The sequence below is a fragment of the Curtobacterium sp. MMLR14_002 genome, from assembly GCF_001864975.1.
In the GTDB taxonomy this organism is placed as follows: domain Bacteria; phylum Actinomycetota; class Actinomycetes; order Actinomycetales; family Microbacteriaceae; genus Curtobacterium; species Curtobacterium flaccumfaciens.
The window spans coordinates 33,823-90,869 of sequence record NZ_MJGT01000057.1 but is presented as its reverse complement, the minus strand read 5'-3'; the positions used below and the strand labels follow the sequence as shown (position 1 = coordinate 90,869).

52 protein-coding genes (1 of these 52 running past the window's edge) are annotated in these 57,047 nt (G+C 71.5%); 19 read left to right on the top strand and 33 right to left on the bottom strand.

The genetic code is table 11. The features are described 5' to 3' along the window. From manD to BIU91_RS09595, 8 genes are all read right to left on the bottom strand, one after another. Nucleotides 1–923, bottom strand: partial view of a D-mannonate dehydratase ManD gene (manD, locus tag BIU91_RS09630; protein WP_246521547.1) — the 5' portion only. The gene continues 430 nt to the left of window position 1, outside the view; only the first 923 of its 1,353 coding nucleotides appear in the window; it begins with the start codon at nt 921–923; its stop codon lies off the left edge, out of view. Beyond that, nucleotides 920–2,203: a mannitol dehydrogenase family protein gene (locus BIU91_RS09625; protein WP_071405232.1), complete on the bottom strand. Its 1,284-nt coding sequence runs from the start codon at nt 2,201–2,203 to the stop codon at nt 920–922. Before BIU91_RS09625 ends, manD begins: the two co-directional genes overlap by 4 nt. Then, nucleotides 2,200–3,087 (bottom strand): sugar phosphate isomerase/epimerase family protein, encoded by an 888-nt coding sequence (locus BIU91_RS09620; protein ID WP_071405231.1) that lies wholly within the window; start codon nt 3,085–3,087, stop codon nt 2,200–2,202. The genes BIU91_RS09625 and BIU91_RS09620 overlap by 4 nt, the downstream gene beginning before the upstream one ends. After that, nucleotides 3,084–4,295, bottom strand: coding sequence for a Gfo/Idh/MocA family oxidoreductase (locus BIU91_RS09615; protein WP_071405230.1), 1,212 nt, complete (start codon nt 4,293–4,295; stop codon nt 3,084–3,086). Before BIU91_RS09615 ends, BIU91_RS09620 begins: the two co-directional genes overlap by 4 nt. Beyond that, nucleotides 4,292–5,128, bottom strand: coding sequence for a sugar phosphate isomerase/epimerase family protein (locus BIU91_RS09610; RefSeq protein WP_071405229.1), 837 nt, complete (start codon nt 5,126–5,128; stop codon nt 4,292–4,294). Before BIU91_RS09610 ends, BIU91_RS09615 begins: the two co-directional genes overlap by 4 nt. 93 nt (nt 5,129–5,221) lie before the next feature. Continuing rightward, nucleotides 5,222–6,181: a carbohydrate ABC transporter permease gene (locus BIU91_RS09605; protein WP_206647628.1), complete on the bottom strand. Its 960-nt coding sequence runs from the start codon at nt 6,179–6,181 to the stop codon at nt 5,222–5,224. Continuing rightward, entirely contained in the window at nt 6,178–7,200 is a 1,023-nt protein-coding gene (locus BIU91_RS09600; protein WP_027464479.1) for a carbohydrate ABC transporter permease, read from the bottom strand. The genes BIU91_RS09605 and BIU91_RS09600 overlap by 4 nt, the downstream gene beginning before the upstream one ends. Then, entirely contained in the window at nt 7,200–8,555 is a 1,356-nt protein-coding gene (locus tag BIU91_RS09595) for an extracellular solute-binding protein (RefSeq protein ID WP_171907806.1), read from the bottom strand. Before BIU91_RS09595 ends, BIU91_RS09600 begins: the two co-directional genes overlap by 1 nt. 120 nt (nt 8,556–8,675) lie before the next feature. Here BIU91_RS09595 and BIU91_RS09590 point away from each other — a divergent pair, with 120 nt between their 5' ends. From BIU91_RS09590 to BIU91_RS09580, 3 genes are all read left to right on the top strand, one after another. Next, on the top strand, nt 8,676–9,821 hold the full coding sequence (locus BIU91_RS09590; RefSeq protein WP_253183723.1) for a LacI family DNA-binding transcriptional regulator: 1,146 nt from the start codon (nt 8,676–8,678) through the stop codon (nt 9,819–9,821). A 47-nt stretch (nt 9,822–9,868) separates the two neighbouring features. Further along, on the top strand, nt 9,869–11,365 hold the full coding sequence (gene uxaC, locus BIU91_RS09585) for a glucuronate isomerase (RefSeq protein ID WP_071405252.1): 1,497 nt from the start codon (nt 9,869–9,871) through the stop codon (nt 11,363–11,365). A gap of 118 nt (nt 11,366–11,483) precedes the next feature. Continuing rightward, a complete protein-coding gene (locus BIU91_RS09580) occupies nt 11,484–12,092 on the top strand; it encodes a class I SAM-dependent methyltransferase (protein ID WP_071405228.1) in 609 nt (202 codons plus the stop codon). A 12-nt stretch (nt 12,093–12,104) separates the two neighbouring features. Here the strand turns inward: BIU91_RS09580 and BIU91_RS09575 are convergent, their stop codons facing one another. Then, a complete protein-coding gene (locus BIU91_RS09575) occupies nt 12,105–12,776 on the bottom strand; it encodes a response regulator transcription factor (protein WP_071405227.1) in 672 nt (223 codons plus the stop codon). Beyond that, nucleotides 12,773–14,104, bottom strand: coding sequence for a histidine kinase (locus BIU91_RS09570; RefSeq protein WP_071405226.1), 1,332 nt, complete (start codon nt 14,102–14,104; stop codon nt 12,773–12,775). Before BIU91_RS09570 ends, BIU91_RS09575 begins: the two co-directional genes overlap by 4 nt. A gap of 214 nt (nt 14,105–14,318) precedes the next feature. Between BIU91_RS09570 and BIU91_RS09565 the strand changes: the two genes are divergently transcribed. After that, complete coding sequence (locus BIU91_RS09565) at nt 14,319–14,570, top strand: hypothetical protein (protein ID WP_253183722.1); 252 nt, start codon at nt 14,319–14,321, stop codon at nt 14,568–14,570. Here BIU91_RS09565 and BIU91_RS09560 read toward each other — a convergent pair. Continuing rightward, the gene (locus tag BIU91_RS09560) at nt 14,557–15,096 is read right to left on the bottom strand and encodes a gluconokinase (RefSeq protein WP_071405225.1); all 540 of its coding nucleotides are present in this window, start codon (nt 15,094–15,096) and stop codon (nt 14,557–14,559) included. The two genes, BIU91_RS09565 and BIU91_RS09560, sit on opposite strands and share 14 nt — an antisense overlap. Before the next feature lie 112 nt (nt 15,097–15,208). On the opposite strand from BIU91_RS09560, the gene gndA reads away from it, so the two are divergent. Then, nucleotides 15,209–16,666 carry an NADP-dependent phosphogluconate dehydrogenase gene (gene gndA / locus BIU91_RS09555; protein ID WP_027464472.1) on the top strand — a complete coding sequence of 486 codons (1,458 nt, stop codon included), beginning with the start codon at nt 15,209–15,211 and terminating at the stop codon, nt 16,664–16,666. 82 nt (nt 16,667–16,748) lie between these two features. Here the strand turns inward: gndA and BIU91_RS09550 are convergent, their stop codons facing one another. Continuing rightward, nucleotides 16,749–17,513, bottom strand: a complete 765-nt coding sequence (locus BIU91_RS09550; RefSeq protein WP_139196632.1) for a hypothetical protein — start codon at nt 17,511–17,513, stop codon at nt 16,749–16,751. 109 nt (nt 17,514–17,622) lie between these two features. On the opposite strand from BIU91_RS09550, the gene BIU91_RS09545 reads away from it, so the two are divergent. Continuing rightward, nucleotides 17,623–19,257, top strand: a complete 1,635-nt coding sequence (locus BIU91_RS09545; RefSeq protein ID WP_084740999.1) for a molybdopterin-dependent oxidoreductase — start codon at nt 17,623–17,625, stop codon at nt 19,255–19,257. A gap of 355 nt (nt 19,258–19,612) precedes the next feature. Here BIU91_RS09545 and BIU91_RS09540 read toward each other — a convergent pair whose 3' ends face one another. From BIU91_RS09540 to BIU91_RS09495, 10 genes are all read right to left on the bottom strand, one after another. After that, a complete protein-coding gene (locus tag BIU91_RS09540; protein WP_071405223.1) occupies nt 19,613–20,392 on the bottom strand; it encodes a putative protein N(5)-glutamine methyltransferase in 780 nt (259 codons plus the stop codon). Next, nucleotides 20,389–21,366 (bottom strand): ribose-phosphate diphosphokinase, encoded by a 978-nt coding sequence (locus BIU91_RS09535; RefSeq protein WP_027464468.1) that lies wholly within the window; start codon nt 21,364–21,366, stop codon nt 20,389–20,391. The genes BIU91_RS09540 and BIU91_RS09535 overlap by 4 nt, the downstream gene beginning before the upstream one ends. A gap of 61 nt (nt 21,367–21,427) precedes the next feature. Beyond that, nucleotides 21,428–22,855, bottom strand: a complete 1,428-nt coding sequence (gene glmU, locus BIU91_RS09530) for a bifunctional UDP-N-acetylglucosamine diphosphorylase/glucosamine-1-phosphate N-acetyltransferase GlmU (RefSeq protein WP_071405222.1) — start codon at nt 22,853–22,855, stop codon at nt 21,428–21,430. Between the two features lie 150 nt (nt 22,856–23,005). Then, nucleotides 23,006–24,388, bottom strand: coding sequence for an MFS transporter (locus BIU91_RS09525; protein ID WP_071405221.1), 1,383 nt, complete (start codon nt 24,386–24,388; stop codon nt 23,006–23,008). Between the two features lie 234 nt (nt 24,389–24,622). Beyond that, on the bottom strand, nt 24,623–25,654 hold the full coding sequence (locus BIU91_RS09520; protein ID WP_071405220.1) for an NAD(P)-dependent alcohol dehydrogenase: 1,032 nt from the start codon (nt 25,652–25,654) through the stop codon (nt 24,623–24,625). Then, a complete protein-coding gene (locus BIU91_RS09515) occupies nt 25,651–26,952 on the bottom strand; it encodes an ROK family transcriptional regulator (RefSeq protein ID WP_071405219.1) in 1,302 nt (433 codons plus the stop codon). The genes BIU91_RS09520 and BIU91_RS09515 overlap by 4 nt, the downstream gene beginning before the upstream one ends. Nucleotides 26,953–27,077: 125 nt before the next feature. Beyond that, nucleotides 27,078–28,127 carry a sugar phosphate isomerase/epimerase family protein gene (locus tag BIU91_RS09510; RefSeq protein ID WP_071405218.1) on the bottom strand — a complete coding sequence of 350 codons (1,050 nt, stop codon included), beginning with the start codon at nt 28,125–28,127 and terminating at the stop codon, nt 27,078–27,080. Between the two features lie 34 nt (nt 28,128–28,161). Next, nucleotides 28,162–29,247, bottom strand: a complete 1,086-nt coding sequence (locus BIU91_RS09505) for a Gfo/Idh/MocA family oxidoreductase (protein ID WP_253183725.1) — start codon at nt 29,245–29,247, stop codon at nt 28,162–28,164. An 11-nt stretch (nt 29,248–29,258) separates the two neighbouring features. Continuing rightward, nucleotides 29,259–29,966 carry a ThuA domain-containing protein gene (locus tag BIU91_RS09500; protein ID WP_071405217.1) on the bottom strand — a complete coding sequence of 236 codons (708 nt, stop codon included), beginning with the start codon at nt 29,964–29,966 and terminating at the stop codon, nt 29,259–29,261. Continuing rightward, nucleotides 29,963–31,159, bottom strand: a complete 1,197-nt coding sequence (locus tag BIU91_RS09495) for a Gfo/Idh/MocA family oxidoreductase (RefSeq protein WP_253183721.1) — start codon at nt 31,157–31,159, stop codon at nt 29,963–29,965. Before BIU91_RS09495 ends, BIU91_RS09500 begins: the two co-directional genes overlap by 4 nt. 97 nt (nt 31,160–31,256) lie before the next feature. Between BIU91_RS09495 and xylA the strand changes: the two genes are divergently transcribed. The 3 genes from xylA (at nt 31,257) to BIU91_RS09480 (ending at nt 35,060) form a co-directional block, all read left to right on the top strand. Next, on the top strand, nt 31,257–32,450 hold the full coding sequence (gene xylA / locus BIU91_RS09490) for a xylose isomerase (RefSeq protein WP_027464459.1): 1,194 nt from the start codon (nt 31,257–31,259) through the stop codon (nt 32,448–32,450). Between the two features lie 53 nt (nt 32,451–32,503). Further along, entirely contained in the window at nt 32,504–33,988 is a 1,485-nt protein-coding gene (gene xylB / locus BIU91_RS09485) for a xylulokinase (protein WP_071405215.1), read from the top strand. Nucleotides 33,989–34,070: 82 nt separating this feature from the next. After that, a complete protein-coding gene (locus BIU91_RS09480; RefSeq protein WP_071405214.1) occupies nt 34,071–35,060 on the top strand; it encodes an acetylxylan esterase in 990 nt (329 codons plus the stop codon). A 34-nt stretch (nt 35,061–35,094) separates the two neighbouring features. Here the strand turns inward: BIU91_RS09480 and BIU91_RS09475 are convergent, their stop codons facing one another. Beyond that, nucleotides 35,095–36,057, bottom strand: coding sequence for a helix-turn-helix transcriptional regulator (locus tag BIU91_RS09475; protein WP_071405213.1), 963 nt, complete (start codon nt 36,055–36,057; stop codon nt 35,095–35,097). Then, nucleotides 36,054–36,221, bottom strand: a complete 168-nt coding sequence (locus BIU91_RS18900; RefSeq protein ID WP_163343324.1) for a hypothetical protein — start codon at nt 36,219–36,221, stop codon at nt 36,054–36,056. The genes BIU91_RS09475 and BIU91_RS18900 overlap by 4 nt, the downstream gene beginning before the upstream one ends. A 196-nt stretch (nt 36,222–36,417) precedes the next feature. Here BIU91_RS18900 and BIU91_RS09470 point away from each other — a divergent pair, with 196 nt between their 5' ends. From BIU91_RS09470 to BIU91_RS09460, 3 genes are all read left to right on the top strand, one after another. Continuing rightward, nucleotides 36,418–37,176 carry an AraC family transcriptional regulator gene (locus BIU91_RS09470; protein WP_071405212.1) on the top strand — a complete coding sequence of 253 codons (759 nt, stop codon included), beginning with the start codon at nt 36,418–36,420 and terminating at the stop codon, nt 37,174–37,176. A gap of 106 nt (nt 37,177–37,282) precedes the next feature. Then, complete coding sequence (locus BIU91_RS09465; RefSeq protein WP_071405211.1) at nt 37,283–37,660, top strand: ATP-dependent DNA ligase; 378 nt, start codon at nt 37,283–37,285, stop codon at nt 37,658–37,660. Between the two features lie 55 nt (nt 37,661–37,715). Further along, complete coding sequence (locus BIU91_RS09460; protein WP_139196631.1) at nt 37,716–38,741, top strand: glycosyl hydrolase family 18 protein; 1,026 nt, start codon at nt 37,716–37,718, stop codon at nt 38,739–38,741. A gap of 97 nt (nt 38,742–38,838) precedes the next feature. On the opposite strand, the gene BIU91_RS09455 is transcribed toward BIU91_RS09460, so the two are convergent. The 4 genes from BIU91_RS09455 to BIU91_RS09440 are packed head-to-tail and all read right to left on the bottom strand — an operon-like array spanning nt 38,839 to nt 44,475. After that, nucleotides 38,839–41,277: a glycoside hydrolase family 3 N-terminal domain-containing protein gene (locus BIU91_RS09455; RefSeq protein ID WP_071405210.1), complete on the bottom strand. Its 2,439-nt coding sequence runs from the start codon at nt 41,275–41,277 to the stop codon at nt 38,839–38,841. Then, nucleotides 41,274–42,155 (bottom strand): carbohydrate ABC transporter permease, encoded by an 882-nt coding sequence (locus tag BIU91_RS09450; protein WP_017886791.1) that lies wholly within the window; start codon nt 42,153–42,155, stop codon nt 41,274–41,276. Before BIU91_RS09450 ends, BIU91_RS09455 begins: the two co-directional genes overlap by 4 nt. Beyond that, on the bottom strand, nt 42,155–43,177 hold the full coding sequence (locus tag BIU91_RS09445) for a sugar ABC transporter permease (protein ID WP_071405209.1): 1,023 nt from the start codon (nt 43,175–43,177) through the stop codon (nt 42,155–42,157). Before BIU91_RS09445 ends, BIU91_RS09450 begins: the two co-directional genes overlap by 1 nt. A gap of 2 nt (nt 43,178–43,179) precedes the next feature. Continuing rightward, nucleotides 43,180–44,475 carry an extracellular solute-binding protein gene (locus BIU91_RS09440; protein WP_071405208.1) on the bottom strand — a complete coding sequence of 432 codons (1,296 nt, stop codon included), beginning with the start codon at nt 44,473–44,475 and terminating at the stop codon, nt 43,180–43,182. A gap of 146 nt (nt 44,476–44,621) precedes the next feature. Between BIU91_RS09440 and BIU91_RS09435 the strand changes: the two genes are divergently transcribed. Next, nucleotides 44,622–45,665: a LacI family DNA-binding transcriptional regulator gene (locus BIU91_RS09435; protein WP_071405247.1), complete on the top strand. Its 1,044-nt coding sequence runs from the start codon at nt 44,622–44,624 to the stop codon at nt 45,663–45,665. Nucleotides 45,666–45,678: 13 nt separating this feature from the next. Here BIU91_RS09435 and BIU91_RS09430 read toward each other — a convergent pair whose 3' ends face one another. Further along, on the bottom strand, nt 45,679–46,611 hold the full coding sequence (locus BIU91_RS09430; RefSeq protein WP_071405207.1) for a helix-turn-helix domain-containing protein: 933 nt from the start codon (nt 46,609–46,611) through the stop codon (nt 45,679–45,681). Nucleotides 46,612–46,780: 169 nt separating this feature from the next. Here BIU91_RS09430 and BIU91_RS09425 point away from each other — a divergent pair, with 169 nt between their 5' ends. Continuing rightward, complete coding sequence (locus BIU91_RS09425) at nt 46,781–47,227, top strand: MarR family transcriptional regulator (RefSeq protein WP_071405206.1); 447 nt, start codon at nt 46,781–46,783, stop codon at nt 47,225–47,227. Between the two features lie 95 nt (nt 47,228–47,322). Here the strand turns inward: BIU91_RS09425 and BIU91_RS09420 are convergent, their stop codons facing one another. The 4 genes from BIU91_RS09420 to BIU91_RS09405 all read right to left on the bottom strand — a co-directional run bounded on the left by BIU91_RS09420 (nt 47,323) and on the right by BIU91_RS09405 (nt 51,702). Continuing rightward, nucleotides 47,323–48,171, bottom strand: a complete 849-nt coding sequence (locus BIU91_RS09420; protein WP_027464448.1) for a carbohydrate ABC transporter permease — start codon at nt 48,169–48,171, stop codon at nt 47,323–47,325. After that, nucleotides 48,171–49,139 carry a sugar ABC transporter permease gene (locus tag BIU91_RS09415; protein WP_171907805.1) on the bottom strand — a complete coding sequence of 323 codons (969 nt, stop codon included), beginning with the start codon at nt 49,137–49,139 and terminating at the stop codon, nt 48,171–48,173. Before BIU91_RS09415 ends, BIU91_RS09420 begins: the two co-directional genes overlap by 1 nt. Continuing rightward, nucleotides 49,136–50,455 (bottom strand): ABC transporter substrate-binding protein, encoded by a 1,320-nt coding sequence (locus tag BIU91_RS09410; protein ID WP_071405205.1) that lies wholly within the window; start codon nt 50,453–50,455, stop codon nt 49,136–49,138. The genes BIU91_RS09415 and BIU91_RS09410 overlap by 4 nt, the downstream gene beginning before the upstream one ends. A 230-nt stretch (nt 50,456–50,685) precedes the next feature. Then, nucleotides 50,686–51,702 (bottom strand): LacI family DNA-binding transcriptional regulator, encoded by a 1,017-nt coding sequence (locus BIU91_RS09405; protein ID WP_253183720.1) that lies wholly within the window; start codon nt 51,700–51,702, stop codon nt 50,686–50,688. Nucleotides 51,703–51,903: 201 nt separating this feature from the next. Here BIU91_RS09405 and BIU91_RS09400 point away from each other — a divergent pair, with 201 nt between their 5' ends. The 5 genes from BIU91_RS09400 to BIU91_RS09380 all read left to right on the top strand — a co-directional run bounded on the left by BIU91_RS09400 (nt 51,904) and on the right by BIU91_RS09380 (nt 56,953). Next, nucleotides 51,904–53,139, top strand: coding sequence for an ABC transporter substrate-binding protein (locus BIU91_RS09400; protein WP_071405204.1), 1,236 nt, complete (start codon nt 51,904–51,906; stop codon nt 53,137–53,139). 2 nt (nt 53,140–53,141) lie between these two features. Then, nucleotides 53,142–54,107 (top strand): sugar ABC transporter permease, encoded by a 966-nt coding sequence (locus tag BIU91_RS09395; protein ID WP_071405203.1) that lies wholly within the window; start codon nt 53,142–53,144, stop codon nt 54,105–54,107. A gap of 127 nt (nt 54,108–54,234) precedes the next feature. Continuing rightward, a complete protein-coding gene (locus tag BIU91_RS09390) occupies nt 54,235–54,987 on the top strand; it encodes a carbohydrate ABC transporter permease (protein ID WP_231495622.1) in 753 nt (250 codons plus the stop codon). Nucleotides 54,988–55,019: 32 nt separating this feature from the next. Beyond that, nucleotides 55,020–55,853, top strand: coding sequence for a ThuA domain-containing protein (locus BIU91_RS09385; protein WP_071405202.1), 834 nt, complete (start codon nt 55,020–55,022; stop codon nt 55,851–55,853). Beyond that, entirely contained in the window at nt 55,850–56,953 is a 1,104-nt protein-coding gene (locus BIU91_RS09380; protein ID WP_071405201.1) for a Gfo/Idh/MocA family oxidoreductase, read from the top strand. The genes BIU91_RS09385 and BIU91_RS09380 overlap by 4 nt, the downstream gene beginning before the upstream one ends. Nucleotides 56,954–57,047 lie beyond the last annotated feature (94 nt).

The window sequence follows — 57,047 nt, the reverse complement described above, 5'->3', positions numbered from 1 at the left end:
ATCGCCAGCGGCGTCGTGGTGTGCTGCCGGACGAGCTTCAGGGCCTCCTGGTTCTCGGCGGGGGTGCAGTCCTCGAGCCAGAACAGGTCGTAGGGCTCGAGCGACTTGCCGAGCTTGGCAGCCTGCAGCGGGGTCATCCGGTGGTGGCCGTCGTGCAGCAGCGGCAGTTCGGGGCCGAACTCGTTGCGGACGGCCTCGAACACGGTGGGCACGTGGCGCAGGTAGGCGCGGGTGTCCCAGTCCTCCATCGCCGGGTACGCACCGCGCTGGGCGGGCTCGAAGTCGTAGCGGACGCCGGCGTTGCCCTCGGTGGTCCTGTTCGAGGCGATGCCGTAGATGGACTCGAGGCCGGGGACACCGGTCTGCACCCGGATCGAGCGGTAGCCCTCTTCCTGGTGCTCGCGGATGGAGTCGAACAGCTCGGGCAGCTCCTTGCCCGAGGCGTGGCCGTACGCCATGAGCCCGGTGCGCGATGCCCCGCCGAGCAGCTGGTACAGCGGCATCCCGGCGACCTTCGCCTTGATGTCCCAGAGGGCCATGTCGACGGCGGCGATCGCGGCCATCGTGACCGGACCACGGCGCCAGTACGACGACCGGTAGAGGAACTGCCAGGCGTCCTCGATGCGGCTGGCGTCACGGCCGACGAGCAGCGGGACGACGTGCTCGGACAGGTACGCGGAGACCGCGAGCTCGCGGCCGTTCAGGGTGGCGTCGCCGAGCCCGGTGACGCCGTCGGCCGTGGTGAGCTTGAGCGTCACGAAGTTCCGGTTCGGGCTGGTCACGATGACCTCGGCCCGCTCGATCAGCTGGCCGCGGTCCGCCGAGGCCCAGGTGTCCGGACGGCCGGCGGTGGTCTCGGCCGGCCCGCTGTCGGTGGCACCGGGGACCGGGGCCGCGGGGTTCGTGGTGTTCGTGTCGGTCATGCGTGGACTCCTCCGTTGGAGCGTTCGCGGGCGCGTGCCGCGGCGGTGCGGATGCGGTCGGCCGCCGCCGTCACGGCGGCGACCACGGGGGTGGTGTCGAGTTCGGGCGCGACGACGGCCAGGACGTCGTGCACGTCCGAGTCTGGCCCGGGGGCACCGGGGTCGTCCACCAGGTCGGACTGCTCGGTGACGTGCAGCCACCACGCGGCGAGGGCGGTGGCCGCTCCGGTGCCGATGCCGGCCGAGGGGTCGCGGGCGAGCCGGTGCCGCACGACGTCGACGACACGGACGGGCAGCTTCTGCGAGCCGCCGGACGCGATCTGCCGAAGCGTGTGCCGGATGCGCGGGTTGGCGAACCGTTCGACCAGGGCCGTGCGGGCGTCTTTGACCTCGGCCTCGGGCAGCGGGAGTTCGAGCGCGGCTTCGTCCCAGAGCTGCTCGACGGCGGTGCGGCAGACCGGGTCGTCCATCGCCTCGGCCACGGTGTCGTGGCCGAGCTGCAGCCCCAGGTAGGCGAGGAGCGAGTGCGAGCCGTTCAGCAGCCAGAGCTTCCGCTGCTCGTACGGGGTGACGTCGTCGACGATCCGGACGCCGGCCGTCTGCCACGCGGGCCGGTCGATCCCGTCGAAGGCGTCCTCGAGCACCCACTCCGCGAACGGCTCGGTGACGACGGGGACCCGGTCTCCGGCGAGCGCACCCGGCAGTTCCGACAGGCGCGCGACGTCGTCGTCGGTGGTGGCCGGGGTGATCCGGTCGACCATCGAGCTCGGGAACGTGACGTTCGCCTCGATCCAGTCGTGCAGGGCGTCGTCGGTGACGGCGTCGAGCACGGCGTCGCGCAGGACCGCCCCGTTGTGCGTCAGGTTGTCGAGACTGACCAGCGCGATGCGCCCGGAGCCGGCGGCACGGCGGGCGTCGAGCCCAGCGACCAGCCGCGACGGCACGTCGGAACCGGGCCGGTAGCCCTGCTCGGTGACCGTCAGCGTGACGATGGTCGTCTCGGGGGACGCGACCACGTGCCTCCAGGCCGTGTCGTCGCTGCCCGGGTGGGCGGCCACGATCGTGTCGACCACCTCGGCTCCGTCGCCGGACGCGGCCCGGGTGACGAGCGTGTACCGGCAGTCCTGCGCGGTCAACGCGTCCGCGGCGGCGGGCGAGCGGCCGGTGAAGGCGGTGATCCCCCACGGCTCCCCCGTGGTGTGGGCGGTGTACCAGGCGAGGTGGGCACGAGCAAAGGCCCCCACCCCCAGGTGGACGATGCCCGGACGCCGATCGGTCATGCCGACACCGGTACGAGGGAGCGGAGGTACGCCAGGTTGTCGGCGGTGCGGGCCTCGAGCGGGAGGTCGGTGGAGAAGTCCTCGATGGTGACCCATCCGTCGTACCCGACCTGGCGGAGCGCGTCGAGGTACTCGGACACCGACGCCTGGCCGGTGCGCAGGGGTGCCCACTCGTGCTGCCAGATCGAGCTGCCGTCGGCACGGGCGTCACCGGTGTCGACCCAGCGGGCGTTCTTCACGTGGGCGTGTGCCAGGTACGGCCCGAGCAGTTCGAACGCGGCCAGGTGGTCCTCGTACCCCTCGATCACGAGGTTGCCGAGGTCGTGGATGACGCCGACGTGTGCGGGGTCGAGACCGTCGATCAGTCGCAGTGCTGCGGATGCCGACGGCGTGATCGTCATGTGGTGCAGCTCGACGAGTGCCTTCACGCCGAGCTCCGACGCACGCGACGCAACCCACTCGAGATCGGCGCGGGTGCGGTCGAAGAGCTGCGGGTAGGTCTCGCCGGTGCGTTCCTGCTCGGCACGGTAGTGCGGCATCGTGACCCGCACCTGGCGCGCGCCGAGTTCGCTGGTCACGCGCAGCATCGTCTCGACGCCGTCGTGGTCGGCGGTCGGCTGGTAGCCGCCGATGCCCGAGTACTCGAGGCCGGCTGCGTCGGTGACCCGGGCGATCTCGCCGACCCGGTCGCGGATGCCGGTGTACTGCCAGGTCGAGTTGTTGCCCGCCCAGAACGACCGTTCGGCGGGGACCTCGACGCCGTCGGCCGGGCGGTCGTCGACGATGCGCCACTCGATGCCGTCCCAGCCCTGTGCGGCCAGGGTCTCGGCGGCTTCGGACGGGGTCCAGTCGGGGGTGGAGGCGGTGAACACGGAGAACTTCATCGGGTGGCTCCTTCGGTCGCGCTGGCGGTGGCGGGTGTGCCGACGACGGGCACCACGTCGTCGTACTTCCCCTCGATCACGTCGTCGATGCGCACGGGGTGTCCGAGCGTCGCGCTGACGTAGAGCCCGCGGACGGTGGCGAGCGACACCAGGGCCGCGTCGACGGTGACACCCGGTTCGCGTCCCTGCCGGATCGCGTCGACGATGTCCGTGTACTGCCGAGCGTGCCCCGCGGCGAAGTGGTCGGGTTCGGCCGGGCCGCCGACGACGTGCTCGGGCGGGACGACCTGGTCCTTCTGGTCGACCGCACCGGCGACCGCGGTGGCGTTCGACGTGGTGGACGCGGACTCGAGCGTGGCGGTGTCCGGGGCGATGTGGAAGTACGCGAGCCGGTCGTCGTCGACGATGGCGGAGCCGTGCGTGCCGTACACGGCGTACCGGGCGGAGAGCCCCGGGTACGCGGCGGTCGTGCAGTGGACGACCCCGAGCGCCCCGCCGGCGAACCGGACGGTGGCGACGGCGGTGTCCTCGACCTCGATGCGGTCGTGGGCGAGCAGGCCGGTCTGCGCGGAGATCTCGACCGGACGACCGAGCGCCCAGACGAGCAGGTCGACGGTGTGCACGCCCTGGTTCATCACCGCGCCGCCGCCGTCGAGCGCCCAGGTGCCGCGCCAGTCACCGGAGTCGTAGTACCCCTGCGACCGGTACCACGCGACGCTCGCGAGCCCCGAGGTCACGGTGCCGAACCCGCCGTCGTGCGCGGCCCGGGCGACGGCCGCCGACGCCGGGTCGAAACGGTGCTGGCTGATGACGCTCGTGACCAGCCCGCGGTCACGAGCGGCTGCGGCGAGCGCCGCGATCTGCCGTGCCCGGGGCATCGTGGTGTCGAGCGGCTTCTCGATGACGACGTGCTTGCCGGCGGCCAGGGCGGCCTCGGCGAGCTGCACGTGCATGCCGGACGGCGAGCAGATCGCGACGACGTCGATGTCGGTCTGGTCGATCGCCTCTTCGATGGTGGACGTGGTGATCGGGCGGGCGACGCCCATCGCCTCGATTGCGTCGGCTGCGCTCGTGGCGGCTTCGGGCACGGCGTCGACGAGGGCGACGACCTGCAGGTCGGGGTGGTGGACGGCGACGGTGGCGTGGTGGCGTCCGATGACGCCGGCGCCGACGACGGCCAGGCGGAGCGGGTTGGTGGGTTCGGTCATCGCAGGGTGACTCCGATCTGGTCGGTGAGGGTGCGGAAGGCCCGGCCGGCACGACCGAAGGCCGCGGGGCCGGAGAACCCGCCGAGGGAGGTGAAGTCGCTGAGGTGCGGCTCGAGCGAGACGTACCCGGAGTACCCGGCGTCGCGGAGCGCGGTGAGGGTCTGGAGCAGTTCGCCGTCACCCTCGCCCGCGGGGACCACCGACGAGTCGGCGGCGAGGGCGTCCTTGACCTGCAGGTAGTCGACGAACGGAGCGAGCTGCTCCCAGCCGTCGGTGAAGGGCCGGACGCCGCACTGCACGTAGTTCGCGTTGTCCCAGGCCAGGCGGAGCGCCGGGGACCCGACGCTCTCGACGATGTCGAGCACCCGCGCGGGGACGTCGCCGTAGATGTCCTTCTCGTTCTCGTGCAGCAGCGTCACGCCTTCGCGCTCGGCGAGGTCGGCCAGCGCCCGTATCCGGACGAGGACGTCGTCGCGGACGTCCTCGGGGCTGCGGCCCTCGAAGTAGAACGAGAAGATCCGGATGTTCGTCGTGCCGAGGGCGTGCGCGGCACGGATCGCACGGGCGAGCCGTGACACCTCGTGCTCGACGGGTTCGTCGACGGGCACCTTGCCGATCGGCGAGGCGATCGCGGACACGGTCTGCCCGCGCTCGTCGAGCAGCCGGTGGAGTCCGGCGAGCTGGTCCTCGTCGAGGTCGACGACGTTGACGCCCCAGGCGCTGCGGACCTCGATGGCGCTCGCGCCGAGCGCCTGGAGGACCGCGACCTGGACGACCGGATCGGCGTCGATCTCGTCGCCGAAACCGGAGAGTTCCCAACTGGGCTGGGTCATTGCATTCCCTTCATGCGACCAGACTGGAGGCGCGGGGCGGGCTGGCACCGCGCCTCCAGGCAGTCTGTGGACAAGTCGGCAGACTGCACAGCGCTACTTGACGGAGCCGGCGGTGAGCCCGCCGACCAGGTAGCGCTGGAAGATCAGGTACAGGGCGACGACGGGGACGGCGCAGACGATCGAGGCGGCCATCATCTGGCCGTAGATCGGGACGGCGCCGCCCTCCTGGGTGGTGCCGAGCACCTGCAGGACCACGGCGACCGTCCGGGTGTTCGGGGTCGTCATGATCGTGGAGAACAGGACGTCGTTCCAGCCGAGCAGGAAAGCGAAGATCGCGGACACGACGATGCCGGGCCACGACAGCGGGAGGACGATCTTCGTCAGGATCTTCGTCGAGCTGGCGCCGTCGATGCGCGCCGCTTCCTCGAGTTCCTTCGGCAGGCCGCGCAGGTAGGTGACCATCACCCACGTCGAGAACGGCAGGGCGAAGGTCAGGTAGGTGACGAACAGGCCCCAGCGGGTGCCGATGATCTGCACGCCGGTGGCGCTGGCGATGTTCGAGAACACCACGAAGACCGGCAGGAGCAGGAGCGTGCCGGGGATCGACTGCAGGGCGAGGAGCCCACGCAGGATCGTCAGGCGCCCGAGGAACCGGAACCGGACGAGCACGTAGGCCGTGGACACGGCGAGCGCGGCACTCGCGACGGCGACGGCACCGGCGGTGAGCATCGAGTTCACCAATCCCTCGCCGAGGGCGACGGTGGACCAGATCTCGACGTAGTTCGACAGCGTGAACTCCGACGGGAAGTACTCGCCACGGGCGACCGCGACGTCGGAGTTGACCGAGCCGAACAGGATGTAGAGCACCGGGACGGCGATGAACGCGATGATCACCGCGATGACGGTGACGAGCAACCAGCGCGGCAGCAGCCGGGTGACGTCGGTGTCGTAGGGACGCTTGCTCCGTCGGCCGCCGCTGCCGGTCGTGATGCTCTCGGTGAGCGTCGCGGTGGGGCGGGTGCGGGTACTGAAGGACGTGCTCGGGGTGGTCATGCGCGTGCTCCGTCGATGTCGGCGGCGGTCGGGGCGGCGGCGAGCGTGGCGCGGTCGGCGCGACGCTGCTTCCGGTTGGGGCCGGCGTCGTCGCCGGTGTCGAGCTTGACCGCCCGCAGGTAGACGAACAGCGGGATCGCGACGATCACGAGCGAGCAGATCGCCATCGCCGCGGACAGGCCGAAGCGGAACGACTGGAAGCTCGCGATGTACGTCAGGACGGGCATCACCTCGACGCTGGACGGCAGCGGGATGCCGAACAGCACGAACGGCAGCGTGAAGTTGTTGATGTTGTGCAGGATCGAGATGATCACCGCGAGGCTGAGGGGTCCGCGCAGGTACGGGAAGATGATGTACCGCAGCTTCGCCCACCAGGTCACCCCGTCGAGTGCGGCGGCCTCGTGCACCTCGTTGTCCACGGCCTGCAGTCCGGCCAGGGACAGCAGGTAGACGAAGGGCCAGCTCGTCCAGATCATCACGCCGGCGAGCGCCCAGTACGACGCCGAGCCGTTCAGCCACAGCACGTCGGTGTGCAGGATCGAGTTCACGACCCCCTGCGGCTGGAGCATCGTGCGGAAGAACGTGCCGACGACGAACGCGGGGAGCACGTACGGGATCAGGTAGATCGAGCGGACGAGCCCGCGACCGGGGAACCGGTTCTGGGTCGAGATCGCGGCGGCGACCCCGATCGGCACGGTCACCGCGGTGACGAGCACCGACAACGACACCGAGATCCAGATGGAGTGCAGCAGCGGCGAGTTCGTGAACGCCTCGGTGAAGTTCGCGAACCCGACGAACGGGGCGCTGAACCACTGGCGGAGCGTGTACTGGTCGAGGTCGAGCATCGCGATCCAGAAGCCCACCAGGAGCGGCACCACGATGACGGCGAGCATGAGGACGCCGCCGGGCAGGAGCATCCACAGCGGGCGCTCGCGTTTGTAGAGGGGCGTCTTGCCGGCCGGGCGGACCGGCCGGGGCGGCGCCGCGTCGGTGCGGGGCCTGGTCTGCGTGCTGGTCATCACAGACCTCCGTTCTTCTGACGGTCGAGGGTGGCCTGGGCGTCCTTCTGGGCGTCCTGCAGTCGCTTGCGGAGCTGGTCGTCGGTGACCTCGCCGGACTTCAGCGACGGGATCGACTGCACGACCACGTCGACCAGGGCGAGCTGGATGTCGGACCAGGCGCCGGTGAACGCGGTCGGCTTGGACAGGCGGCCGGCGTCGATGATCGGCTTGAGCTGCGGGTTGTCGGCTGCCAGGTCGGCGGCGGCCGACGCGTTGGTCGGCAGGTTGCCGAACAGGTCGTAGTACTCGAGCTGGGCCTTCGGGGCGCTGAGCTGCTTGACGAACGCGAACGACAGCTCCTGCTTGGTGCCGTAGTCGGCGACGACCCAGTTGTCGCCGGACAGGATGCTGGCGGCCTCGATCCCGTCGGACGGCCGCTCGGACGCCCCCGGCGGGACGGTGGGCAGCAGGGCGAACTCGTACTTGCCGTCGACCTTGGTGTCCGTGAAGGAGTTGATGGCGGTGGTGGTGGTCATCGGGAAGAACGCGGCCTTGCCCTCGGTGAACTGCGCGAGGGCCTGGGCGTTGTTCCAACCGATCGCGGCCGGGTCGACGACGCCGTCCTTCGTGACCCAGTCGAAGTAGGTGCGGTACGCGTTCTCGACGGCCTTGCTGTCGATCTCGGCCTTCGAACCGTCGACGATCGTGTTCCCGGCGTTCTGGGCCATCCCCCACACGAACTTCCAGGGGTCGAAGCCGTCGGCGTAGGCGATCGCCATTCCGTGGCGACCGTCAACCGTGGTGGCCTTCGCGTCGGCGGTGAGCTCGTCCCACGTCGTGGGCATGTCGGTGATCCCCGCCTTGGCGAGCAAGTCCTTGTTCACCGCCATCACGAACGGACGGCTGGCGAACGGGATCCCGATCTGCTTCGACCCACTCGGACCGGAGATGCCGAACGACGCGGGGTCGAACTGGTCCTTGCCGCCGATCGCGTCCCACTCCTTCGTGCCCATCTCGACGAAGGCACCGGTGGCGTACGCGGTCGGGGTGAAGGTCGTGCCGATCGCGTAGACGTCGGGACCCTGCCCGGAGATGACGCTCGTCTGGATCGCGGTCAGTTCCTCCTGCGCGGACGAGTAGGTCTCCCACTGGATGTCCGCACCGGTCGTGCGCTTGAACTCGGCGGCGGTCTCCCGCTGCCACTGCTTGCGTTCCTTGGGGTAGGTGGTGTCCGCGCCCATCATCACGCGGAGGGTGTTCGGGTCGTCGCCGCTGCCGTTCACCACGGCGCATCCCTGCAGGGACAGTGCGGTGAGGGCGACCACGGCGACGGCACCGACGAGGGTGCGGACTTGCAGTCTTCGCGTCTTCACGGGGGTTTCCTCCTCGAGACCTCCTCCGAGCGGCGCTGCTCGGTGGCACCACTGTTCCGCCGTTGGCAACATGCGGCAACCGGTTGCCACTTGTTGCCAGACGCGAATACGTTCGGCCTCGTGAAGGACCTCTCGACGGACGGCGGCGGGCGCACGGGTGGTGCCGCTGGCGGTGCTGGTGGCGCCGTCGCCGCTGGCGCGGGCGCCGCCGTTGGTGCTCGCGCTGCCGGCGCCGCCGCTGGTGCCGCGCGTCGCGTCACCATCCGCGACATCGCCGACGCCACCGGGGTCGCCGCGTCCACCGTCTCCCGCGCCCTGTCCCTGCCCGACCGGGTCAACCCCGTCACCCAGGAGCGCATCCAGCGGGCGGCCCGCGAGCTCGGCTACGTCGCCAACTCGCAGGCCCGGGCGCTGACCTCCGGGCGCACCCGCGCCGTCGCCGTGCTCGTGTCCGACATCACGAACCCGTTCTACTTCGACGTCATCCGGGGCACCCAGCACCAGCTCGCCGGAGCCGGGTGGACGCAGCTGCTCGTCGACACCGAAGAGTCCGCCGACGCCGAGATGGCCGCACTCACCGCCGTGGGGGCGAAGGCCGACGGGGTCGTGCTCACGGCGTCACGCCTGTCCGACGCGCAGATCGCACGGTTCGCCGAGCGGATCCCCCTGGTCGTCGTGAACCGTCGGCCCACCGGCGTGCCCTCGGTGCTCATCGACACCCCCGGCGGGGTGGAGCAGGCGGTGCAGCACCTGGTGTCGCTGGGACACCGGGAGATCCTGTACGTCGCCGGGCCGGACAGCTCGTGGTCGAACGAGCGTCGGTGGCGCGCGCTCGTGCAGGTCGCCAAGCGCCTGGGGATCCGCGTCGCCCGAGTGGGGCCGCACGCACCCTTCGTCGACTCCGGCGCCGCGGCCGCCGACGCCGCCGTGCACGCCGGTGCGACCGCGTGCATCGCCTTCAACGACCTGATCGCCATCGGGATGCTCGCCCGACTGCGGGAGCGCGGGGTCCGCGTCCCCGAGGACATGAGCATCGTGGGCTGCGACGACATCTTCGGCGCCGACTTCTGCAACCCGCCGCTCACCACGATGACCTCGCCGATCGAGCGGGCCGGCCGGGTCGCGATCCGGATGCTGCTCGGACGGCTCGGCGCCCTGCCCGCCGACGAACTGCCCGGGGAGCACATGTCCGGCGCCGTCGCCCTGCCCACCCACCTGACCGTGCGCGAGTCGACCGGGCCGGCACCGCGCGCCCACAACGACTGATCCCGCACTCGCCACCGGCGAACCCGCCGCCCTCGAAGGAGTCGATGATGACCCGCACCAGCACCCCCACCCGGCTCGCACCGCACCCCGACCGGCTGTTCCCCGCCGACCCCGGAGCGCGAGCCGTGGCACGCACCGTGTACGAGGCGGTCAAGGACGCCCCGATCATCTCGCCGCACGGGCACGTCGACGCGGCGCTGATCGCCTCGGACCAGCCGTTCAGCGACCCTGCGTCGCTGCTCATCACCCCCGACCACTACGTGCTCCGCCTGCTGCACGCGAACGGGGTGGACCTGGCCGCGCTGGGACGCGCGGACCTGTCGGGGCCCCGCCCGGACTCGCAGGCTCGCCCAGCGGCGTCGGCGCATCGCTGGCGCGATGCCGCTGAGCCGACGCCGCCAGGCCGTGCCATCTGGCGACAGCTGGCGGAGCACTGGGACGACTTCCTCGGAACCCCAGTGCGCTACTGGTTCGAGACGGAGCTGCACGACGTGTTCGGGCTCGACCAGGCGCCGTCCGCCGCGAACGCGGACGACCAGTACGACCACCTCGCCGGCCTGCTGGCGTCGCCCGCCTTCCGGCCACGCGCGCTCTTCGACGCCTTCGGCATCGAGGTCCTCGCCACCACGGACGGCCCGGCGGACGACCTCGCTGCGCACGCGCAGCTCGCGGCGGACCCCGGCTTCACCGGCCGGGTGCTCCCCACGTTCCGCGCGGACGCCGTGTTCGACCCGACGCGGTCGGACTGGAGGCCCGTGGTCGCGTCGATCGGCGAGGCCGCCGGCATCGACACGGGCACCCACGCAGGGCTGTTGGCGGCTCTCCGCGCACGTCGCCACCACTTCATCGAGCACGGTGCGACCGCCACGGACACCGGAGTGCTCGACGCGGGCTCCGCTCCCCTGCCGTCGAACGAGCGGGAGCGCATCCACGCGGCGGCGCTGCGCGATGCGTCCTCGGTCACCGAGGCCGAGGCGACGGCGTACCGGCACGACATGCTCTACCGCTGGGCGGAGATGAGCGTCGAGGACGGCCTCGTCATGCAGCTGCACCCCGGGGTGATCCGGAACCACCACACCCCGACGCTCGAGCGCTTCGGGCCGGACACCGGGCACGACCTGCCGGCCGTCGGGTCCTTCACCGAGCCGCTCCGGCCGCTGCTCGAGTCCTTCGGCACCGCTCCCGGGTTCCACCTCGTGCTCTTCACCGTCGACGAGTCCGTCTTCTCGCGCGAGATCGGGCCGCTGGCGGGCTTCTACCCCGCCGTGTACGCGGGCGCACCGTGGTGGTTCATCGACACCCCGGCGGCCATCGGGCGCTACCGGTCGGCCGTCACCGACTCGGCGTCGTTCACCAAGACCTCCGGGTTCATCGACGACACCCGCGCGTACTGCTCCATCCCCGCGCGGCACGACATGGCACGGCGGGCGGACGCGGCGTACCTGGCGTCGCTCGTGGTCACGCACCAGGTCGCCGAGGAGGACGCCGTCCGCACCGCCCGGCGGATCGTGTCCGACATCCCGAAGGCGACGTTCAAGCTCTGACGCTGGCGGCGCCGCGCTGCCGCGTGGTGCGAGGTTCCGTGCCTGGTGCGAGGGTTGCCGGGTCGCACGGAACACGGAACCTCGCACGGTTCGGCGCTGCGGCGGTACGGTTGGGCGCATGACGGAGCGGGTGACGGCGGCGTACGGCGCTCGGGCCGACGAGTACGCGGCGCTGCTCGGGTCGATGGACACCGTCCACCCCGACGACCGAGCCCTCGTCGACGCCTGGGCAGCCGGTCGCAGCGGTCCCCTGGTCGACGCCGGGTGCGGCCCCGGTCACTGGACGGCGCACCTCGCACGGCAGGGGCACCGTGTCAGCGGCATCGACGCGGCGCCTGAGTTCGTCGAGCACGCACGACGGACGCACGGCGCCGTGGACGCGGACATCGACTTCCGGGTCGCGTCGCTCGACGCGCTCACGCTCGCGGACGGCAGCGTCGGCGGGGTCCTGGCCTGGTACTCGGTGATCCACCACGAACCGTCGCAGATCGGTGGGGCACTCGCCGAGTTCCATCGGGTGCTCGCGCCCGGCGGTGGGCTGCTGCTCGGGTTCTTCGAGGGTCCCGCGGTCGAGGCCTTCGACCACGCGGTCGTCACCGCCTACCGCTGGCCGGTCGCGTCCCTGGCGGCGCTGCTGGAGGAAGCGGGCTTCGACGTCGTGGACGTCCACACCCGCACGGACCCGGGGCACCGGCCGCACGGGGCGATCAGTGCGGTGCGCCGCTGATCGGCCGCGGTGTCAGGGCTGCCAGCCCGGAGTGACGAGTCCGGTCTCGTAGGCGAACACGACGAGCTGCGCGCGGTCGCGGGCACTGAGCTTGATCATCGCTCGGGAGACGTGGGTCTTCGTGGTGAGCGGACTGACGAACAGCCGCGCGGCGATCTCGGCGTTGGTGAGCCCGACCGCCACGAGCTGCATGACCTCGCGCTCGCGATCAGTGAGCACCGAGAGGCCCGGCGCGAGGGACGACGGCTTCGCGTGGGTGGCGTACGCCTCGACCAGGGAACGGGTCGCACCGGGTGAGAGCAACGAGTCGCCGGCCACCACGGTGCGGACGGCGCGGAGGAGCTCGGCGGGTTCCGTGTCCTTCACCAGGAACCCGGCCGCCCCGGACCGGATCGCCTCGAAGACGTAATCGTCCTGCTCGAAGGTCGTGAGGATGACGACGTGCACGCCGTCGAGGTCCGGGTCGTCGCTGATGCTGCGGGTGGCGGCGAGCCCGTCGGTGCCGGGCATGCGGATGTCCATGAGCACCACGTCGGGTCGCAGCGCCCGGGCAGCTTCGACCGCAGTGTCCCCGTCGCCGGCCTCGCCGACGACGGCCATGCCGGGTTCGGCGTCGAGGAGCGCGCGGAGGCCGGCACGGATGAGGACCTGGTCGTCGACGAGCAGGACGGTGATCGGGGTCATGATCCGGCTCCGTCCGCGACGTCGATCGAACCGGCGTCCTCGGTCGAACCGGCGTCGTCGGTCGAACCGGCGGTACTGATCGGCAGGCGCGCCACGACGCGCCAACCACCGTCCGTCGTCGGACCCACGGACAGCTCTCCGCCGACGGCGGCGGCGCGCTCCCGCATGCCGATGATGCCGTTGCCGGTCGCGCCGAGGCCGACTCGTCGCGCGGAGCGGTCCGGGACGGCCGACGGGTGGTCCTCGACGACCAGGTCGACGACGTCGGCCCCGACGGTGACCACCACCGACGTGTCGTGTCCGGGGGCGTGCTTCATGACGTTGGTGACGGATTCCTGCACGATGCGGAAAGCGCTCCGGCCGCTGGTCCCGGTGACGCTCGACGGGTCGCCGTGGATCCGGAGATCGACCGCGACGCCGGCGGCACGCGCTCGATCGACGAGCTCCGCGACCCGATCGAGGCCGGGAACGGGACTCCGATCGGGTCCACCGGTGCTCGCGGGGCCGCCGTCCACCGAGCGCAGCACCCCGAGGATCGTCCGGAGCTCGACGAGCGCATCGCGGCTCGAGTCACGGATGTTCAGCAGGGCGTCGTGGGTCTGCGCGGGGAGTCCGTCACCGAGGTGCAGAGCCACGCCCGCCTGCAGGTTGATGAGGGACATGCTGTGCGCCACCGAGTCGTGCAGTTCGCGGGCGATGCGCACACGCTCCTCGCCCGCCCGCACCCGTTCGGCTTCGGCACGCTGTCGACGGCGTTCGGCGACCCGCTCGACCTGCACCCGGACGAGTTCGGACACGGCGATGGTCACCGTCAGCCACGCCGCGCACAGCAGCACAGCACCGAGGTCGAGCCCCGGAGCCCGGCCGAGCAGCACGTCGGCCGACGGGAGCACCAGGACGGCGACGACAGCGGCCACCGCCACGGTCCGTCGGTGGCCCCGCAGCCACGCGTTCGCGACGGCCATCGTGAGCGCCGCCACGAAGGGCCCGCGGGGGCTGACGACCAGGGCGTACCCGACGGTCGTCGCCAACGTGACGAGCAGCACCGACCGTGGCCACCTCCACCGCCACGGCAGGACGACGACGCCGGCCACGAGGAGCGCGCCGGCGAGTGGGCCGAGCACGACGGGATCGACGCCGCCGACCGCACCGTGTCGTGCCCACGGCGGACCGCCCGGCCCTGCGACCGTGATGCGGGACGCGAGGATCGTGCCGACGATCTGCACGACGGCCACCGGCAGGACCCGACCGGACCGGGCGAACCGCTGGCGCCCCGGCCAGCGGTCGCCAGCCGAGTCGCGGTCGTCTTCACGTGGCCCTGTCGTCATGGGTCGAGCCTAGGGACGTCGGTCCGCGCCGGCATCGACCGCGGGGGTGCCTGTGGACTACTCCCCGGGGAGTAGGTCCCTGGTGAGGAACGACCGCAGTACGACCGCGGGAGCAGACGGAATTGGGGCTGCGCGGCGGACGCGTGGCGGGCCTCCAGGCCGGAGAGTCGACGTGTCGCGACAGCGGCCCCGAAACCGACCACAGGAGATCACCGTGTTCACGTCCATCACCGCATCCGCACTCACGACGGCAGCAGCCCACGGCCCGTACTGGCAGGGCGGCGGATTCCCGTTCTTCCTGTTCCCCGCGTTCTTCTTCTTCGCGTTCCTGGTGTTCGGGGTGCTCCGACGAGGGAGCTGGCGCGCCCGCTCCGACGCCCGCGGTGTGCTGGCCGACCGGTTCGCTCGCGGCGACATCGACGCCGAGGAGTACCGCGCCCGGCTGTCCGAGCTCAGCCGGAAGTGACCGCGAGCGCGGCGAGGATCTCCCGCACGGTGTCGTCGACCGATCCGTCGATCGACACCGCGACGGCGGCCTCGTCGGGCTGCGGCCGCTCGAGGGTCGCGAACTGCGAGTCGAGAAGCGTCGTCGGCATGTACTCGTGCTGGCGGTGGGACTGCCGTTCGGCGATCAGGTCGCGCGACCCGTCGAGGAAGGCGATGACGAGACCCGGCGCCGACTCGCGTAGACGGTCCCGGTAGGCACGCTTGAGCGCCGAGTTCGCCATCACGCACCGGGAGCCGTCCGATTCGACCGCGGCGATCCGCTCGGCGCAGGCGTCGAGCCACGGCCAGCGGTCCTCGTCGGTGAGCGGGATCCCCTGCCGCATCTTCTCCTTGTTGGCGACCGGGTGCAGGTCGTCGGCGTCGACGAAGACGCAGGGTTCGCCCTGCGCGACCAGGGCGTCGGTGAGCGCCTGGCCGATGGTGGACTTGCCGGAGCCGGAGACCCCCATCACGAGGACGGGCGGGTGGACAGCGAGCTCGCTCATCCCTCCACAGTATTGATCCGGTGAACTCTGGTCCCCAGTTCCCGCAACACCTGTGCGGTCCCAGACCGCCGGTCGTAGGTTGGGCGCCAACGTCAGGACAAAGGAGGCCCTCGTGGCAGACAACAACGGTCAGGCGAACATCGGAGTCGTCGGACTCGCAGTGATGGGCTCGAACCTCGCCCGCAACCTCGCATCGCGCGAAGGCAACACGGTGGCGGTCTACAACCGCACCTACGCCCGCACCGAGGAGCTGCTCCAGGAGCACGGCGACGCCGGGTTCATCGCGTCCGAGGACATCGACGGGTTCGTCGCCTCGCTGTCGAAGCCCCGGACCGCCATCATCATGGTGCAGGCCGGCAAGGGCACCGACGCCGTGATCGGACAGCTCGCCGAACGCTTCGAACCGGGCGACATCATCGTCGACGGCGGCAACGCGAACTTCCACGACACCATCCGACGTGAGCACGACCTGCGCGAGAAGGGCCTGAACTTCGTCGGCACCGGCATCTCCGGTGGAGAAGAGGGCGCACTCAAGGGCCCGTCGATCATGCCCGGTGGCTCGAAGGAGGCATGGGAGACGCTCGGGCCGATCCTGAAGTCGATCGCCGCGGTCGCCGAAGGAGAACCGTGCGTGACCCACATCGGCACCGACGGCGCCGGGCACTTCGTCAAGATGGTGCACAACGGCATCGAGTACGCCGACATGCAGCTCATCGCCGAGTCGTACGACCTGCTCCGTCGCGTCGGCGGGCTCTCGGTGGAGGACCTGGTGCAGGTCTTCGACGAGTGGAACAAGGGCGACCTCGAGTCCTACTTGATCGAGATCACCGGTGAGGTCCTCAAGCAGCGCGACGCCGACACCGGCAAGCCGCTCGTCGACGTCATCCGTGACGCGGCCGGCTCGAAGGGCACCGGCGTCTGGACCGTGCAGAACGCCGTGGGCCTGGGCATCCCCGTCTCGGGCATCGGCGAAGCCGTGTTCGCCCGCGCGGTGTCGTCGAAGCCGACGCAGCGTGCCGCCGTGCAGCAGTCGGTCAAGAACCGTCCGCAGATCGCCGAGGTGCCGGACACCTTCGCCGACGACGTCCGTGCGGCGCTCTACGCCTCGAAGGTCGTCGCGTACGCACAGGGATTCGACCTCATCATCGCCGGGGCGAAGGAGTACGGCTGGGACATCGACCTCGGCAACGTCGCGAAGATCTGGCGGGGTGGCTGCATCATCCGCGCTCAGTTCCTGAACCGCATCGTCGAGGCGTACGCCGAGAACCCGAAGCTCGAGTCGCTGCTGGTCGACCCGTACTTCGCGAACGCGGTCGCCGAGGGCGAAGCCGCCTGGCGCCGCATCGTCGGCATCGCGGCTGCGTCGGGCGTCCCCGCGCCGGGCTTCTCGTCCGCGCTGTCGTACTTCGACTCGCTCGCGTCCGACCGTCTGCCGGCGTCGCTGATCCAGGGCCAGCGCGACTTCTTCGGCGCGCACACCTACCAGCGCATCGACAAGGACGGCACCTTCCACACGCTGTGGTCCGACGACGACCGCCGCGAGGTCGAGCAGGAGCCGTCCACGCACTGACGACCGCGCCCACTGCCGACCACCGTGGTCGGTGCGGGGCATCGCAAGGAGGGCCTCGCTGAACCCGGGGCCCTCCGCTGCGTCAGGCGACGATGCGTTCCCGTGCCAGGTCGGCGACGAGCCGGTCCAGCCGTGGACCGCGCCCGAGCAGCCGACGCGAACCGGGGGCGGTCCGGACGAAGAACGTCGCCACCGCGGGGGTGTCGTCCGGTCGTACGTGGTGGATCGCCACCGCACACGCGCGGCGAGCGCCAGCGGAACGGCCAGGGCGCTCGGAGCCACCGTCTCGCCCCGAGCCGTCCGAGCCGTCCGAGCCGTCGACGCCGTCCGCCACGTCTTCGAGTCCGACGTGCACGACACGACTCCACCGGATCACGAGCAGCCGGGTCGCCCGCCGTTCGTCGAGTTCCCACAGGGAGGCCTCGGTGGCGCCGAAGGCCCAGGTCACGCGCGAACCGAGGTGGGTGTCCGGACGGACTTCGTCGACGACACCACGGAGTTCGGGCGTCGGCGCCGCCGGCACCAGCCACACCGTCGGGTCGATCCGCCGGATGGCGAGCGCGAGGGCCTCGTCCGCCTGCCGCCGCCGTGCCGTCGCGGTCCGCACGACGGCGACCACGATGACCACGACACCGAGGGCGATCGCGCCGAACTCCACGATGCCGTACCAGGAGAGGTCGACGCCCGGCGCAGTCGAGACCACGACGATCCGGGTGATCAGGAGGACCAGCCAGACGACGACGATGACCCAGCGCAGGGTGGCGAGTCGACGTGCCGGAGACATCGGTGTCCGCCCGGCACCGCGGGCACGACCGGACCGCGGGACACCATCCGGACGCTGCAGCACGGTCCGATCCTCCCACGAGCCGCGCGCCACCTGCTGGCCGAACCCGATGAACGCGCGGGGAAGCTCGCACACACAGCCCACGAGCGGCCGGGCGACCTACGCTCGGGCGGTGACCACCGAGACGACGGACGAACCGATCGGCCAACCGACGGCGGGTCCGTCGGACGGCCCGGGCGGGCCCGATGCCCCTTCGACCCGACGTTGGACGCTGATCGCCGCGATCGTCGGCGTCGTGGCCGCCGCCGCGTTCCTCGGTGTCGCCGAGTTCGGCGCGCTGCTGCTCGGCGGAGCGGGCAGCCCCCTGGTCGCCGTCGGATCCGCCGTCATCGACCTCGCTCCCCCGGGTGCGAAGGACTTCATGGTCGCCGTGTTCGGCACCGGGGACAAGGTCGCCCTGTTCGTGCTCATGACGGTGATCGTCATCGCGATCAGCGCCGGTGCCGGTGTCCTCGAACGTGCACGACCGCCCTTCGGTGCCCTCGTGTTCGCCGCCGGTGGCGTGCTGGCGCTGCTTGCCGTCAGCACCCGCTCGGGCAGCGGGACGCTCGACGGTGCCCCGACGGTCCTCGGCATCGCGGCAGCGGTGGTCGTCCTGCGCCTGCTGCTCCAGCGGCTGCGCCGGTGGGAGGCCGCGGCGACCGTGCCGACGGCGGCACCGCGACCCGCCTCGACGGAGCGCCGGACGTTCCTGGTCTGGGGCGTCGCGACGGCGACCGTCGCGGTCGTGGTGGGCACCGCCTCCCGGCTGGGGTCGTCCGCGATGCAGGCGGCCGCTGCTGCCCGGCGGGCCATCCGGCTGCCCGCCGCGGCGACCGCTGCACCGGCGGTCCCCGCGGGTGCGTCGCTCGACGTCGACGGCATCACCCCGTACATCACGCCGAACGCCGACTTCTACCGGATCGACACGGCCCTGCGGGTACCGCAGGTCGACCCCGCCGACTGGTCGCTCCGCATCCACGGCGCGGTCGAGAACGAGATCACGCTGACGTGGGACGAGCTGCTCGCACTGCCGCTCGAGGAGCACGTGGCCACCCTGAGCTGCGTGTCGAACGAGGTCGGCGGTGACCTCATCGGCACGGCCCGCTGGCTGGGCTACCCCATCCGGAAGCTCCTCGCCCGGGCGCGTCCGACGGGCGACGCCGACATGGTGCTCTCACGGAGCATCGACGGGTTCTCCGCCGGCACCCCGCTCGACGTGCTGCAGGACAACGGCACCGCGGCGCTGCTCGCGGTCGGGATGAACGGCGAGCCCCTGCCGACCGAGCACGGGTTCCCGGTGCGGATGGTCGTGCCGGGCCTGTTCGGGTACGTCTCGGCGACGAAGTGGGTCACCGAGCTCGAGGTCACCCGGTTCGCCGACGCGCAGGGCTACTGGACCCCGCGTGGCTGGTCGGAGCGGGGCCCGGTCAAGCTCGAGTCCCGCATCGACACCCCGCGGAACGGGTCGACCGTGACCGCGGGCAAGCCGGTCGCGATCGCGGGGGTCGCGTGGCAGCCGCACAAGGGCGTGAAGGCCGTCGAGGTCCGTGTCGGTGGCGGCCACTGGCAGCGCGCCGAACTCGCAGACTCGGTCTCCGCGGACACCTGGCGGCAGTGGGTGGTGCGGTGGACGCCGACCGCCGGCTCGCACCGCATCGAGGTGCGCGCGACCAGTGCGGACGGCGAGGTGCAGACGAGCGTGGACCGGCCGCCGGCGCCCAACGGTGCGACGGGCTGGCACACGGTGACAGTCGACGCGCGCTGACGGCCCGGGAGCGGTCTGCGACACGCCCGCTGACTGCCGTGGAGGTGGCAGGAAGCGTCGATTCGCGGACGCGCAGGCGACACTTCATGCCACCTCGGCGAACCTGAGCGGCATGTCGTGACCGCCCGCCGCCGGCGCGCTCCGGCCACCCGACGGCCTGGAGGCCCGGTGCCGGCCCGCCCCGCCCCTCGCCCTGGTCGCGCGACACGCCACGTGCGTCACGCCGGGGTCGCAGAAACTGTCGGTTCGCGGACGCGCAGACGACACTTCGTGCCGCCTCGGCGAACCTGAGCGGCATGTCGTGACCACTCGGCACCACGGCCAGGCAGACCAGGGTCAGGCGGGCAGATCGGGGTCAGGCGGGCAGGGTCGCGACGACGCAGGTGCCGTCGACCTCGGCGTCCCGCTCGACCTCGGCGGAGAAGCCGGCGGCCGTGAACGCAGCGGCGGACGCCTCGGCCTGAGCCTCGGACACCTCGATGACGACGGCACCACCGGGACGGAGCCACTCCCCCGCACCCGCTGCGATCCGGCGGTGCAGGTCGAGGCCGTCCGCACCACCGTCGAGCGCGACGCGGTGTTCGTGCTCGCGGGCCTCGGTCGGCATGAGCTCGATCGAGGCCGTCGGCACGTAGGGGGCGTTCACCGCGATGACCGTCACGGCCCCGCGGAACCGTTCGGGCAGCGGCGCGAACAGGTCTCCGGCGACGACGATGCCGCGGTCGCCGATGTTCTCGGCTGCGACGTCGACGGCGTCCGGGTCGATGTCGGTCGCGACGAGGTCGAGCGCGCCGACCCGACCGAACAGGGCCACCGAGATCGCACCGGCACCGCAGCACAGGTCGACCGCCCGGTCGTAGCGCTGCAGCCGACGCGCAGCCTGCTCGACGACGACGGTGGTGCGGGCTCGCGGCACGAAGACCCCGGGGGTCACCCGGATGCGGTGCCCGTCGAAGGCGGCCCAGCCGAGCACGTACTCGAGCGGCTCACCGGCCAGCCGACGCTGCACGAGGCTCCGGAGTCGCACCGGCTCACCGTCACCGGCCTCGAGCAACAGGTCGGCTTCGTCCTCGGCGAAGACGCTCCCCGCGGCCCGGAGCCGGGCCGCGAGGGCGTCACGCGCGGGATGGGTCAAGCGGCTCCGTCGAACATCGACGTCACGGAACCGTCGTCGAAGACCTCGTGGATGGCACGGGCGATGAGCGGGGCGATCGGCAGGACCTCGAGGCGGTCCCAGCGCTTGTCCATCGGCAGGGGCAGGGTGTCCGTCACGACCACGCGGTCGATGAACTCGCTCTGCAGCAGCTCGGTGGCCGGGTCGGAGAACACGGCGTGGGTCGCGGCGACGACGACACCCGTGGCGCCGGCGTTCTTGAGCGCCTCGGCAGCCTTGGCGATCGTGCGGCCGGTGTCGATGAGGTCGTCGACGAGCAGGCACACGCGGCCGCTGACGTCACCGACGATCTCGTGCACCGAGACCTGGTTCGGCACGAGCGGGTCGCGGCGCTTGTGGATGATGGCGAGCGGGGCGCCGAGCTTCTCGGACCAGATGTCGGCGACACGGACGCGGCCCATGTCGGGCGACACGACGGTGAGCGTCTTCGGGTCGAGGATCTGGCGGAAGCGCTCGAGCAGCACCGGCATGGCGAACAGGTGGTCGACGGGGCCGTCGAAGAAGCCCTGGATCTGCGCGGCGTGCAGGTCGACGCTCATGATGCGGTGTGCGCCGGCGGCCTTGAACAGGTCGGCGACGAGGCGGGCCGAGATGGGCTCGCGGCCGCGGCCCTTCTTGTCCTGACGGGCGTACGGGTAGAACGGCGCCACGACCGTGATGCGCTTCGCCGAGGCACGCTTCAGCGCGTCGACCATGATGAGCTGCTCCATGAGCCACTCGTTGATCGGCGCGGTGTGCGACTGGATGACGAAGGCGTCGCAGCCACGGACCGACTCGTCGAAGCGGGCGTAGAGCTCACCGTTCGCGAAGGTCCGGGCATCGGTCGGCACGAGGTCGACCCCGAGCTCCTCCGCGATCTCGGCAGAGAGCGCCGGGTGTGCTCGCCCCGAGACGAGGACGAGTCGTTTCTGGCCGGTTGTCTTGATTCCGGACAAGTGCGGTGCTCACTCCCTGACCCACGAGGGGTCGATGTCGGCGACGGGTGGTCGCCGGGATCTATTCGCCGTTCGCGAGCCGAGCAGCCTCGGCCGCCGGTGTGCCGGGTCGGTGTTCCTCGACCCATCCGTCGGTGTTGCGCTGTGGGGCGTAGCTGATCGCGAGCGATCCTGCCGGAACGTCCTTGCGGACGGTCGTCCCGGCACCGGTGTACGCACCGTCACCAATCCTAACGGGGGCGACGAACACGTTGTGCGAGCCTGTACGGACGTTCGAGCCGACCTCGGTGCGGTGCTTGTGCACGCCGTCGTAGTTCGCGGTGATGGTGTTCGCGCCGATGTTCGAGTCCTCGCCCACCTCGGCGTCGCCGATGTAGGACAGGTGCGGGACCTTGCTGCCCCGCCCGATCCGGGCGTTCTTCGTCTCGACGAAGGTGCCGATCTTGCCGTCGTCACCGAGGATCGTGCCCGGCCGCAGGTAGGCGAACGGGCCGACCGAGGCGCCGTCCCCGATCACGGCGAGGGTGGCGTCGACGCGGTTCACGGTGGCGCGGGCCCCGACCTCGGTGTCGCGCAGCGTGGTGTCCGGTCCGACGACGGCACCGGCGGCGATCGCGGTGGCGCCGATGAGCTGGGTGCCGGGCAGGACCTCGGCGTCGGGCTCGATGGTGACGTCGAGGTCGATCCAGGTGGACGCGGGGTCCTGCACGGTGACGCCGGCGAGCTGGTGGCGGCGGACGATGCGGGCGTTGAGTTCACGCGCGGCGTCGGAGAGCTGCGCACGGTCGTTGATGCCGGCGACGAGCCACGGATCGGTCAGGGTGACCACGTCGATGCGCCCGCCCCGCTCGCTGATCAGCGCGGGGGCGTCGGTGATGTACTTCTCGCCCTGGGCGTTCGCCGTGGTGAGCGACGGCAGGGCCGCCCGGAGGCGTGCCACGTCGAACGCGTAGATGCCCGCGTTCGCCTCGGTGATGGTCAGCTGCTCGGCCGTCGCGTCCTTGTGCTCGACGACGCTGACGAAGGCGCCGGAGGCATCGCGCACGATCCGTCCGAGGCCGGTCGGGTCCGGGGCGATCGCGCTCACGAAGGTCGCCCCGTTGCCACCACCGACGTGGGCGTCGACGAGGAGCCGGAGCGATGCGGCGTCGAGCAGCGGGACGTCGCCGGACAGCACCACGACGGCGCCGTCGAAGTCGGCGGGCAGTGCTTCGACCGCCACCTCGACCGCACGGCCGGTGCCGGGGACGTCGTCCTGGTCGACGACGATCGCGTCGGGGGCGCGCTCGACGACCTCGGCCGCGACGAGGTCACGCTCGTGCCGCACGACGACGGCGACGTGCTCGGGGCTGAGCGACGACGCCGTGCGCAGGACGTGCCCGATGAGCGGCAGTCCGGCGAGCCGGTGCAGCACCTTGGGCGTGGACGACTTCATGCGCGTGCCCTGCCCGGCGGCGAGGACGACGACGGCGATGCGCTGGTCGGTCATGCACCCATCCTGGCGCACCGCAGCCCGGGCCGCCCGACGCGACCACGGCCCTGTGCGGAACCGTGCGCACAACCGCAGCCTGTGGACGGACGGGCACCGAGCCTCCAGGCCGCCTGACGGGGAGCTCTGGCAGACCCCGCACGCCGAGGATCAGGCCCGCGCGCCCTGCGGTTCCCGCTTGACGAACGCCATCAGCACCAGCCCGGCGATGAGCACGACGACCACGCCGAGGATCCCGAACCGGGTCGACCCACCGACGGTCACCGCGACGCCGAACAGCGCCGGCGCGAGGAACGACGCGGCCCGGCCGGTGGTGGCGTAGAGGCCGAAGAGCTCGCCCTCGCGGCCGGGGGTCGTCAGCCGCGCCAGGTACGCGCGGGACGACGACTGCACCGGGCCGACGAACACGGCGAGGGTCAGCCCGAGCACCCAGAACCACTGCGTCTCGTTGCCGGCGGCGAAGACCCCGACCCCGCACACGGCGAGGCCGACGAGCGAGACCATGATGAGCGCACGCGACCCGAACCGGTCGTCGAGGCGTCCGGAGACGAACGTCGCGATGCCGGCCACGACGTTCGCGGCGATGGCGAACAGGATGACCTGCGACGGCGTGAACCCGAACACCTGCGCGGCGACGATCCCGCCGAACGTGAATACGGCCCCGACACCGTCGCGGAACACCGCGCTGGCGAGCAGGAAGGCGAGGACGTTGCGCCGCTCGCGCCACAGCCGCGCGATGTCCCGGCCGAGGTCCGCGTAGGCGCTGAACACGCCGCCGCCGCGGGTGCGATCGGGCACCGCTTCGGGCACGGTGAGGAACAACGGGATCGAGCTGACGGCCAGCCAGACGGCGGCGATGCCGATCGCGACGCGGACGTCCCACTGCCCGGTGGCGACGGTGGCCGGCAGCTGCAGGAGCCCGCCGACGACCCCGTCGCCACGGAAGTCCTGGATGCAGAGCACGAGCAGCAGGACGAGCAGCACGATCCCGCCGAAGTACCCGGCCGCCCACCCGATGGCGGAGACCCGGCCGGTGCGTTCCCCGGAGGCGACCTGCCCGATCATGGCGTTGTAGCCCACGCTCGCGATCTCGTAGGCGACGGTGCCGATGCCGAGCAGGGCGGCGCCGAGCAGCAGGTACGGCTGGCTCGGCGCGACGAAGACCATGCCGCCGATCGACAGCGCGACGCCGATCGTGGCGATGAGGACCGACCGGCGGCGGTGTCCGGACGAGTCCGCGAGCCGCCCCATGGCGGGTGCCACCAGGGCCACGACGATGCCCGCGATGGTCAGTGCGGTGGACACGACGGCCGCGTTGTGCGCGAGCTCGCGTTCCACGATCGCCTTGCCGGCCGCGGACGTGTCGCCGACGAGCGCCGGGTCCACGAACGCCCGGCTGGCCAGGTACGTGCTGAACACGAAGGTGGTGACGACCGCGTTGAACGCGGCGGAACCCCAGTCCCAGAGCGCCCAGGAGACGAGCGCGCGCCGGTCGGTGCGCTGCGGCACGACGGCGGCCGGTGAAGCGGTCATGCGCGAACCGTAGCGCGTCCCGGTGACGCGGCGGTGGCCCCGTTCCGGGTCACGTGCCGGGCTGGAGGCGCGGGGCGGCCTGGCCCCGTGCCTCCCGTCCGCCTTGTCCGCGCGCCCGCACCCCGCGTGCGCTTCCACGGGGTCGCTCGCTCTGGTGCGAGGTCCCGCACTCCGTGCGAGGTCTGCGCGCCGTCACGGAGTCCGGAACCTCGCACCAGACGACGCGCAACCTGCTCAGGCGGGGACGCCGCCGGGGTAGACGACGGACTTGAGCGACTCCGGGTCGGTGTCGCTCTCGAGGGCCTCGCGGACGTCGTCGAGCCCGAAGCGACCGGTGACGAGCGAGTCGAGGTCGACCTGCCCGGACGCGACCAGCTCGATGGCGACCGGCCACGTGTTCGTGTACCGGAAGATTCCGGTGACCGTGACCTCGAGGTTCTGGATGTGCTCGACCGGCAGTGTCATCTCGGAGTTGCCGAGCCCGACCAGCACCGCGGCACCCGCCGGACCGACCGCCTTGATGCCGTCCGACACCGCTCGGGGTGCACCGCTGGCGTCGATGAACGCGTCGATGGGGACGATGTCGGACGCGACGGACACGGCGGTGGGGTCGACGACCTCGGTGGCGCCGTACTCCAGGGCCCGCGCACGGCGCTCCGGCACCAGGTCGCTGACGACGATGCGCGAGGCACCGAAGGCCTTCGCGACCTGGGCGCAGATGATGCCGATGGGACCGGCGCCGGCGATGAGCACCGACGAACCGGGCACGATGCCGGCCTTGCGCACGGCGGCGATGCCGACGGACAGGGGTTCGAGGAGCGCGCCGGCCTCGAACGAGACGGCGTCGGGCAGGACGTGCGCGAACTCGGCCTCGATGGTGACGAACTCGGTGAAGGCCCCGTCGACCGGCGGCGTCGCGTAGAAGCGCATGTGCGGGCAGAGGTTGTAGCGGCCGGCCAGGCACTGCGCGCAGCGGTGGCAGGGGCGCTGCGGCTCGATGGCCACGCGCTCCCCCACGCGGGACGGGTCGACACCCTCGCCGACGGCCTCGATCGTGCCGGAGAGCTCGTGCCCGAGGACGAGGGGCTCCTCGACGACGAAGTCGCCGATGCGGCCGTGGCGGTAGTAGTGCACGTCGGAGCCGCAGACCCCCACGGCGGCGACCCGGACGAGCACGTCGCCGGGGTCGACGGCGGGGACGGGGCGGTCCTCGACGGTGAGGTCCTGGGTGCCGAGCAGGACGCTGGTGCGCTGGGTGGAGGTCATGCGGTTCTCGCTTCCTCGGTCGCGTCGTCGCGGCCGGACGTGTGGGTGGTGGAGGGGGCGGCGGACGCCGTTGGCGTGGTCGCTGTCGCTGGCGGGGTCACTGTCGCTGGCGCCGGTGCCGGTGCCGGTGCTGGTGCCGCCGGCATCGTGGCGTCGCGCAGCAGCTCCGCGAAGCCGATCTCGGCGGCGCCACGGACCAGGACGTCACGGCCGAGTGCCGCCGGGACGATCCGGAGCCGATCGGTCATCGCGGCCATCGTCTGCGCCCGGACGTCGGTCTCGACCCGGTCGCCGACGTGTCCGAGCAGCGCACCGAGGAACCCGCCGAGCACGACGACCTCGGGGTCGACGGTGTGGATGGCGTTCCGCAGTGCGGTCGCGAGTGCGGTGACCTGTCGGTCGACGACCCGCTCGACCTCGGGCCGGCCCTCGGCGAGCGCCGCGGCGAGCGCGTCGAGGTCGTCCGGCGGGGTCCCGGTGACGGCGGTGAGGGCGGAGCGTGAGGCCTCGGTCTCCAGGCAGCCGACCGCACCGCAGTGGCAGCGGATCCCGTTCGCCGCGACGAAGGTGTGCCCGAGCTCGCCCGCGTACCCGTCGGCGCCGCTGAAGGGTCGACCGGCACTGACGATCCCGCCACCGATGCCGCTCGCGCCACCGTTCAGGTAGACGAGGTCGTCGACGCCGCGGGCGCTGCCGTACAGCCGTTCCGCCCAGGCACCGAGGTTGGCGTCGTTCGCGGCCCGGACCGGCAGCCCCAGGCGTTCCGCGAGCGGTGCGGCGAGGGGTTCGTCACGCCAGCCGAGGTGCGGGGCGTCGCGCACGGTGCCGTCCTCGACCCGGACGATGCCGGGCACGGCGACGCCCACCCCGACGATCCGGGCCGCCGGGCCGGTGCGGGCGAGGAGTGCTGCGAGGACCCGGGCGACGGCGTCGATCGCCTGCGCCGCGGTCGGCACCGTGGTCTGCGGCTCGACCAGCCGGTCGCGGACGGTGCCGTCGAGGCCGACGAGGGCGACCCCGACGGCGTCGATCTCGACCGTGACCGCGGCGGCGAGGACGTCGGCGGACGCCCGGACGACCCCGCTCGGCCGTCCGACACCGGCACCGGGGGTCCCCGCGGCGGGGGTCTCCTCGTGCACGAGCCCGGCGTCGACGAGTTCCCCGACGAGCGCGAGGATGGTCGAGCGGTTCAGGCCGGTGCGCCGGGTGAGCTCGGCGCGGGTGACGGGGCCGTCCTCGTGGACGAGCCGGAGGACGCGCGCGGCGTTGCCCGGCGTCGCCGTGGGCTGCCGTGCCATGGGTCCTCCTCGGTGGTGGGTGGGGCCGTGGGTGGGGTTTCGGGCTGAGCGACGAGTTTCGCACCGGCGGGCCCGTGAACTGTCGCGCAGCGCGAAACCTCGGCGACCGCGACCGCGACGGCCGGTCAGCGCGACTGCGAGAACGCGGCGTCGAACGAAGCGTCCGGCGGCGCGATGGTACCGAGCTGCCGGACGAACGCCAGCGCCTCGGGCCCGCCGACGAGCCGGTCCATGCCGGCGTCCTCCCACTCGACGCTGGTCGGTCCGGTGTACCCGATGTGGTTCAGCACGCGGAACACCCGCTCCCACGGCACGTCCCCGTGGCCGGCGGTGACGAAGTCCCACCCGCGCCGGGGGTCGCCCCACGGCAGGTGCGAGGACAGCCGACCGTTGCGCCCGTCGAGCTGCTTCACCGACTCCTTGCAGTGCACGTGGTACACCCGGTCGGCGAAGTCGAGCAGGAACGCCGCGGGGTCGAGGTCCTGCCAGACGAAGTGCGACGGGTCGAAGTTGAACCCGAACGCCGGCCGGTCGCGGAACACCTCGAGGGTCCGCGCAGCGGTCCAGTAGTCGTAGGCGATCTCGGACGGGTGCACCTCGAGTGCGAACCGGACCCCGACCTCCTCGAAGACGTCGAGGATCGGTGACCAGCGGTCGTGGAAGTCCTGGTACCCGGCGTCGATCATCCCCGGGGGCACGGGCGGGAACCCGGCGACGGTCTTCCAGATCGACGAGCCGGAGAAGCCCGTGACGGTGTCGACCCCGAGCGCCGCGGCGGCACGGGCGGTCCACTGCAGCTCCTCGGCCGCACGCTGCCGCACGCCCTCGGGGTCGCCGTCGCCCCACACGTGCGGCGGGACGATGTCCTCGTGCCGCTGGTCGATGGGGTCGTCGCACACGGCCTGGCCGACCAGGTGGTTGGCGATCGTCCAGACCTGCAGCCCGTTGCGTTCCAGGATCGCCTTGCGCTCGGCGACGTACGAGGGGTCCGTCGCGGCGCGCCGGACGTCCAGGTGGTCACCCCAGCAGGCGATCTCCAGCCCGTCGTAGCCCCACTCGCCGGCGAGCCGGGCGACCTCCTCGAAGGGCAGGTCGGCCCACTGTCCGGTGAACAGGGTGACCGGCCTGGAGGCCCGGGTCGTCTCCGTCGTGTCGCTCGCGTCCGTCGTCGTCATCGTCGTCGTCCTTCTTCGCGGTGGTCGGGTTCCGTCACCAGGATCCGGGTGCGGACCCGGCGGAGACGGTGGCGGGTCGCTCGACGCGCGAGTGCACGTCGACGACCGAGTGGTCTCGGGCGGCGGCGGAGACCGCCTCCATGACCTCGAGCACGTGGAACGCGAGGTCGCCGGAGGCTCGGTGCGGCCGGTCCGTCGCGATCGCGTGGGCCATGTCGGCGAGACCGTAACCACGGCCGGCGTCGGTGTACCCGGCGGCCACCGGCAGGTCCCGCCACGAGCGGTCGTCGGCGGTGGCGATCGACACGGTGTCCGCGAACCGGTTCGGGTCCGGGACGCCGAGGGTGCCGGCGGTGCCGTACACCTCGAACAGCGGGGCGCGGGTGGCCCACACCTCGAACGAGACGGTGACGGTGGAGACCACGCCGCCCTCGTGCTCGAGGATCGCGACGACGTGGGTGTCGATGTCGACCGGGATCGACGTGCGGGCGTTCGGTCCGGTCGCGATCGTCCGTTCGCGGGTGGAGCGGGTCGCACTGCCGCTGACCCGGACGACCGGCCCGAAGAACGTGACGAGGCTGGTCAGGTAGTACGGCCCCATGTCGAGGAGCGGTCCGCCGCCCGGCTGGTAGTAGAACGCCGGCGCGGGGTGCCAGAGCTCGTGCCCGGGGGCGCTCCAGGCGACGGCGGCACCGACCGGGGTGCCGATCGCGCCGTCGTCGAGAGCGGCCCGTGCGGTCTGGATGCCGGTCCCGAGGACGGTGTCCGGGGCACTGCCGACGCGCAGGCCGGCGGCGCGGGCTGCTTCGAGCACCGGTGCGGCCTCGGCGGTGGACATCGCGAGCGGCTTCTCGCCGTAGACGTGCTTGCCGGCGGCGAGCGCGCGGGTGGCGATGTCGGCGTGCGCGGCCGGGATCGTCAGGTTGAGCACCACGTCGACGTCGTCGGCGGCGAGCAGGTCGTCCACGGTGGTGCCGCGCACGCCCTGTGCCGCACCGACCTGCTGGGCACGGGCGACGTCGAGGTCGGCGACCGCCACGAGCGACAGCCCGGGCAGCGCCGGGAAGTGCTCGAAGTACTGCTGGCTGATCACGCCCACGCCGACGACGCCGACCCGCAGTGCTCGTTCGTTCACCGTGCTGCCCACAGGAGTCCCCGTTCGATGATGGTGCGGAGTGGCTGCGACTCGACGACCTCGAGGCGGTGCCCTGGTGCGGAGACGAACACGCGGCCCTCGCCCCACTGCCGTGTCCAGATCGCCGGTGCGGTGACCGGTCGGTTCCAGGCGTCGAAGTCGCGCGCATCCTGGGTGGTGGTCGCGAGGACGTCGTTGTACTCGTCGGACAGCACCCAGTACTGCTCGGTGACGAGGTCGAAGTCCTCGATGCCCTGCGTGATCGGGTGTTCGTGCCCGAGGTCGGTGAGGTGCACCGTGTACGGGATGTAGTTGTCCGACTGCTCCCCGACCCGTTCGTCGGGGTGCTTGCCCGCGTGGTGCGCGAACTGCCCGCCGATCATGTGCAGGTAGTCGGCGGTGTTCCGGAACGCGTCCGCGATGCCGCCGTGCCAGCCGGCCAGTCCGGCGCCGCCCAGGACCGCGCGCTGCAGCCCGGCGAACTCGTCGTCGGCGATGGTCGACATCGTGACGACCTGCACGATCAGGTCGACCTCGTCCATGACGGCGGCGTCGGCGTAGACGGCCGTCGAGTCCGACACCCGGACCTCGAACCCGTTCTCGCGCAGGAACGGGACGAACAGGTCGGTGGTCTCGACGGGCTGGTGGCCGTCCCACCCGCCGCGGACGACGAGCGCCTGGCGGGTCTGCTCGGCGGCGCTCACGAGGTCGCCGTCCAGGTGCTGCCGGCGGCGGCGCTGCGTTCGACCGCGTCGAGGACCCGCTGCACGTGCAGGCCGTCGGCGAACGACGGCGACGGGTCGGTGCCGGCGACGATCGCGTCGACGAAGTCCTTCACCTGGTGGCTGAAGGTGTGCTCGTACCCGATGAGGTGCCCGGTCGGCCACCACGCGGCCATGTAGGGGTGCTCGGGCTCGGTGACGAGGATGCGGCGGAACCCCTGCTCCCCCGCGGGGGCGTTCGACTCGTACAGCCGGAGCTCGTTCATCGCCTCGAGGTCGAACTGGATCGCGCCCTCGGACCCGCTGATCTCGAGCGTCAGACCGTTCTTCCGCCCGGTCGCGTAGCGCGTGGCCTCGAACGTGCCGATCGCACCGTCGGCCGCGCCGCCGTCGAGTCGTGCGGTGAAGAACGCGGCGTCGTCGACGGTGACCTGCCCGCGCTCGCTCGACGCGGTGCCGGAGAGCCCGACCCCCTCGGCCATCAGCGGACGCTCCGTCACGAAGGTCTCGAGCGTGCCGGAGACGGTGGCGAGCGACGCGCCCGTGACGTGCTCGACCAGGTCGATGGCGTGGGCGCCGATGTCCCCGAGGGCCCCGGAGCCGGCGAGCGACTTGTCGAGGCGCCAGGTCATCGGGCCGTCCTCGTCCGCCAACCAGTCCTGCAGGTAGAGCGCGCGGACCTGGCGCACGGTGCCGATCCGGCCGTCCTGCACCAGCTGGCGCGCGAACGCGATGGCCGGCACCCGGCGGTAGCTGAACCCGACCATCGCCCGGACACCCTGTGCACGGGCGGCGTCGGCGGCGGCGGTCATCGCCTCGGCCTCGGCGACGGTGTTCGCGAGCGGCTTCTCGCACAGGACGTGCTTGCCGGCCTGGAGCGCGGCGATCGCGATCTCGACGTGCGAGGACCCCGGGGACACGACGTCGACCACGTCGATGTCCGGATCGGCCACGACGGCGCGCCAGTCGGTGGACGCCGCCTGCCAGCCGTACTGCTGCCGCGCGGCCTCGGTGCGTTCGGGATCACGCCCGACGATCACCGCCATCTCCGGCTCGGTGCCGAGATCGAAGAACCTGGGGGCGGTCCGCCACGCCTGTGAGTGTGCGGCTCCCATGAAGCCGTGCCCCACCATCGCGACCCGCAGTCGTTGTTGCACCGTCGACTCACTTGCCATCCGCTCGCTCCTTTGCGATCACGTGCTTGCCACAGCCAACACTACCGCTTATGTTGGGCGCGGCAACATTTTGTTTCGACGACGAACGGTGACCACCATGGCAACGACGCCCACCCGTGCAGACAAGTTCTCCTTCGGTCTCTGGACCATCGGCTACAACGGCTCCGACCCCTTCGGCGGGCCGACCCGACCCGCCCTCGACGTGGTCGAGGCGGTCGAGAAGCTCGACGAGCTCGGGGCCTACGGCCTGACCTTCCACGACGACGACCTGTTCGCGTTCGGTTCGACCGACGCCGAACGCCAGACCCAGATCGACCGCCTCAAGGGTGCCCTCGAGTCGACCGGGCTCGTCGTGCCGATGGTCACGACGAACCTGTTCTCCGCCCCGGTCTTCAAGGATGGCGGCTTCACCTCGAACGACCGGCAGGTCCGCCGCTTCGCGCTCCGCAAGGTGCTCCGCAACATCGACCTCGCCGCCGAGCTCGGCGCGTCGACGTTCGTGATGTGGGGTGGCCGCGAAGGCTCCGAGTACGACAGCGCCAAGGACGTGCAGGCCGCGCTCGAGCGGTACCGCGAGGCCGTCAACCTGCTCGCCCAGTACGTCACCGACAAGGGCTACGGCATCCGGTTCGCCATCGAGCCGAAGCCGAACGAGCCCCGCGGCGACATCCTCCTGCCGACCCTCGGCCACGCGATCGCCTTCACCGAGACGCTCGAGCGCCCGGAGCTGTTCGGCATCAACCCCGAGGTCGGCCACGAGCAGATGGCGGGCCTGAACTTCACGGCCGGCATCGCCCAGGCGCTCTACCAGGGCAAGCTCTTCCACATCGACCTCAACGGTCAGCGCGGCATCAAGTACGACCAGGACCTGGTGTTCGGTCACGGCGACCTGCAGAACGCGTTCTCGCTCGTCGACCTGCTCGAGCACGGCGCCCCGCAGGGCGGCCCGGCGTACGACGGCCCGCGCCACTTCGACTACAAGCCGAGCCGCACCGAGGACATCACCGGCGTCTGGGACTCCGCGTCGGCCAACATGCGCATGTACCTGCTCCTGAAGGAGCGTGCGCAGGCGTTCCGCGCCGACCCCGAGGTGCAGGCAGCGCTCGAGGCCTCCAAGGTCGGCGAGCTGTCGACGCCGACGCTGAACGACGGCGAGTCGTACGACACGTTCCTCGCCGACCGGTCCGCCTACGAGGACTTCGACGCCGACGCCTACTTCGGCGGCAAGGGCTTCGGCTTCGTCCGCCTGCAGCAGCTCGCCATCGAGCACCTGATGGGCGCGCGGAATTGACGGCAGACGCGCCAGCGGCTGCATTCCGCGCGCTGAGGCGGCCTGCCGCCGAAGTGGCTGAGAACACGGACGAGCGCCAGCTCGTCGCCGGGGTCGACTCGTCGACCCAGTCCTGCAAGGTCACCATCCGTGACGCCGCGACCGGTGCGGTCGTCCGCGAGGGACGCGCGTCCCACCCGGACGGCACCGCCGTCGACCCCCGCCACTGGTGGGACGCCCTCGGTGCCGCCGTCGCGGACGCCGGTGGCCTCGATGACGTCGGCGCCGTCGCCATCGCCGGGCAGCAGCACGGCATGGTCGCGCTCGACGCCGACGGTCACGTGGTCCGCGACGCCCTGCTCTGGAACGACGTCCGCAGTGCGGACGCGGCCGCGCAGATGGTCGACGAGCTCGGCCAGGAGGCGTGGGTCGCCCGGACGGGGCTGGTGCCGGTCGCGTCGTTCACCGGTACCAAGCTGCGGTGGCTCCGCGACGCGGAGCCCGAGAACGCGGCCCGCGTCGCGGCCGTGGCGCTCCCCCACGACTGGCTGTCGTGGCGGCTCCGCGGGTACGGACCGGCGCACGAGAGCCCGCTCGGCCCCGACCTCGACGCCCTGGCGACGGATGCGTCCGACGCCAGCGGCACGGGGTACTGGGACCCGGTGCGCCGCGAGTACGACCCGGAGCTGTTCGAGCTCGCGCTCGGGCGGCCGATGCGTCCGGCGTCGATGGGTGACGACGACGCCGTGGTCGTGCCCCGCGTGGTCGCTCCCGACGAGGCGATGGGCACCCTGTCCACCGACGTCGAGCTGCCCGGCGGCGCGGTCGCCCGGTCCGGCCTCGTCGTCGGTGCCGGACTCGGCGACAACGCCGGGGCAGCGCTCGGCCTGGGTCTCGGCCCGGGTGACGTCGCGGTGTCCCTCGGCACGAGCGGCACGGTCTTCGGGGTCAGCGACGCCGAGGTGCGTGACCCGAGCGGGACCGTGGCGGGCTTCGCCGACGGGACCGGGTCGCGCCTCCCGATCGTCACGACGCTCAACGCGGCCCGCGTGCTCGAGGTGATCGGCGGCCTGCTCGGCGTCGACCACGACGCACTCGGCGAGCTGGCGCTGCAGGCGCCGGCCGGGGCCGACGGCCTCGTGCTGGTGCCGTACTTCGTCGGCGAGCGCACGCCCAACCGGCCGGACGCGACCGCATCGTTGCTCGGCATGACGCCGGCGACCACCGACCGGGCGCACCTGGCCCGGGCGGCCGTCGAGGGGATGCTCTGCGCCCTCGCCGACGGACTGGCCGCGGTGCAGGACACCGGCGTGACCGTCGAGCGGCTGCTGCTCATCGGCGGCGCGGCGCGGAACCCGGCGGTCCGCGCCGTCGCCGCGCAGGTGTTCGGCCGTGACGTCCTGGTACCCGAGCCCGGTGAGTACGTCGCCGCGGGTGCTGCGAAGCAGGCCGCGTGGGCGCTCACCGGCGCCCTGCCGACCTGGGACACCGCGACGACCACCGTGCCGTCCGACCCGCACCCCGAGGTGCTCGAGCAGTACCGCGCCGCGGCGCGCTGACCGACGCACCGGATCCGACACTCCCCGCCCCCGGCGCCCTCCACCAGGGCGCCGGGGGCATCATCGTCCCCGGAGGACCCCCATGCCACTGACCGACCTGCCCCTCGACGCGCTCCGCACCCACCGCTCGGACGTGCGTCGTCCCGCCGACTTCGACGCCTTCTGGGCGGACACGATCACCGCCGCCCGGACCGCGGGCGAGGGCGTCGAGGTGACCCTCGTGCCGGCCGAGACCCCGGTGACCGGGCTCGTCGTCGAGGACCTGACGTTCTCCGGGTTCGCCGGTGACCCGGTGCGCGCGTGGGTCAACCGTCCCATGACCGACGACCCGGGCGCGCTGCCGGTCGTCGTCGAGTTCCTCGGCTACGGCGGTGGCCGTGGTCGCCCGGGTGAGCGCGTGCAATGGGCCCTCGCCGGGTACGTGCACGTGGTGATGGACACCCGCGGCCAGGGCTCCGGGTGGGCCGGCGGCGACACCCCGGACCCGCACGGCTCCGCACCGCACGCCAGCGGCTGGATGACGAGCGGCATCGGCTCGCCCGCCGACCACTACTACCGCCGCGTCTACACCGACGCCGTGCGGCTCGTCGAGGCGGTGCGCACGCTGCCCGGGATCGACCCCGAGCGCATCGCCCTGACCGGCGGCAGCCAGGGCGGCGGCATCACGATCGCCGCAGCGGCCCTGGTCGAGGCACACGTCGGACCGGTCGCCGCGGTGCTGCCCGACGTGGCGTTCCTGGCCGACTGGCGGAACGGCACCGACGTCGCGGTCGGCGGTCCGTACCTGGAGCTCGCGCAGTACCTCGCCGTCCACCGCGACGCGGCCGACACCGTGTGGGCGACCGCCGCGTACCTGGACGGGGTCAACCACGCCGCCGGCATCACCGCCCCGGCGCTGTTCTCGGTCGCGCTGATGGACGACGTCGTGCCGCCGCGCACGACCTTCGCCGCGTTCAACGCCCTCGGCTCCACCGACCGCGAGATCGTCGTGTACCCGTACAACGGGCACGAGGGTGGCGGCTTCCGGCACTGGGAGCGTCAGGCGGCGTTCCTGGCGGACCGCTTGCGCTGACGGACGTCGGGCGGCGGACGTCGGGCGTCAGGGGTCAGGTGCTCGTCTGGAGCGTCTTCTTCGGGTACTCGTCGAAGCGCTGGAAGTACGTGCTCGAGAACCGCCCCATGTGGCGGAACCCCCACCGGTGCGCGACCTCGGCCACCGTCGTCTGCGCACAGTCGGCGAGCTGGAGCGCGATCCGGACCCGGTCGAGGCGGACCTGCAGCAGGTACGTCATGGGGCTCACGCCGACGTGCTGCACGAAGTTCTCCTGCAGCGTGCGGGAGCTGACCCCGACGGCCCCGCAGACGTCCGCGAGCTGGAGCGGCCGGTCGCAGTGCTCCGCGAGCCAGGCCTGTGCGAGCTGCACGGTGTTCACCGTCCGGCGGACCGGCGATGCGTCGGGTTCGGCGTCCGTCCCGCCGAAGGCCCGCAGCACGGACTCGGCCAGCAGCACCTGTGCCGACAGGTGCCCGCCCGGGTTGCGGTCGGGGTGCAGTGCGTTGACGGCGACCGCGTCGATGCGGGCGACCAGGTGGGACACCTCGGCCTCGGCCGGGCGGGATCGCAGTCGGCCGGCGAAGCGGTGGTCGAACACGACCCCGTTGACGGCGTCGAGGAATCCGCGGTCGACCCGCAGGACCTGGACGGTCCCCGCCGGCACGAGCAGCGTGAACGGCCGGTCCGTCGGCAGGAGCACCGGCACACCGGGCCGGGCGGGCGCGTCGTCGTCGACCCGCAGGCACCCCGCGGTCGACCACGCCAGCACCGGCGTGCCGTCCGGCGTGAACGAGGCGGCGGCGGCGGTCGACACCGCCGACGACAGCAGCGCGACGTTGTGGTGGCGCACCGTCCGGTGGCGGAACGCGAACCGGTCGGTGGGCGCGAACCGGACGTCGCGACCGTCGTACACGGCACGCACCGTCCGGACGGCGTCCGCGGTGGTCCGGCCGCACCGCTCGGCGGTCCGGGGCTCGTGGCCGACGGCGACCCGCGGGACGGTGTCGCTGCTCACTGGCCCGACCCTCGCCGGGCGCGGAGGTCCGCGAAGGTGAACCGCTCACGGTCGACGTCGTCCTCGGACTGCACGATCCACCCGCGTCGGGCAGCGCGTGCCCGAGCCCGGTAGGAGGTGATGTGGACCGGGGCGACCCCCGGTGCACGCTCGTAACCACTCATCAGATCCTCCGATCTGTCCCCGTGCCTCCGACCCTGTTCGGAGGGGGACAGTTTGAGTACCTCTTGGACGATAAGCGCCCTCACCGGGGTCCACAATGACCCCCGAACGGGTGCGATCCACATCCGCGCACGCCGGATAACGGCGGCGTCGTGGCGTCGGAGGCCGATCGGCCCGACCGACTCGTACTCTCCACGTATGGACCAGGCACCGACCACGGCGAGTGGTCCCGAGCACGGCGGAGCACGGCTGTCCCGCACCGTGCACGAGGCGCTGCGGTTCGTGCACGCCCACGCCCGCGAAGCGATCTCCGTACCGGACATCGCCGCCGCCGCACACCTGTCGACCCGCGGCCTGCAGAGCGCGTTCCGACGGGAGCTGCAGACCTCACCCGCGTCGTACCTGCGCGGGGTGCGGCTCGAGGGCGTCCGCCGCGACCTGCTGTCGATGACACCGGCTGACCGTCGCACCATCGCGGACGTCGCCAAGCACTGGCACTTCAGCAACGCCGGCCGGATGGCGGCCGAGTATCGCGCCGCGTTCGGCACCGCACCGTCGGCGGCGCTCCGGTCGTTCGACCCGGAGGACCCGGACCCCCGCGCCACGTCGGACCTCGCCGGGTCCCCGGGCGAGGGATCACGCTTCCGGATCGTGCTCGACTGCGAGGTGGAGGTCGACGACGCCGACGCGACGTTCGCCCATGCCCTGCGCCGCGCCCAGGGCGACGACCGCCCCTGGCACGGCTACGACCCCGACGGCAGCACGGCCGACGTCGTCGCGTTCCTGCTGGCGAACGCCGTCCGCGGGGTCGCCGAGGACACCTCCGGCATCCGGCTGCGTGCGGTCAACCCCATGCTGCGGGCTCCGGACGAGCACGGCGGGTACCCGTCCGCCGAGCTCCCGCCGTGGTCGGCACCGGCCGTCCCGCCGTCGGGCACCGGCACGGAACGGGACTGATCACGCCGTCGATGGACGGAATGCGCCACACTTCGTGGATCCGCGGGAGGATGGACCCCGCGGGCCCGGCACGTGCGGCGGGCCCCGGCAAACGGAAGGCAGCGCCATGGGCCAGCTCATCTACGACTCGCAACCCCTCGAACTCCGCCTCGACGATCGCGCACTCACGCACCTGCAGATCGTCATCGTGAACCTCATCCGCCGCGGGGAGAGCTTCGTGTTCTCGTGGAAGGACGACCCCGCCGTCGGGGGCGGCCGCAGCAGCATCTGGATCCACCCGTACTGTGGGCTGCACTTCAAGTTCGCCGGTGGCAAGTCCCCGAGCGTGAACCGCTCGTGGCTCGACGAGCTCTACGCCAGCGCGGCGAGCGGCTCCGGCCTCGTCCTGAGCCCGGAACCGACGGACGCCGAGGGCCCGGTCTCCGCCGACGACGTCGTCGGCGCCCCGCCGGCACGACCCACCACGACCATCAGCGCCTCCTGACCGGGGCGCCGACGACGCGCCCCGACCGGGCACGAACGACAGGATGCCCCTCCCCGTGACCACCACCCCGCGTCGACGCCGCTCCGCGCTGCTCGCCGCCGCGCTCACCGCAGGACTCGCACTCGCCGGCTGCACGGCCCCGACCGCCGCCCACGCTGATGAGTTCGACGTGGCCGGCTTCCAGCCCGAGAACGCCGACACCGCCCTGGTGGACGCGAACGCCGCCGCGATGGACGTGGTCGGCGTCGACGGCCTGCTGCTGAACCGCACGGGCACGAAGGTCACCGCCCCGTCGCGCGCCGCCAAGGCCCAGCGCAACCGGGCACACGCCAACGGGCTCACCGCGCAGCTGCTCGTCAGCAACTACTCCGAGGCCGACGGCGACTTCAGCGAGCCGATCGCGCGGAAGCTCCTGACCTCGCCCGCGAACCGCGCCCGGGTCGTCAGGTCGCTCGCCGCCGACGTGGCCACGGGCGGCTGGGACTCGGTCATGATCGACCTCGAGGCGCTGACCCCGGCCGAGAAGCCCGGCCTCACCGCCTTCGCCCGGGAGCTCCGGGCCGCCGTCGGCGACGACGTCCGGCTCGACATCGCCCTGTCCGCGTCGACCACCGCCGCCGGCTACGCCCGCCTCGGCTACGACGTGCGCGCCCTCCGCGCCCCGCTCGACCACCTGACGCTCATGGCCTACGACCAGCACGGCCCCTGGGAGCCGGACACACCCGGTCCGGTCGGGTCGCTCGCGTGGTCGTCGAAGGCCGCCCGTGCGCTCGCGACCCTCGCTCCCGCCGACCAGATCGTGCTCGGTGTCGCCGGGTACGGCTACCACTGGAAGGGCACGCGCCCGGCCGGTCAGCTCTCCGACGCCCAGGCCCGGCTCCGGGTCCGGAAGGCGGGCGCGACCGCCCGCTGGGACGCGACGGTCGGCGAGTGGACCGCGACCCTGCCGAGCGGTGAGGTGCTCTGGTGGTCCGACGCACGCTCGCTGCGCGAACGGGTCGCCGTGGCGGAGCGGCTCGGCCTGACGGGCGTCGCCGTCTGGTCGCTGGACCTGTCCGACCGGATCGAACCGGTCGGGTGATCCCGACCCGCTGACGGACAGGAGGCGCGGTGCGAGCCCGCACCGCGCCTCCTGTCCGTCACTCGGTCACGCCCAGGGCGCGTGGTCCGTCACCAGGTCAGACGAGGGACCACTCCACCAGGCGGGGGTCGTCGAGGGTGACCTCGTGCACCGCGCCCGTGACCGCGACGGTGGCGCGCTCCGTGGCGGTGCCGGGGACGGGGTGTCGGACCGGCCCGTCGCCCGAGGCGACGATCCCACCCGCTGCCACCGGGCCTCCCGGCCGGGACGCCGCCGCGTGCGACGCGACCCAGACCTGCACGTCGCCGGGCTCGACCACCTTGCGCATCCGACGGTCGGTGAACGCGAAGCGTTGCACCGGGACGCGGAAGCGGACCCGCGCGGACTCCCCCGCGGCGAGCGCGACCCGCGCGTACCCGAGGAGCTGCACCTCGGGCCTGGTGACGCTGCCGTGCACGTCGTGCCCGTAGAGCTGCACGACGTCCTCGCCGGCACGGGACCCGGTGTTCCGGACCGTCACCGACGCGGTGAAGACGCCGTCGGAACGGACGTCCGGGTCGACGACGAGCTCGTCGTAGGCGAAGTCGGTGTAGCCGAGGCCGAAGCCGAACGGTCGCACCGGCGTCGAGTCGGCGGCCGTGACGTCGGACGGACCGCCGAGCCGCGGGTGCAGGTACGTGAACGGCTGCGCGCCGGCGGACCGGGGCAGGGACAGCGGCAGGCGGCCCGAGGGCGAGGCCGCGCCGGTCAGCAGGTCGGCGATAGCCAACCCGCCGCCCTCCCCCGGGAAGAACGCCTGCACGACCGCGGCAGGGCGCGGCTGGTCGCCGTCGAGCGCCCAGCCGATCGCGTACGGCCGGCCGGTCAGCAGCACCATCACGGTGGGGGTGCCGGTCGCGACGACGGCCTCGACCAGCTCGCGCTGCACGCCGGGCAGGTCGAGCGACTCGGTGTCGTTGCCCTCGCCGACCGTGCCACGGCCGAAGAGTCCGGCCTGGTCGCCGACGACGACCACGGCGACGTCCGAGGCGGCGGCCACGGCGACCGCGTCGGCGAAGCCGGCCCGGTCGTCGCCCGTGACGGCGCAGCCCGCGGCGAAGCGGACCGCCGACGGGCCGAGGGCCCGGGCGACGGCCTCGCGGACGGTCGGGATCGCGAAGCCGAGCGGCAGGTCGGGGTGCGAGGCGAGCACGTGGTTGGCGAACGAGTAGCAGCCCTGCAGGGCCTCGGCGCGGTCGGCGTTCGGGCCGATGACCGCGACGGACGCCCCCGGTGCGAGCGGGAGGACGGGGGTGCCGCGAGCGCTGCCGCCGTCAGCGGTGCCGCTGTCGGCGGTGCCGCTGTCGTTCGACAGCAGCACGAGCGACTTCGCAGCCAGCTGGCGTGCGAGTGCCTGGTGCAGCGGGGTGTCGAGGTCGATCCCGGTGGGGGCGTCCTCGGCGAACGCGTCCGGTTCGAGCAGGCCGAGCCGCTCCTTCTGCCGGAGCACCCGGAGCACGGCACGGTCGACGAGTGCCTCGTCCACCTGCCCGCTGCGGACCCGCTCGACCAGCGGCGCGAGGTACGCGTCACCGGTCGGGAGCTCGACGTCGATGCCGGCCTCGAGCGCCAGCGCCGCGGCCTCGCCACGGTCGGCGGCGATGCCGTGCATGACCTCGAGGAACGCCACCGAGAAGTAGTCCGCGACGACGGTGCCGTCGAAGCCGAGCCGGTCGCGGAGCAGGTCGGTGAGCAGCTCGCCGTTCGCCGCGACGGGCACGCCGTCGATCTCGGCGTACGAGTTCATGACGCTCCGGGCGCCGCCGTCGCGCAGCGCCATCTCGAACGGCGGCAGGTACACGTCGGCGACCTCGCGGGCACCGGCGTGCACGGGGGCGTGGTTCCGTCCCGCCTGCGACGCCGAGTACCCGAGGAAGTGCTTCAGGGTCGCGTCGACCCCGGCCGACTGCAGCCCACGCACGTACGCGGTGCCGACCGTGCCGACCAGGTACGGGTCCTCGGCGATGCACTCGTCGACCCGCCCCCAACGCGGGTCGCGGATCACGTCGAGCACCGGTGCGAGCCCCTGGTGGACGCCGAGCTGGCGCATGGACCCACCGATCGCGGCGCCGACCTGCTCGACGAGCTCCGGGTCGAACGACGCGCCCCACGCCAGCGGGGTCGGGAACGTCGCGGCCTTCCACGCGGCGAGCCCGGTCAGGCACTCCTCGTGGACGAGCGCCGGGATCCCGAGCCGGGTCTCGCGCTGCAGGCGGCGCTGTTCGGCCCAGAGCCAGGCAGCACGCTCGTCGGGTTCGACGGGGCGGGTGCCGTAGACGCGGGTGAACTGCCCGATGCCGTCGCGGGTGATGTCCGCCAGGGTGCTGCCCTGTTGCACGGCCGCCATCTCGCCCTGCATGGGGGCGACGACGCCGTTCTGGTCGAGCCAGTACCCGACGAGCTGCGCGACCTTCTCGTCGAGGGTCATCACGGCGAGCAGGGCGTCGGCGCGGGGTCCGGCGGTGGTCGCGGTCTGCGTCGCGTCCGTCGCGGTCACCCCTTCACCGCCCCGGTCAGGCCGCCGACGATCCGGCGCTGGAAGATCGTGAAGAACACGAGCGCCGGGATCATCGACATCGAGGTGAACGCGAGCACCTTGGCGGTGTCGACGGAGTACTGCGACGAGAACGACTGGACCCCGAGCGGCAGCGTGTACGCGGCCTCGTTGTTCAGGATGAACAGCGGCAGGATGTAGCTGTTCCAGCTGGCGATGAACGCCAGGATGCCGACCGTGACGACGCCGGGCAGCGACAGCGGCACGACCATCCGGAAGAAGAACCCGAGACGGCTCGCTCCGTCGATCGACGCCGCCTCCTCGAGCTCGTCGGGGATCGCCCGCAGGAACGGCACCAGGATGATGACGGTGGTCGGCAGCGCGAACGCGATCTGCGGCAGGATCACGCCGGCCAGGCTGTTCGTCAGACCGAGGTCCTTGACGAGCAGGTACAGCGGGGTGATCGCGACGGTGATCGGGAACATCAGACCCGCGGCGAACAGGGCGTAGAGCGCCCCGCGGCCGGCGAACCGGTAGCGGGCGAGCACGAAGCTCACCATCAGCCCGAGCACGACGACCCCGAGGGTGGTCGTGACGGCGCTGATCGTGGAGTTGCCGAGCTGCTGCCAGAAGATGCCGCTCGACAGCACGGACCCGTAGTTGCCGAACTCGAACGGTGCCGGCAGCCCGGCGGGGCTCGTGGTGATCTGCGAGTTGGTCCGGAAGCCGCCCAGCACGATGTACAGCACGGGTGCCAGGTTGGCGGCGACGAACAGGATCGCGACGACGTAGGTCAGCGGGTTCGCGCGTCCGATCGCGGCACTGGACCGGCGCTCCCGCACGGCCCGGCGCCCGGGGGCGACGATGCTCGTGGTGGCCATCAGTTCTTCCTCTCGGTGAGTGCACCCGCGGTGTCGCGGCGGAGCACGAAGCGCTGGTAGATCAGGGCGACCACGAGCGAGATCACGAACATCACGACCGCGACGGCGCTGCCGAAGCCGAAGTTGCCCGAGGTCCGGCCGTTGGCGACCATGTACGTCGCCATCGTCGAGGTGCCCGCGGTCGACGCGATGTACTGCCCCCAGATGATGTAGACGAGGTCGAACAGCTGCAGCGAGCCGATGATCGACAGGAACGCCCAGATGCGGATCGTCGGACCGAGGAGCGGCAGGGTGATGCGCCGCTGGATCTGCCAGTAGCCGGCGCCGTCGATGGCGGCGGCCTCGAACAGTTCCTCGGGGATGCTCTGCAGGCCGGCGAGGAACAGGATCACCGCGAAGCCGATGTACTTCCACGAGATGATCACGAGCAGCGTCCAGATGGCGATGTCGGGGTTCGACAGCCAGTCCGCACGGAGTCCGCCGAGGCCGATGCTCTGGAACAGGTCGTTCACGGCGCCGTTCGACTGGAGCATCAGGCTCCACCCGGTGCCGACGATCACCTCGGAGATGACGTACGGCACGAAGACGAGCACGCGGACGAGCCCGCGGCCGTGCATCTTCTGGTTGAGCAGCAGCGCGAGCACGATCGCGATCGGCCCCTGCAGCACCAGCGAGAGCACGACGATGAAGCCGTTGTGCATCAGGACCGCGTGGAACGCCTTGTCCTGGAAGATGATCAGGTAGTTCTGCAGTCCGACGAAGTCGGTGGGTGGGCCGTAGCCCTGCCACTTGAAGAACCCGTAGTAGGCGGCGAGCGCCACGGGCAGGATCACGAACGTGACGAAGACGATGACCGCGGGTCCGGCGAGGACCGCGATCTCGACGCGCTTCCGCCAGTCCGCGATGCGGCGCTTGGTCCGCCGACCGGCGGGGAGCGGCGAACCGCTCCCCGCCGGGGACGTCCCCGCGGCCGTGTCCGACCCGGTGGCCGGAGTCGTACCGAGCGAGGTGTCGAGGGTCATGCTCAGCCCTTGGCCGCAGCCTGGTTGGTGGTCTCGACGATGTCCTTCGCGCTGCCCTTGTCGGCGAGCAGGTCGACGACGCTGGTGTTCAGCGCGTTGCCGACGTTCTGGCCGTACAGGGTGTCGAGGTACTGCGAGACGAACGGGGCCTCCTGGTAGGCGGCCAGGGCCGACTTCAGGTAGTCCGAGTCGACGACCGACTGGGCCTCCTTGTTGACCGGGATGGCGTTGAAGGCCTTGTAGTAGGCCTCCTGGTTGTCCTTCTGCACGATGAAGTTCAGGAAGTCGGTGCACGCCTTCTTCGGGGCCTGTGCCGAGCAGGAGTTGCCGTCGACACCACCCATCATCGACTTCGGGTCACCCTTGCCACCGTCGATCGCGGGGAACGGGAACCAGCCGAGGTCGGGCAGCGGCTTGGCGTCCGGCGTCAGCGACGCGATCACGCCCGGGTCCCACGCGCCCATGAGCTCCATGGCGGCCTTGTGGTTGGCGAGGAGACCGGCGGAGCTGCCGGCGCCCTGCTGTGCGGCGGTGGTCAGGAAGCCGTTGTTGAAGGGCTTGGTGGCGTTGAAGTCCTCGAGCTGCTCGCCGGCCTTCGTCCAGCAGGCGTTGTCGAACTTCAGCGACTTCGCCGTGTCCTCGAGGGTCTTCTGGCTGCACTCGCGGAGCGCGAAGTTGTAGTACCAGTGGGCGGCCGGCCAGGCGTCCTTCGCGCCGACGGCGACCGGGTCGATGTCCTTGGCCTTGAGCTTCGTGATCGCGTCGTTCAGCTCGTCCATGGTCGTGGGCGTGCCCTCGATGCCGGCTTCCTTGAACAGGTCCTTCGAGTACCAGATGCCCTCGGGGAGCACCGCGCCCGGCATGGCGTAGGTCTTGCCGTCCTTCTCGTACCCGGCGAACGTGCCCGCGCTGATGGACTTCTTCGCGTCGGCGCTGATGGAGTCGGAGATGTCCATGAGCTGCCCGGCAGCGATCATCGCGTCCATCTTGCCGCCGCCGCGCTGCAGGAACACGTCGGGGGCGTCGCCGGAGTTGAGGGCGGTCTGGAGCTTGCCGTCCAGGTCCTCGTTCTGGATCGCCTGGGTCTTGATGGTGACGTTCGGGTACTTCTCCTCGAACGCCTTGACCGTCGAGGCCCAGTAGGCCTTGCCCGGTCCGGTGGTCGAGTTGTGCCAGAAGGTCATCGTGACCTTCCCGCCGTCCTCGGAGGCATCGCTGCCCGCCGAGCACCCACTGGCCACCAGTGCTGTGGCCCCGATCAGCGCGATGGCTGCCGCGGCACGGATCTTCCTCGTCATCGTGGAACTCCTGAAGTGTCGTCGTTGACATGCGCGACATCGACTGCCGCTGCGGAGAGCATGCCTGCTGCTCCAGGTCCATGTCAATCGATATCGATAACGTTTTCTTTACCGTTCGCATGGTGCCGCAGCGGTACGGTGTGCACATGGACTCGGCACTCGGCGCGCGTCCCGGTGCCGGCCGGGTGACGATCGGCGACGTGGCGCGGGTGGCCGGGGTGTCGATCCCGACGGTGTCCAAGGTGATCAACCAGCGGGACGGGGTCGCACCCGCCACGATGCTCCGCGTGCAGCAGGTGGTCGACGACCTGGGGTACGAGACGTCGCTGGTCGCCCGGAGCCTGCGGAGTTCGCGGACCGGGGTCGTCGGCATCCTGGTGCCCGAGTTCGAGCCGTTCTCGACCGAGCTGCTCCGCGGTATCTCGCGGGCGGCCACCGGCACCGGCTACGAGCTCCTCGCCTACGCCGGCCTGATGACCGGCGCCGACCGACCCGGGTGGGAGCGCCGGTCGCTGTCCCGCCTGTCCGGCACCCTGATCGACGGCGCGATCGTCGTCACCCCGACCACGGCACTGTCGAGCTCGTCGATCCCCGTCGTGGCGATCGACCCGCACACCGGGCCGGAGGGGCACGCCACCGTCGACGCGGACAACGAGGCCGGCGCGGTGCAGGCCGTCGAACACCTGCTGTCACTCGGACACACCCGCATCGCGCACCTGCAGGGACGCGCCGACCTGGCCTCCGCCCAGCTGCGCGCGGCCGGGTACCGCTCAGCCCTGACAGCTGCGGGCATCACGGTCGACGAGTGTCTGCTGCGTGACGGCGGCTACCAGGAGGACCAGTCCGCGGCCGTCGCCCGCGAGCTCCTGACCCTCGCCGACCGACCCACCGCGGTGTTCGCCGCGAACGACTCGTCGGCGATCGGTGTGCTCCGCGCCGCGGCCGAGGTCGGGCTCCGCGTCCCCCAGGACCTGTCCGTCGTGGGCTTCGACGACGTGCCGCAGGCGTCCACCACGACCCCGCCGCTCACCACGGTGTCGCAGCCGCTCGCCGAACTCGGGTCGCACGCCGTGCAGATGCTCCTGACGATGCTCCGTGGCGAACCGACCACGGACCACGTCCGGCTCCCCACGACCCTGCGGGTCCGGGCGAGTACGGGCCCCGCGCCGAGGCCGGCGCCCGGCCGCTGAGCACCCGCCGCCGTCAGCGGCGCAGGGTCTGCTTCGGGTACTCGCCGAACCGGGCCGCGTAGGCCGCCGAGAACCGGCCGAGGTGGGCGAACCCCCAGCGGCGGGCAACGTCGCCGACGACCCCGGCCTGCGGGTCGAGCTCGAGCAGTTCGCCGCGCACGCGGTCGAGCCGGACCTCGCGCAGGTACGTCAGCGGCGACACGTCGAAGACCCGGCGGAACGACTCCTGGACCGACCGCACGCTCAGGCCGGCGACCTCGGACAGCTCCTGGACCGTGACCGGCTCGGCAGCGTGCGCGTGGATGTACTCCACCGCCGCCCGCAGCCGGGCGTTCCGGGGCAGGCCGAGCACCGCGGGCAGGTCGTCGGCCTGCGGCGGGAACGTGTCCAGGAACGCGGTGGCCGCCGACCGCTTGGCCTCGTGCCACGCGTCGGAGTCGGGTCCCCCGGCGCGCAGGGCGCGGGACAGCGCCACGAGCGCCTCCTGCCAGCGCTCGGCCGTGTCCGGTTCCGGCATGCGGGTCGGGTCGAACCGCAGTGGCGCCGCTTCGACCTCCAGGTGTTCGAACGCGACGCGGTGCACGTACTCGCGTCCGAAGTGCACCAGGCGCTGGTCGTGGTCCTCGGCCGTGAACACGAAGTCGTCCTCGGGCGGCAGGAGCACGGGGACGTCCCGGCGCAGCTCCATCCGGACGCGCCCGGAGTCCAGGTTCGCGGTCCCGCTGGTGATCCACGTCACCACGTAGTCGGCGCCGACGGGCACCGAGCCACGCACGGCACCGCGGAGCTGCGAGCGCCGGATGCTCACGTCGGAGTCGCCGACGGCCGTGTACCGGTACGAGAAGTCCTCGTCGATGCGCCGGACGGACCACCGATCGGCGCCGTGGACGGCGGCGAGGTCGCGCTCGGCCGAGTCGGGGTCACCGCCGGAGACCTCGAAACGCACCGGTTCACCGCGTGAAGCGGACTGCGGAGTCGGGACGGGGTCAGCCACGGCGCCCCGAATCCGCCATCGCCACCTGCACCGTTCCACGCTCCGCGTTATGTGGATACGCTGGTGCGGTGACTGCGGCGTATCGTGACCCGGACGAGACCCGTGCAGAGGGGACGCTGTCGTGAGCGATGTCGACCTGGACGCGGCGCTGACCCGGCTCGAGGCCGCGGTCTCCGAACTGCGCGGTCGACTGCGCGACGAGCTCGGCGTCTCCGGCGGCGACCTGACGCTGCTGCAGTTCGTCTCGCGCGCCGAGGAAGCGGGTCGGACGGTGCGCGTGAAGGACCTGTCGAAGCACCTGGGACTCACCGGCCCGGCGGTCACCGGCATGGTGGACCGCCTCGAGCACAGCGGACACCTCAGCCGTGTCCCGAACCCCGACGACGGCCGCAGCCGGTACATCGAGCTGACCGATGCTGCCCGGCGCGACTACGCGCGCGCGATGGACGGCACGAACAAGCACCTGCACGACCTGATGGCCTCCTTCTCGGAACGGGAGCGGGCCAGGTTCGTGCGGATCATCGACCGCATCGTCGCAGCCGTCGATCTCGGCGCACCGAGCCCCTGACGGCAGGGTACGGGCGGTCAGGACGGCGCTCGGACGAATGTCCAGCATGCGCAGCTAGGTAAGTTCTCTACCTATCTCCGCATGCCGGACACCCGTCACCCCTTGACGGCTCCGGAGGTCAGACCGGACACGATCGAGCGGCGGAACACGAGCACCAGGATGACGATCGGCACCGTCGCAGCGACGCTCGCGGCGAAGATCTGCGCGAACGGCACCGTGAACTGCGTCCCGAAGAGCGCGATGCCGACCGGGATCGTCCGGAACGAGTTCTCGCTGTTGAACGTCAGGGCCATCAGGAACTCGCTCCACGACGCCGTGAAGGTGAAGACGCCGACCGTGAACAAACCCGGCTTCGCCATCGGCAGGATCACCGACAGCACGGTCCGCCAGGCCCCGGCGCCGTCGATCTCGGACGCCTCCTCGATCGTCGACGGGATCCCCTGCAGGTAGTTCCGCATGATCCAGATGGCGAACGGCAGGTTGAACGCCACGTACGGCACGATCAGACCCGGGTACGAGTTGAGCAGCCCGAGGTTGCGCTCGAGCAGGTACAGCGGCGTCAGCACCGCGATCGCCGGGAACACCGACAGCATGAGCAGCGAGGTCATGATCGCCGTCCGCCCCCGGATGAACCGACCGGCCAGGGCGTACCCGGCGAGGAACGCCAGCGCGAGCACGATCACCGTGGTCGACACCGACACGATGACGCTGTTCACCATGTACTGGCCCAGCGCGTTGTCGCGGAAGGCCACCACGAAGTTGTCGAAGGTGAACGACTGCGGCCAAACGGTGGGCGGCGACTGCCCGATCTCGGACGCCGGCTTGAGCGACGTCGTGACGAGCCAGTAGAGCGGCAGCGCGGTGAGCACCGCGATGACGACACCGCTGACGTTGACGGTGTTGACCCACTTGCGCCAACCCTTGCGCACACGTTGACGGGGCATCAGTCGTCCCCTCCCTTCGCCTGGTTCCGGAACGCCCGGAGGAACAGCAGACACCCGGCCGCGACGATGACCGCGGTGGAGGTCGCGATCGCCGCGCCCGGTCCGATGTTGATGTCCTGGAAGAGCACCTTGTAGCCCATGATCGCGAGCGACTGGGTGGCGGTGCCCGGGCCGCCGTTCGTCAGCACGAACGGCAGGTCGAACACCCCGAACGCCTGCAGGATGCGGAACAGCACCGCGATCGTCAGGGTCGGGGTGAGCTGTGGCAGCACCACGCGCCAGAACGTCTGCCAGGTGCTCGCACCGTCGAGCTCGGCGGCCTCGTAGTGGTCCTCCGAGATCTGCACGAGCCCGGCGAGCAGGATGATCGCGACGAACGGCGTCGTCTTCCAGATGTCCGCGACCATCAGCCCGGTGATCGCGGGCACCGGTTCGCCGAGGATCACCGGAGCGTCCCCGAACAACCCGAAGAACCACGTCGCGACGCCGTAGGTGCTGTCGTAGATGTACTTCCACAGCTGCGCGTTGACGATGGTCACGAGCGACCACGGGATGAGCATGAGCGCGAGCATCCAGCCGCGGGTGGCCCCGAGCCGCTCGAGCACCAGTGCGACGAGCATGCCGAGCACCAGCTCGACCGACACCGTCACCACCGTGTAGAGCACCGTGAAGCCCAGCGCCCGGTACCAGTCGGCGCTCTGCAGCAGGGCCGCGTAGTTGTCGAACCCGAACGACTGGATCGTGAAGCCCTCGTAGCCGACCTCGACATCCGCGAAGCTCAGGACGACCGAGTACACGACCGGGAAGATCGTCACCGCCGCGACCACCAGGAGCGCCGGTGCCGCGAAGCCCCACGCGCCCCGCGAGCGGATGCGGTCGAGACGCGACCGCCCCGTCGGCCGGGGCGGCGGATCGACGCGACCCGTGCCTCCAGGCCGTGCCGGTCGTGTCGCCGTGCCGGCGCTCACAGCGCTGCTCCCTGCAGGGCGAGCGAGATGGCGGAGGCCATCGCGCTGGTGCCACCGTCGACGGACGCCTGCCCGCCGAGGATGCTGTTGCCGTTCTGGTAGACGCCCTGCGAGACCTTCGGGTAGTAGGCCGTCGAGGTTGGGCGGGGCACGAGCGTGATGCCCGCCGCCGTGTCGTAGGTCGGGCGCTCCTGCCGCTTCGCGTCCTCGCTCACGAGCGAGGCGCTTCGGGCCGGCAGGACCCCGCCCTCGCGGGTCAGGAACTGCTGCGCGGTCTCACTCGACATCCAGCGCGCGAAGGTCAGTGCCGCCGCGGGCTCCTGGGTGTGCGGGTTGATGTAGTTCCCCCACCCGCCGATCGTCGAGTGGTGTTCGTCCATGCCGTCGAACGTCGGCCGGGCGGCGAGCCCCACCTTGCCGGCGACCTTGCTGTCCGGGCCGTTCGCGATCCCCCACGCGTACGACCAGTTGCGGAGGAACGCCGCGCGGCCTCCGGAGAAGGCGTCGTTGGTGTCCTGCTCCTGGTACGTCAGGGTGGCCCGTGGCGATGCCCCCGACGTGACCAGCGAGCGCATGAACTCGAACGCGCGCTTGGTCTCGGAACTCGTCGTCTCGGGCTTCGTGAGGTCGTCGTTGAGCAGCGACCCGCCCGCGTCGGCGACGAACTCGGTGACGTTGCAGGTCAGTCCCTCGTACACGTCGCCCTGGAACGCGAACCCGTACGACACGTCGCCGGTGTCCACGAGCTTCGCGGCGGTCTCGCGCACTTCCTCCCACGACCCCGGCACTTGCAGGGAGTGCTTCGCGAGCAGGTCCTTCCGGTACAGGAAGAACGACTCGTCGATGTAGAGCGGGAACATGTAGTACGTGCCGTCGACACTCGCCGCCAGCCGCAGGCCCTCGGGGAACTGGTCGAAGAAGTCCTCGCCGACGAGCTGGTTCACGGGGGTCGCGAGCTTGTTCTTCGCGAACTGCCCGGGCCAGGCGACGTCGCCCAGGTAGACGTCCGGCGTGCTGCTGCCGGCCGCGATCTGGGTCGTCAGGCTGGTGCGGTTCGTGTCGGTGTCGCTCGGGGCACTGACGATCCGGACGCGGATGTTCGGGTGCTCCTTCTGGAACTCCGCGATGAGCCGGCGGCGCAGGTCACCGCCGTCCTTCGAGGCGACCTGGCCGGCCCACCAGCTGATCGTCGCCTCGCCCTCGGGCGGTTCGGTGGGCCAGTCCTCGACGCGCGTGCGCTCGGATCGGGTGGAGCAGCCGGCGAGCAGAAGCACCCCCGCTCCCCCGAGCATGAACGTCCTCCGGTCGATTGCCATCCGTCCTCCTCGACGTGTGGTGCTGCGAACCTGTACGTCCACACAACCAGGCGGAGCCTGGTCTGTCCGCCAGGCGGCGGCGAGTGGCGCGGCCGCGTCGAGCACCTTTCGGGGTGGACGACACCTCACGCGCTCGGAGATCCGTGGACTGTCGCTCAGCCCGAAACGTGGCTGGCGGCGGCCTGGAGGCGCGTGGCGGGGCCGACCCGCGCCTCCAGTCCGGCAGGGGGTCAGGCGGGGGCGGGGGCCGTCGAGTCGGCCAGGTGCAGGGCGCACGGGATGAGCGTGTGGGTGCGCTCGGTGCTGCCGCCCTCGAGGCGGTCGACCAGCGATTCGACCGCCAGGCGGCCGAGCTCTGGGCCGGGGGCGTTCAGCGTCGTGAGCACCGGTTCGGTCGCGGCGCCGGCGCCGTCGGAGGACACGATCGCGATGACCGAGACGTCCTCGGGCACGCGCCGACCGCCGGCCCGCAACCCGCTGACGAGCCCGAAGTTCGAGTCGTCCTTCATGATGATCGCGGCCGTGACGTCGGGGTCGTGCGCCAGCAGGTCCGCCGCCGCACGACGACCGCCCTCGGCCGAGGCACCGGCGGCGACCACGGTGCCGGTGAGCCCCCGGCGCTCGATGCCGGCGTGGAACGCCGCCTCGGAGCGGACCTTCGGCCCGTAGTCGGCCATGGTGGTGCCGTCGAGGTCCTCGACCACGAGCCCGATCCGACGGTGCCCGAGCCCGGTGAGGTGGTCGAGGGCGTCCTCGACGGTGCGCTCGAAGTCGATGTCGACGTACGAGATGCCCGAGGGGTCGGCGGTACGGCCGATCGCGACGAACGGGACCTCGAGTTCGGTCAGACGGGCGATCCGGGGGTCGTGCATGGTGACCTCCATCACCACGACCCCGTCGGCGAGACCGCCCGAGATGAGCTCCTGCACGTCGTCCGCCGTCGTCACCGCCGGCCAGAGCACCAGGTGGTACCCGAGCTCCGAGGCGCGGCTCGCGGCACTCGTGAAGAACTGCAGCGCGGTCTGGCCGAGCCGGTGCTCGAGCACCGGGAACACGAGCGCGAGGATCCGGGTGCGGCGCGACGCCAGCGCTCGGGCGACCACGTTGTTCCGGTAGCCGAGCTCGCGCATCGCCGCCGTGACCCGGGCACGGGTGTCGGCGGACACGCGCTTGTTGCCGTTCACGACGAAGGACACCGTCGCGATCGAGACGCCCGCCCGGTCGGCGACCTGCTGCATCGTCGCCATGCCGCTCCCTCACCCTGTTGCGCTCACTGTAGCGGGGGCAGTGCCCGAAAAAGTTCGTCTAAGCGCTTTACCATCTAACCGCTTCGATGCTAGCTTCGACCCCACTCGGGACGCGACGGAGCGGTTCTGGTCCGGTCGTCCCCGATCCACGAGCGACACGTTCGACTCGTGTCCGGCAACCATCCAGAGAAGAGCGAAGCAATGAAGCCTCGACACCGCAGGATCGCCCCGGTCCTCAGCGCGGTCGCCATGCTGGCGACCGTCCCCCTCGTCCTCGCCGGCTGTTCCGGCGGCTCGTCCGCGAGCTCCGGCGGCAAGGTGGACTCCATCACCGTGCTCGACTACTACAACCAGGGCAACGACAAGAAGGTCATCGGCGAGTACCTCGACAAGTGCGGGGCCGAGAACGACGTCACCATCAAGCGCAGCCTGGTGCCCGGCTCGTCGCTCATCCAGAAGGTCCTGCAGCAGGCGTCGTCGAAGACCCTGCCGGACGTCCTGATGCTCGACAACCCGGACCTGCAGCAGATCGCCGAGACCGGTGCGCTGTCGCCGCTGTCCGACTACGACATCTCGACCGACGGCTACGCCAAGGGCGTGCTGCAGGCCGGGACCTACGAGGACAAGGTCTACGGCCTCGCCCCCACCGTCAACACCATCGCGCTCTTCTACAACAAGAAGGTGCTGTCCGAGGCCGGTGTCACCCCGCCGAAGACGTGGGACGAGCTGCAGTCCGCCGCGGCGAAGCTGACCAAGGGCGACCAGTACGGGTTCGCCGTCGACGCCAACGCCACCTACGAGGGCACCTGGCAGTTCCTGCCGTTCATGTGGTCGAACGGCGGCGACGAGAAGGACATCGCGACCCCGGAGACCGAAGAGGCGTTGTCGCTCTGGAAGGGCCTGGTCGACGACGGCTCGATGTCGAAGAGCGTCGTGAACTGGACCCAGGCCGACGTGAACGACCAGTTCATGGCCGGCAAGGCCGCGATGATGATCAACGGCCCGTGGCAGATCCCCGGTCTGAAGGAGTCGAAGGTCGACTACGGGATCGCCCAGATCCCCGTGCAGTCCGCCAGCGACAAGGCCGTGGCCCCGCTCGGTGGCGAGGTCTGGACCGTCCCGAACACCGGTGACAAGGCGAAGCAGGCCGTGGCGGCGAAGATCGTCGACTGCATGAACAGCGACGCGAACCAGCTCGCGATGGCGAAGCTGCGGTACACGATCCCCTCGAAGACCGACGTCGCCCAGCAGTTCGGCAAGGACGTCCCCGAGGAGCAGGTGTTCGTCGACCTCGTCGCCGACGCCCGTGCCCGCACCGGCGAGCTCGGTGCCGACTGGCCCAAGGCCGCGACGAAGATCTACACGGCCGTGCAGTCGGCGCTGACCGGGCAGGACTCCCCGGCCGACGCCCTGCAGAACGCGCAGTCGAGCAACTGAGCATGACGAGCACCGCGACCCCCGTCGCCCCACGGCGGGCCGCCGGGAGCGGAGCACCCGCTCCGTCCCGGCGGCCCCGCCCGGGCCGCTCGCTGCGCTTCGAACGGATCGCGCAGCTGCTGTTCCTGCTGCCGGCCGTCCTGTTCCTGCTGCTGTTCTTCGGCTACCCGGTGGTCAAGAACATCGTCATGAGCTTCCAGGCGTACACGACGTCGACGTTCTACACGGGCGAGGCACCGTGGGTCGGCCTGGCGAACTACGCCTCGGTCGTGTCGTCCCAGCTGTTCGGCACGGCGATGCTCAACACGGCGCTGTTCACGATCGGGTCGATCGTCGGCCAGTTCGTCCTCGGCCTGCTGCTCGCCCTGTTCTTCCGACGGAACTTCCCGCTGTCCGGCCTCCTGCGCTCGCTGCTCCTGCTGCCCTGGCTGCTGCCGCTCATCGTCTCGAGCGCGGTCTGGAAGTGGATGCTCGACCAGGACTCGGGCGTCGTCAACCAGTTCCTCGGCACCTTCGGCGTCCCGTCGGTCCCATGGCTGACGAGTCCCGCCGTGGCGCTCATCACCGTCATCGCGGTGAACATCTGGATCGGGATCCCGTTCAACACCACGATCCTGTACGGCGGTCTGCAGGACATCCCCACCGAGCTGTACGAGGCAGCGGCACTCGACGGCGCGACCGGGTGGAAGGCCTTCTGGGCGATCACCTGGCCGATGCTGCGACCCGTCGTGAGCGTCACGCTCGTGCTCGGCGTCGTCTACACGATCAAGGTGCTCGACATCATCCTCGGGTTGACGAACGGCGGGCCGGCGAACGCCACCCAGACCATCGCGACCCAGTCCTACGACCTGTCGTTCAAGCAGTTCGACTTCGGGCAGGGCGCCGCGCTGAGCAACATCCTCATCGTGATCTCCGCCCTGTTCGCGATCGTCTACCTCCGCCTCAACAGGAAGGCCGTCGATGACTGACGCAGCGTCCACCACCGACGCCCTCCGGACCCGCGCGGTGGTCACCCGCGGTGCCCGGCGGCCCGTTCGTCCCACGAGCGCGAAGCAGTGGGTGCTGTCCGGCGTCGGGATCCTGATCCTCGCCGTGATGCTGTTCCCCGTCTACTGGATGATCAACATCTCGCTGCAGCCGGCCGGCTCCGCGATCGAGGCCGCCTGGTTCCCGATCAACGCCCAGCTCGGCGGTTACGCGCAGGCCATCGCCGACCAGGGCGGCGCCCTGGTCACGAGCCTGGTGATCGCCCTGGGCAGCGTCGTCGTCAGCCTGCTCATCGCGACGCCGGCGTCCTACGCGCTCGCCCAGTTCAAGGTCAAGGGCATCAACGCGGTGCTGTTCGGCATCCTCATCTCGCAGATGATCCCGGGCATCGTCGTCGCGAACGCCCTGTACGCCGCGTACAACGACCTCGGCCTGCTCAACACCGTGCCCGGGCTGATCCTGGCCGACAGCACCGCGGGCGTGCCCTTCGCGATCCTGATCATGCGGGCGTTCATGCAGAACATCCCGCCGTCGATCATCGAGGCCGCCAAGGTCGACGGTGCCGGCAACTTCCGGGCCTTCCGCTCGGTCGTCGTGCCGATCAGCGCCAACGCCCTGATCACCGCCGGGCTGTTCACGTTCCTGTTCACCTGGAGCGACTTCCTGTTCGCCCTGACCCTCACCACCACCGAGGACGTCCGGCCGATCACCCTCGGCATCTACAACTACATCGGCACCTTCACCGCCGACTGGTCGACCGTCATGGCCGCCGCGGTGATGGCCTCGATCCCCGCCATCGTGCTGCTGCTCGTGGCGCAGAAGTTCATCGCCGCCGGGGCCACCGGCGGCGCAGTCAAGTGACCGGGTCCCACCACCCCCGAAAGGCACACACCATGACCACCACCCCGCTCCGCATCACCGTCTGGGGCGAGAACGTCCACGAACAGGTCGAGCAGCACGTCGCCGAGCGGTACCCCGACGGCATGCACGGCGCGATCGCGGACGGCATCCGCGAGCACCTGCCCGAGGCCGTCGTCCGGACCGCCACCATGCAGGAGCCCGAGCACGGCCTCACCGACGAGGTCCTCGCGAACACCGACGTCCTCACCTGGTGGGGGCACGCCGCACACCAGGACGTCGACGACGCCGTGGTCGACCGCGTGCACAAGCACGTGCTCTCCGGCATGGGGCTGCTCGTCCTGCACTCCGGCCACTGGTCGAAGATCTTCGGCAAGCTGATGGGCACCACCTGCACCCTCCGCTGGCGCAGCGAGCACGACCAGGAGCTCGTCTGGACCGTCAACCCGCAGCACCCGATCACCCGCGGGGTGCCGAACCCGATCGTCATCCCCGAGCAGGAGATGTACGGCGAGTACTTCGACGTCCCGACGCCCGACGAGCTCGTGTTCATCTCGGGCTTCACGGGCGGCGAGGTGTTCCGGAGCGGCATGACCTACCGCCGCGGCCTCGGGAAGATCTTCTACTTCTCCCCCGGTGACCAGGACTTCCCCGTCTACCACCACCCGGACGTCCGCCGCGTGATCGCGAACGGCGCCGAGTGGGCCCGGCCCGAGCGGGAACGGGAGATCCCGACGCTCCGCCGCTACGACCTGGGCGAGTACTTCGACGGGCAGCACTACCGCGGCCCGTTCGACGACGCCGAACCCGAGACCGCCGAGCCAGCAGCCAGCGAGCAGGCAGCCGAGCGCGACGGGGCGCAGGCGTGAGCCCGCTCCGCGTCCTGCAGGTCGGCGCCGGCGGGATGGGGCGGGCCTGGCTCGCCACCGTCGCCGCCGACCCCGAGGTCGAGCTGGTCGGCATCGTCGACCTCGACCTCGACGCCGCCCGCGCCGGGGCCGAGCACGCCGGCGACCCGTCGATCCCGGTCGGCACGGACCTGACCGTGCTGGCCGCCGAGACCGGTGCCGAGGCCGTCCTCGACATCACCGTGCCGGTCGCGCACCACCCGGTCACCCTGCAGGCGCTCCGGGCCGGGCTCCCCGTGCTCGGCGAGAAGCCCGCCGCGCAGACCGTCGCCGAGGCGCTGTCACTCGCCGCCGCCGCCGAGGCCACCGGCAAGCTGTTCATGGTGTCGCAGTCCCGCCGGTACAACGACCAGCTCGTCGCGTTCCGGCAGCACGTCCGCGACCTCGGTGCCGTGGGCGGGCTGAGCACCCGGTTCGCGAAGGCGCCGCACTTCGGTGGGTTCCGCGAGGAGATGGACGACGTCCTGCTGCTCGACATGGCCATCCACGCCTTCGACTCCGCCCGGTACGTGCTCGAACGCGACCCGGTGTCGGTGTACTGCGAGTCGTGGAACCCGTCGTGGTCCTGGTACCGGGGCGACGCGGCCGCCGCAGCCGTCTTCACGTTCGAGGACGACGTCCGCTACGTCTACGACGGCTCGTGGTGCGCGCCGGGTGCCGAGACCTCGTGGAACGGCGACTGGCGTGCCTCCGGAGCGGCCGGCACGGCGCTCTGGGACGGCGACCACGACCCGTCGAGCGACCTCGACGGCACCCCCGGTTCCCCTGCCGCTGCGCCGTCGGTCGGGCACGAGATCGCCGGGTCGCTGGCGTCCTTCGTCCGGGCGGTCCGCTCGGGCGAGGTGCCGGACGGCGAGGTGCACGGCAACGTGATGAGCCTCACGATGGTCGACGCAGCCATCACCTCGGCCCGCAGCGGCCGCCGGGTCGTCATCGACGAGGTGCTCGAACAGGCGCACCGGGACGCCCTGGCCGCCGAGCAGGACGACGCGATCCGCGACCGCTTGGCCGGCTGGGAGTCGGTCCGCGGCGCCCTGCGCGAGCGGCTGCCCGCTTCGTGAGCAGGAACGGTCGGGTCGCGCACCGCGACCCGACCGTTCCTGCTCACCATGTGCGGTCCGACGCACCCCGAGCAGGCCTGGAGGCCCGTGGCGG

Excerpts from the sequence above, each read along its gene's own strand:
- BIU91_RS09625 (WP_071405232.1), bottom strand. The coding sequence starts at position 2,203 with ATGACCGATCGGCGTCCGGGCATCGTCCACCTGGGGGTGGGGGCCTTT.
- BIU91_RS09620 (WP_071405231.1), bottom strand. The coding sequence starts at position 3,087 with ATGAAGTTCTCCGTGTTCACCGCCTCCACCCCCGACTGGACCCCGTCC.
- BIU91_RS09615 (WP_071405230.1), bottom strand. The coding sequence starts at position 4,295 with ATGACCGAACCCACCAACCCGCTCCGCCTGGCCGTCGTCGGCGCCGGC.
- BIU91_RS09610 (WP_071405229.1), bottom strand. The coding sequence starts at position 5,128 with ATGACCCAGCCCAGTTGGGAACTCTCCGGTTTCGGCGACGAGATCGAC.
- BIU91_RS09605 (WP_206647628.1), bottom strand. The coding sequence starts at position 6,181 with ATGACCACCCCGAGCACGTCCTTCAGTACCCGCACCCGCCCCACCGCG.
- BIU91_RS09600 (WP_027464479.1), bottom strand. The coding sequence starts at position 7,200 with ATGACCAGCACGCAGACCAGGCCCCGCACCGACGCGGCGCCGCCCCGG.
- uxaC (WP_071405252.1), top strand. The coding sequence starts at position 9,869 with ATGACCCGCACCAGCACCCCCACCCGGCTCGCACCGCACCCCGACCGG.
- BIU91_RS09580 (WP_071405228.1), top strand. The coding sequence starts at position 11,484 with ATGACGGAGCGGGTGACGGCGGCGTACGGCGCTCGGGCCGACGAGTAC.
- BIU91_RS09575 (WP_071405227.1), bottom strand. The coding sequence starts at position 12,776 with ATGACCCCGATCACCGTCCTGCTCGTCGACGACCAGGTCCTCATCCGT.
- BIU91_RS09570 (WP_071405226.1), bottom strand. The coding sequence starts at position 14,104 with ATGACGACAGGGCCACGTGAAGACGACCGCGACTCGGCTGGCGACCGC.
- BIU91_RS09560 (WP_071405225.1), bottom strand. The coding sequence starts at position 15,096 with ATGAGCGAGCTCGCTGTCCACCCGCCCGTCCTCGTGATGGGGGTCTCC.
- glmU (WP_071405222.1), bottom strand. The coding sequence starts at position 22,855 with ATGACCGACCAGCGCATCGCCGTCGTCGTCCTCGCCGCCGGGCAGGGC.
- BIU91_RS09525 (WP_071405221.1), bottom strand. The coding sequence starts at position 24,388 with ATGACCGCTTCACCGGCCGCCGTCGTGCCGCAGCGCACCGACCGGCGC.
- BIU91_RS09520 (WP_071405220.1), bottom strand. The coding sequence starts at position 25,654 with ATGACCTCCACCCAGCGCACCAGCGTCCTGCTCGGCACCCAGGACCTC.
- BIU91_RS09515 (WP_071405219.1), bottom strand. The coding sequence starts at position 26,952 with ATGGCACGGCAGCCCACGGCGACGCCGGGCAACGCCGCGCGCGTCCTC.
- BIU91_RS09510 (WP_071405218.1), bottom strand. The coding sequence starts at position 28,127 with ATGACGACGACGGACGCGAGCGACACGACGGAGACGACCCGGGCCTCC.
- BIU91_RS09495 (WP_253183721.1), bottom strand. The coding sequence starts at position 31,159 with ATGGCAAGTGAGTCGACGGTGCAACAACGACTGCGGGTCGCGATGGTG.
- xylA (WP_027464459.1), top strand. The coding sequence starts at position 31,257 with ATGGCAACGACGCCCACCCGTGCAGACAAGTTCTCCTTCGGTCTCTGG.
- BIU91_RS09480 (WP_071405214.1), top strand. The coding sequence starts at position 34,071 with ATGCCACTGACCGACCTGCCCCTCGACGCGCTCCGCACCCACCGCTCG.
- BIU91_RS18900 (WP_163343324.1), bottom strand. The coding sequence starts at position 36,221 with ATGAGTGGTTACGAGCGTGCACCGGGGGTCGCCCCGGTCCACATCACC.
- BIU91_RS09470 (WP_071405212.1), top strand. The coding sequence starts at position 36,418 with ATGGACCAGGCACCGACCACGGCGAGTGGTCCCGAGCACGGCGGAGCA.
- BIU91_RS09465 (WP_071405211.1), top strand. The coding sequence starts at position 37,283 with ATGGGCCAGCTCATCTACGACTCGCAACCCCTCGAACTCCGCCTCGAC.
- BIU91_RS09450 (WP_017886791.1), bottom strand. The coding sequence starts at position 42,155 with ATGGCCACCACGAGCATCGTCGCCCCCGGGCGCCGGGCCGTGCGGGAG.
- BIU91_RS09445 (WP_071405209.1), bottom strand. The coding sequence starts at position 43,177 with ATGACCCTCGACACCTCGCTCGGTACGACTCCGGCCACCGGGTCGGAC.
- BIU91_RS09440 (WP_071405208.1), bottom strand. The coding sequence starts at position 44,475 with ATGACGAGGAAGATCCGTGCCGCGGCAGCCATCGCGCTGATCGGGGCC.
- BIU91_RS09435 (WP_071405247.1), top strand. The coding sequence starts at position 44,622 with ATGGACTCGGCACTCGGCGCGCGTCCCGGTGCCGGCCGGGTGACGATC.
- BIU91_RS09420 (WP_027464448.1), bottom strand. The coding sequence starts at position 48,171 with ATGCCCCGTCAACGTGTGCGCAAGGGTTGGCGCAAGTGGGTCAACACC.
- BIU91_RS09410 (WP_071405205.1), bottom strand. The coding sequence starts at position 50,455 with ATGGCAATCGACCGGAGGACGTTCATGCTCGGGGGAGCGGGGGTGCTT.
- BIU91_RS09405 (WP_253183720.1), bottom strand. The coding sequence starts at position 51,702 with ATGGCGACGATGCAGCAGGTCGCCGACCGGGCGGGCGTCTCGATCGCG.
- BIU91_RS09400 (WP_071405204.1), top strand. The coding sequence starts at position 51,904 with ATGAAGCCTCGACACCGCAGGATCGCCCCGGTCCTCAGCGCGGTCGCC.
- BIU91_RS09395 (WP_071405203.1), top strand. The coding sequence starts at position 53,142 with ATGACGAGCACCGCGACCCCCGTCGCCCCACGGCGGGCCGCCGGGAGC.
- BIU91_RS09390 (WP_231495622.1), top strand. The coding sequence starts at position 54,235 with ATGCTGTTCCCCGTCTACTGGATGATCAACATCTCGCTGCAGCCGGCC.
- BIU91_RS09385 (WP_071405202.1), top strand. The coding sequence starts at position 55,020 with ATGACCACCACCCCGCTCCGCATCACCGTCTGGGGCGAGAACGTCCAC.